General features: G+C 33.3%; 56 protein-coding genes and 1 tRNA gene (1 of these 57 running past the window's edge). 17 read left to right on the top strand and 40 right to left on the bottom strand.

Features of this window, described 5'->3' with window-relative positions; genetic code table 11:
- The 5 genes from tpx to nhaC form a co-directional block, all read right to left on the bottom strand.
- Positions 1-153: the start of a thiol peroxidase gene (gene tpx, locus HX049_RS05380; RefSeq protein ID WP_286414602.1), read on the bottom strand. Its footprint begins 348 nt before the window's first position; only the first 153 of its 501 coding nucleotides appear in the window; its start codon is at positions 151-153; the stop codon falls past the left edge of the window.
- 221 nt (positions 154-374) lie between these two features.
- Positions 375-632, bottom strand: a complete 258-nt coding sequence (locus HX049_RS05375; RefSeq protein WP_286414601.1) for a DUF6952 family protein — start codon at positions 630-632, stop codon at positions 375-377.
- 20 nt (positions 633-652) lie between these two features.
- Positions 653-961 (bottom strand): thioredoxin family protein, encoded by a 309-nt coding sequence (locus tag HX049_RS05370; protein WP_006258627.1) that lies wholly within the window; start codon positions 959-961, stop codon positions 653-655.
- A gap of 38 nt (positions 962-999) precedes the next feature.
- On the bottom strand, positions 1000-1638 hold the full coding sequence (locus HX049_RS05365; protein WP_006258628.1) for a peroxiredoxin: 639 nt from the start codon (positions 1636-1638) through the stop codon (positions 1000-1002).
- A gap of 564 nt (positions 1639-2202) precedes the next feature.
- Positions 2203-3657 (bottom strand): Na+/H+ antiporter NhaC, encoded by a 1455-nt coding sequence (gene nhaC / locus HX049_RS05360; RefSeq protein WP_286414598.1) that lies wholly within the window; start codon positions 3655-3657, stop codon positions 2203-2205.
- A gap of 509 nt (positions 3658-4166) precedes the next feature.
- Between nhaC and HX049_RS05355 the strand changes: the two genes are divergently transcribed.
- The gene (locus HX049_RS05355; RefSeq protein WP_286414596.1) at positions 4167-5093 is read left to right on the top strand and encodes a bestrophin family protein; all 927 of its coding nucleotides are present in this window, start codon (positions 4167-4169) and stop codon (positions 5091-5093) included.
- Positions 5094-5161: 68 nt separating this feature from the next.
- On the opposite strand, the gene HX049_RS05350 is transcribed toward HX049_RS05355, so the two are convergent.
- The 4 genes from HX049_RS05350 to HX049_RS05335 form a co-directional block, all read right to left on the bottom strand.
- Positions 5162-5362 carry a hypothetical protein gene (locus tag HX049_RS05350; RefSeq protein WP_006258632.1) on the bottom strand — a complete coding sequence of 67 codons (201 nt, stop codon included), beginning with the start codon at positions 5360-5362 and terminating at the stop codon, positions 5162-5164.
- A 217-nt stretch (positions 5363-5579) separates the two neighbouring features.
- A complete protein-coding gene (locus HX049_RS05345) occupies positions 5580-5780 on the bottom strand; it encodes a hypothetical protein (RefSeq protein ID WP_286414593.1) in 201 nt (66 codons plus the stop codon).
- 351 nt (positions 5781-6131) lie between these two features.
- Complete coding sequence (locus HX049_RS05340) at positions 6132-6554, bottom strand: CBS domain-containing protein (protein ID WP_286414591.1); 423 nt, start codon at positions 6552-6554, stop codon at positions 6132-6134.
- Between the two features lie 550 nt (positions 6555-7104).
- On the bottom strand, positions 7105-8055 hold the full coding sequence (locus HX049_RS05335; protein WP_286414589.1) for an NADP-dependent oxidoreductase: 951 nt from the start codon (positions 8053-8055) through the stop codon (positions 7105-7107).
- Between the two features lie 79 nt (positions 8056-8134).
- Between HX049_RS05335 and HX049_RS05330 the strand changes: the two genes are divergently transcribed.
- Both HX049_RS05330 and HX049_RS05325 read left to right on the top strand, forming a co-directional pair.
- The gene (locus HX049_RS05330) at positions 8135-8968 is read left to right on the top strand and encodes a helix-turn-helix domain-containing protein (RefSeq protein WP_286414588.1); all 834 of its coding nucleotides are present in this window, start codon (positions 8135-8137) and stop codon (positions 8966-8968) included.
- A 126-nt stretch (positions 8969-9094) separates the two neighbouring features.
- Entirely contained in the window at positions 9095-9706 is a 612-nt protein-coding gene (locus HX049_RS05325; protein WP_286414586.1) for a hypothetical protein, read from the top strand.
- A 253-nt stretch (positions 9707-9959) separates the two neighbouring features.
- Here HX049_RS05325 and HX049_RS05320 read toward each other — a convergent pair whose 3' ends face one another.
- The 4 genes from HX049_RS05320 to HX049_RS05305 form a co-directional block, all read right to left on the bottom strand.
- Positions 9960-11351: a TolC family protein gene (locus HX049_RS05320; protein WP_286414585.1), complete on the bottom strand. Its 1392-nt coding sequence runs from the start codon at positions 11349-11351 to the stop codon at positions 9960-9962.
- Between the two features lie 94 nt (positions 11352-11445).
- On the bottom strand, positions 11446-14580 hold the full coding sequence (locus tag HX049_RS05315; protein ID WP_286414583.1) for an efflux RND transporter permease subunit: 3135 nt from the start codon (positions 14578-14580) through the stop codon (positions 11446-11448).
- Between the two features lie 14 nt (positions 14581-14594).
- The gene (locus tag HX049_RS05310; protein ID WP_286414581.1) at positions 14595-15716 is read right to left on the bottom strand and encodes an efflux RND transporter periplasmic adaptor subunit; all 1122 of its coding nucleotides are present in this window, start codon (positions 15714-15716) and stop codon (positions 14595-14597) included.
- A 997-nt stretch (positions 15717-16713) separates the two neighbouring features.
- The gene (locus tag HX049_RS05305; RefSeq protein ID WP_286414579.1) at positions 16714-17577 is read right to left on the bottom strand and encodes a helix-turn-helix domain-containing protein; all 864 of its coding nucleotides are present in this window, start codon (positions 17575-17577) and stop codon (positions 16714-16716) included.
- Positions 17578-17774: 197 nt separating this feature from the next.
- On the opposite strand from HX049_RS05305, the gene HX049_RS05300 reads away from it, so the two are divergent.
- The 5 genes from HX049_RS05300 (at position 17775) to HX049_RS05280 (ending at position 23282) form a co-directional block, all read left to right on the top strand.
- The gene (locus HX049_RS05300; RefSeq protein WP_286414578.1) at positions 17775-18614 is read left to right on the top strand and encodes an NAD(P)-dependent oxidoreductase; all 840 of its coding nucleotides are present in this window, start codon (positions 17775-17777) and stop codon (positions 18612-18614) included.
- Positions 18615-18645: 31 nt separating this feature from the next.
- Positions 18646-19461: a 2,3,4,5-tetrahydropyridine-2,6-dicarboxylate N-succinyltransferase gene (locus HX049_RS05295; RefSeq protein ID WP_286396161.1), complete on the top strand. Its 816-nt coding sequence runs from the start codon at positions 18646-18648 to the stop codon at positions 19459-19461.
- 77 nt (positions 19462-19538) lie between these two features.
- On the top strand, positions 19539-21407 hold the full coding sequence (locus tag HX049_RS05290) for an LTA synthase family protein (RefSeq protein WP_353653711.1): 1869 nt from the start codon (positions 19539-19541) through the stop codon (positions 21405-21407).
- 149 nt (positions 21408-21556) lie between these two features.
- A complete protein-coding gene (locus HX049_RS05285; protein WP_286414575.1) occupies positions 21557-22318 on the top strand; it encodes a glycosyltransferase family 2 protein in 762 nt (253 codons plus the stop codon).
- A gap of 223 nt (positions 22319-22541) precedes the next feature.
- Positions 22542-23282 (top strand): glycosyltransferase family 2 protein, encoded by a 741-nt coding sequence (locus HX049_RS05280; protein ID WP_286414574.1) that lies wholly within the window; start codon positions 22542-22544, stop codon positions 23280-23282.
- Here HX049_RS05280 and HX049_RS05275 read toward each other — a convergent pair.
- Positions 23274-23978: a polysaccharide deacetylase family protein gene (locus HX049_RS05275; RefSeq protein ID WP_286414572.1), complete on the bottom strand. Its 705-nt coding sequence runs from the start codon at positions 23976-23978 to the stop codon at positions 23274-23276. The genes HX049_RS05280 and HX049_RS05275 overlap by 9 nt on opposite strands.
- 102 nt (positions 23979-24080) lie before the next feature.
- Here HX049_RS05275 and HX049_RS05270 point away from each other — a divergent pair, with 102 nt between their 5' ends.
- From HX049_RS05270 to HX049_RS05260, 3 genes are all read left to right on the top strand, one after another.
- The gene (locus HX049_RS05270) at positions 24081-24821 is read left to right on the top strand and encodes a hypothetical protein (RefSeq protein ID WP_286414570.1); all 741 of its coding nucleotides are present in this window, start codon (positions 24081-24083) and stop codon (positions 24819-24821) included.
- Between the two features lie 140 nt (positions 24822-24961).
- On the top strand, positions 24962-28633 hold the full coding sequence (gene purL / locus HX049_RS05265; RefSeq protein ID WP_286414568.1) for a phosphoribosylformylglycinamidine synthase: 3672 nt from the start codon (positions 24962-24964) through the stop codon (positions 28631-28633).
- Between the two features lie 184 nt (positions 28634-28817).
- A complete protein-coding gene (locus tag HX049_RS05260) occupies positions 28818-29309 on the top strand; it encodes a hypothetical protein (protein WP_286414566.1) in 492 nt (163 codons plus the stop codon).
- A 133-nt stretch (positions 29310-29442) separates the two neighbouring features.
- Here HX049_RS05260 and HX049_RS05255 read toward each other — a convergent pair whose 3' ends face one another.
- Both HX049_RS05255 and HX049_RS05250 read right to left on the bottom strand, forming a co-directional pair.
- On the bottom strand, positions 29443-30531 hold the full coding sequence (locus HX049_RS05255) for a hypothetical protein (RefSeq protein WP_286396144.1): 1089 nt from the start codon (positions 30529-30531) through the stop codon (positions 29443-29445).
- Positions 30532-30634: 103 nt separating this feature from the next.
- Positions 30635-31765, bottom strand: coding sequence for an SPFH domain-containing protein (locus HX049_RS05250; protein ID WP_286414564.1), 1131 nt, complete (start codon positions 31763-31765; stop codon positions 30635-30637).
- 475 nt (positions 31766-32240) lie between these two features.
- Here HX049_RS05250 and HX049_RS05245 point away from each other — a divergent pair, with 475 nt between their 5' ends.
- Both HX049_RS05245 and HX049_RS05240 read left to right on the top strand, forming a co-directional pair.
- Entirely contained in the window at positions 32241-33206 is a 966-nt protein-coding gene (locus tag HX049_RS05245) for an SMP-30/gluconolactonase/LRE family protein (protein ID WP_286414562.1), read from the top strand.
- 115 nt (positions 33207-33321) lie between these two features.
- Positions 33322-33795, top strand: coding sequence for a DUF4265 domain-containing protein (locus tag HX049_RS05240; protein ID WP_286396136.1), 474 nt, complete (start codon positions 33322-33324; stop codon positions 33793-33795).
- A gap of 73 nt (positions 33796-33868) precedes the next feature.
- On the opposite strand, the gene HX049_RS05235 is transcribed toward HX049_RS05240, so the two are convergent.
- The 4 genes from HX049_RS05235 to argS form a co-directional block, all read right to left on the bottom strand.
- Positions 33869-35530: an MBOAT family O-acyltransferase gene (locus HX049_RS05235; RefSeq protein ID WP_286396134.1), complete on the bottom strand. Its 1662-nt coding sequence runs from the start codon at positions 35528-35530 to the stop codon at positions 33869-33871.
- Positions 35531-35534: 4 nt separating this feature from the next.
- Positions 35535-36965, bottom strand: a complete 1431-nt coding sequence (locus HX049_RS05230) for a LysM peptidoglycan-binding domain-containing protein (RefSeq protein WP_286414560.1) — start codon at positions 36963-36965, stop codon at positions 35535-35537.
- The gene (locus HX049_RS05225; protein WP_353653712.1) at positions 36952-38409 is read right to left on the bottom strand and encodes a hypothetical protein; all 1458 of its coding nucleotides are present in this window, start codon (positions 38407-38409) and stop codon (positions 36952-36954) included. Before HX049_RS05225 ends, HX049_RS05230 begins: the two co-directional genes overlap by 14 nt.
- A gap of 62 nt (positions 38410-38471) precedes the next feature.
- Complete coding sequence (gene argS / locus HX049_RS05220; protein WP_286414557.1) at positions 38472-40250, bottom strand: arginine--tRNA ligase; 1779 nt, start codon at positions 40248-40250, stop codon at positions 38472-38474.
- A 408-nt stretch (positions 40251-40658) separates the two neighbouring features.
- Here argS and HX049_RS05215 point away from each other — a divergent pair, with 408 nt between their 5' ends.
- On the top strand, positions 40659-41495 hold the full coding sequence (locus HX049_RS05215) for a helix-turn-helix domain-containing protein (protein ID WP_286414555.1): 837 nt from the start codon (positions 40659-40661) through the stop codon (positions 41493-41495).
- An 89-nt stretch (positions 41496-41584) separates the two neighbouring features.
- The gene (locus HX049_RS05210; protein ID WP_286414552.1) at positions 41585-42133 is read left to right on the top strand and encodes a YbhB/YbcL family Raf kinase inhibitor-like protein; all 549 of its coding nucleotides are present in this window, start codon (positions 41585-41587) and stop codon (positions 42131-42133) included.
- Positions 42134-42340: 207 nt separating this feature from the next.
- Here the strand turns inward: HX049_RS05210 and HX049_RS05205 are convergent, their stop codons facing one another.
- The 5 genes from HX049_RS05205 to HX049_RS05185 all read right to left on the bottom strand — a co-directional run bounded on the left by HX049_RS05205 (position 42341) and on the right by HX049_RS05185 (position 46221).
- Positions 42341-42577, bottom strand: a complete 237-nt coding sequence (locus HX049_RS05205; protein ID WP_286414549.1) for a hypothetical protein — start codon at positions 42575-42577, stop codon at positions 42341-42343.
- A 198-nt stretch (positions 42578-42775) separates the two neighbouring features.
- The gene (locus HX049_RS05200; protein WP_286414548.1) at positions 42776-43126 is read right to left on the bottom strand and encodes a hypothetical protein; all 351 of its coding nucleotides are present in this window, start codon (positions 43124-43126) and stop codon (positions 42776-42778) included.
- Positions 43127-43293: 167 nt separating this feature from the next.
- On the bottom strand, positions 43294-44265 hold the full coding sequence (locus tag HX049_RS05195; RefSeq protein WP_286414546.1) for a DUF6266 family protein: 972 nt from the start codon (positions 44263-44265) through the stop codon (positions 43294-43296).
- Between the two features lie 986 nt (positions 44266-45251).
- Complete coding sequence (locus HX049_RS05190) at positions 45252-45872, bottom strand: GNAT family N-acetyltransferase (RefSeq protein WP_286414545.1); 621 nt, start codon at positions 45870-45872, stop codon at positions 45252-45254.
- 130 nt (positions 45873-46002) lie between these two features.
- Positions 46003-46221: a hypothetical protein gene (locus HX049_RS05185; protein WP_286414543.1), complete on the bottom strand. Its 219-nt coding sequence runs from the start codon at positions 46219-46221 to the stop codon at positions 46003-46005.
- Positions 46222-46514: 293 nt separating this feature from the next.
- Between HX049_RS05185 and HX049_RS05180 the strand changes: the two genes are divergently transcribed.
- Positions 46515-46802 carry a hypothetical protein gene (locus HX049_RS05180; RefSeq protein ID WP_286414540.1) on the top strand — a complete coding sequence of 96 codons (288 nt, stop codon included), beginning with the start codon at positions 46515-46517 and terminating at the stop codon, positions 46800-46802.
- A 58-nt stretch (positions 46803-46860) separates the two neighbouring features.
- Here the strand turns inward: HX049_RS05180 and HX049_RS05175 are convergent, their stop codons facing one another.
- From HX049_RS05175 to HX049_RS05110, 14 genes are all read right to left on the bottom strand, one after another.
- A complete protein-coding gene (locus HX049_RS05175; protein WP_286414538.1) occupies positions 46861-47496 on the bottom strand; it encodes a DUF6046 domain-containing protein in 636 nt (211 codons plus the stop codon).
- A complete protein-coding gene (locus HX049_RS05170; RefSeq protein ID WP_286414537.1) occupies positions 47472-47870 on the bottom strand; it encodes a hypothetical protein in 399 nt (132 codons plus the stop codon). Before HX049_RS05170 ends, HX049_RS05175 begins: the two co-directional genes overlap by 25 nt.
- Before the next feature lie 10 nt (positions 47871-47880).
- The gene (locus HX049_RS05165) at positions 47881-48156 is read right to left on the bottom strand and encodes a hypothetical protein (RefSeq protein ID WP_286414536.1); all 276 of its coding nucleotides are present in this window, start codon (positions 48154-48156) and stop codon (positions 47881-47883) included.
- Between the two features lie 7 nt (positions 48157-48163).
- Positions 48164-48820 (bottom strand): hypothetical protein, encoded by a 657-nt coding sequence (locus tag HX049_RS05160; protein WP_286414533.1) that lies wholly within the window; start codon positions 48818-48820, stop codon positions 48164-48166.
- 5 nt (positions 48821-48825) lie between these two features.
- The gene (locus HX049_RS05155; RefSeq protein WP_286414531.1) at positions 48826-49917 is read right to left on the bottom strand and encodes a Clp protease ClpP; all 1092 of its coding nucleotides are present in this window, start codon (positions 49915-49917) and stop codon (positions 48826-48828) included.
- 5 nt (positions 49918-49922) lie between these two features.
- Complete coding sequence (locus HX049_RS05150; protein ID WP_286414530.1) at positions 49923-50249, bottom strand: hypothetical protein; 327 nt, start codon at positions 50247-50249, stop codon at positions 49923-49925.
- Complete coding sequence (locus tag HX049_RS05145) at positions 50236-50574, bottom strand: hypothetical protein (protein WP_286414528.1); 339 nt, start codon at positions 50572-50574, stop codon at positions 50236-50238. Before HX049_RS05145 ends, HX049_RS05150 begins: the two co-directional genes overlap by 14 nt.
- Positions 50575-50593: 19 nt before the next feature.
- Positions 50594-50860, bottom strand: coding sequence for a hypothetical protein (locus HX049_RS05140; protein ID WP_286414526.1), 267 nt, complete (start codon positions 50858-50860; stop codon positions 50594-50596).
- Positions 50861-50883: 23 nt separating this feature from the next.
- Positions 50884-51213: a hypothetical protein gene (locus tag HX049_RS05135; protein WP_286414524.1), complete on the bottom strand. Its 330-nt coding sequence runs from the start codon at positions 51211-51213 to the stop codon at positions 50884-50886.
- The gene (locus tag HX049_RS05130) at positions 51185-51817 is read right to left on the bottom strand and encodes a hypothetical protein (protein WP_286414522.1); all 633 of its coding nucleotides are present in this window, start codon (positions 51815-51817) and stop codon (positions 51185-51187) included. The genes HX049_RS05135 and HX049_RS05130 overlap by 29 nt, the downstream gene beginning before the upstream one ends.
- A 2-nt stretch (positions 51818-51819) precedes the next feature.
- Positions 51820-52710, bottom strand: coding sequence for an ATP-binding protein (locus tag HX049_RS05125; RefSeq protein WP_286414520.1), 891 nt, complete (start codon positions 52708-52710; stop codon positions 51820-51822).
- 5 nt (positions 52711-52715) lie between these two features.
- Complete coding sequence (locus HX049_RS05120; RefSeq protein ID WP_286414518.1) at positions 52716-54746, bottom strand: hypothetical protein; 2031 nt, start codon at positions 54744-54746, stop codon at positions 52716-52718.
- A gap of 412 nt (positions 54747-55158) precedes the next feature.
- Positions 55159-55449 carry a hypothetical protein gene (locus HX049_RS05115; RefSeq protein ID WP_286414517.1) on the bottom strand — a complete coding sequence of 97 codons (291 nt, stop codon included), beginning with the start codon at positions 55447-55449 and terminating at the stop codon, positions 55159-55161.
- Between the two features lie 547 nt (positions 55450-55996).
- Entirely contained in the window at positions 55997-56227 is a 231-nt protein-coding gene (locus HX049_RS05110) for a hypothetical protein (protein ID WP_286414516.1), read from the bottom strand.
- A gap of 63 nt (positions 56228-56290) precedes the next feature.
- Between HX049_RS05110 and HX049_RS05105 the strand changes: the two genes are divergently transcribed.
- Positions 56291-56851: a helix-turn-helix domain-containing protein gene (locus tag HX049_RS05105; protein ID WP_286414515.1), complete on the top strand. Its 561-nt coding sequence runs from the start codon at positions 56291-56293 to the stop codon at positions 56849-56851.
- 745 nt (positions 56852-57596) lie between these two features.
- Here HX049_RS05105 and HX049_RS05100 read toward each other — a convergent pair.
- Positions 57597-57671: transfer RNA gene (locus tag HX049_RS05100), tRNA-Val, on the bottom strand.

Below are 57671 nucleotides of genomic sequence, written 5' to 3'. Positions count from 1 at the left end.
GATATTTAAGATTACTCTTTTCCCTTTATAGCTAGCTAATGTTTTATCAGCTAAATCTCCTCCTACTAAATTAAATGCAGGAGCTTTCGTATTTAATCCTGGTAATGTTCCGATAGTTTGGATAGCATTACCTTTTAATGTTACAGTCGCCATATTGTTTTATTTTTTAGGTTACACAAAAATAAGTAAAATTCGATAGAATATAATGCTAAATACTGATAGATATATTAGCAAAACCTAAATGTAATAAATATATAATCAATGAGGCTCTCGAATGCAGTCTTCTAGAATTGGGCTACAGTCTTACTTAAGCCTAAAAACAAAAAAAGGACTGTACTCAGAGTACAGTCCTTAAAAATTTTATAAAGAGAGTTTTATTTATCTATTGATCCTAAAACTCTTTGCATAAAGGTATTCAACGCTTCTTTTTGGGTAGCTCCTTCTTTTACAAGCTTTTGAACTTCTAGAGCCCCATACATATTAGAAATAAGTTCACCGATCACGTCTAGTTCTTCATCTTTAAGAGAAGGCACCTCAGTTAGGTTTTCTAATACTTCTAGCGTTTCTATAATATAATCTTGGTCGTTATCTTCAATAAATTGAGATAACTGTCTTATCACTGGTAATTTCATTCTATATAAGATTTATGAAATTATACAATTTCGTTTACTAATTCGTGTAACACCTCAGTTTTATTTGTCTGAGTTTGGTTAACTAATTTACCGTTTACGAATGTAGCAAAAGTTGGTAAATTGCTTACATCAGCCAATTTTCTTGACTCAGGGAAGTTCTCAGCATCTGCAATTACAAATGTCATATTTTCTTTCTCTGTTGCCAATTTTTTGAATTTAGGCTTCATAATTCTACAATTACCACACCAAGATGCAGCATATTGAACAACCACTTTTTCATTTGAATTTACAATTTCTTGTAAATTATCTTTATCTAGTTCTAAAAGCATTTTTTTTTAAATTTTGGGTTAGTAACCTGGTTTATTTCTTAGTGTTTGCTTAAGTACTCAGCTACACCTTTTCTATCAGCATTCATTGCATCTTTTCCTTCTTCCCAGTTAGCTGGACATACTTCACCATGAGTTTGTACGTGAGCGTAAGCATCAATTAATCTGATGTACTCATTTACGTTTCTTCCTAATGGCATATCGTTTACTGATTCGTGGAAAATTTTTCCTGTCTCATCGATTAAGTAAGTAGCTCTATATGTAACGTTAGATCCTTCGATTTGAACTGAATCTAATTCTTCATTATATACTTCGTTTTCTACATCTAAGATTCCTAATACTGAAGATAAGTTTCTTTGAGTATCTGCGATAATTGGGTAAGTAACTCCTTCGATTCCACCATTGTCTTTTGCTGTGTTTAACCAAGCGAAGTGTACTTCGTTAGTATCACATGAAGCTCCAATAACCATAGTGTTTCTTTTTTCAAACTCTGGTAAAGCTGCTTGGAAAGCGTGTAATTCTGTAGGACATACGAATGTAAAGTCTTTTGGATACCAGAATAATAATACTTTTTTATTGTTTTTTGTTGCTTCTTCGAAAATGTTGATTCTTAAATCATCTCCCATTTCAGACATTGCGTCTACTGTGATGTTTGGAAATTTTTTACCTACTAAAGACATAATAATTTATTTTAAAGTTAATAATCCTTCTTGATTTCTTTTACAAATGTAAGGCTAGTAAACACGATAATCTATTAATCTTGATTATTGTTTTTTATTCTAACATAAATAAAATCTATTCTTATATTACATTGTCTATCTCTTAGTTTAGACATGTCTAAAGATAGTGATTTTATATAGAACTATAAAATCTTAGCATGTTATAATAATATTAATAAAATGATATTTTTACCTAACCTATACGATATCACCTGCTTCACAGACCTACTTATTTGTCCTGTATTCACTTTTGTCGTTTTTCTTATACAACAAAATAATTTCTCTCCCTTCTTCCAAACCTTTAATTTCCTTGTCCTTTTTTCATTTTTATAGCAGTGATCGCATAGCTATCGGATACTTATCGCATAGTGATCGCATAAAAAAGGGCTAAAAGTATGCGATCACTATCCGACTAACTTCCTATCACAAACTGACCACCCCAAAAAATAAGCAATAAAAAAGGGCGATAAGCTCAGTATCAACTAAGTTTATCGCCCTTTCTCTCTATATTGTATAAGGTATCTCTTATGCCTTATTCACTATCTTTCTAATTTTATAATTAAATGCTGCATATAATAAGGTCACAAATGGACTCAAATAATTAAAAAACGCATAAGGTAGATAGGTCATCGTAGGTATCCCCAATACTCCTGAGTGATAGGCTCCACAAGTGTTCCAAGGAATCAATACTGATGTCACAGTCCCTGAATCTTCTAATGTACGGCTCAGATTCTCTGGTGCCAATCCTTTTGCCTTATAAGCATCTGAGAACATCTTACCTGGTACCACGATAGATAGATACTGATCTGATGTCATCACATTAATCGCTAAACAACTGGCTACTGTACTAGCAAATAACCCAAATACATTATTAGCAATATTCAACAATGCCATCGAAATTTTCTGTAAGGCTCCAATAGCCTCCATCGCTCCACCAAAAAACATGGCACATAGAATCAACCAAACTGTATTCAACATACTTGCCATCCCTCCTGCTTCAAACAATCCGTTTAAACTCTCTAATGGCGACAAGATTCTGATATCTGTAGTCAGTGCTAGCATAACACCTTTATATGCATTATAAAAATTAAATGCATCTCCTCCTGATACTGACACTACGATGTCTGGCTGGAAGATTAGTGCAAATACACCTCCTAAAAGAGTTCCTATCAATAATGCTGCTATAGGTTGTACTTTCTTAACGATCAAAAAGACTACAAATACAGGCACTATAAATAAAATAGGTGTAATATTAAATGTATCTGCTATGGCCTGTAACGTCACTGATGTATCTACATCTCCTCCATGACCATATAATATCCCTAAAATAGAGAACAACACTAACGTAACTATATAAGTAGGTACCGTAGTATAAAGCATATATCTGATATGGGTAAATAGGTCTGTACCAGCCATCACTGGAGCAAGATTAGTCGTATCCGATAATGGTGATAGCTTATCTCCAAAATACGCTCCTGATATTACCGCCCCTCCTATCATACCTATAGGCATACCTAGCGCATTCCCGATACCTACTAGTGCTATCCCTACTGTGGCTGAAGTAGTCCATGAACTACCCGTAGCAATAGATATAATAGAAGTAATAATCAGACAGGCTGGAAGGTAAATAGCAGGGTGTAAAATCTGAAGCCCGTAATAAATCATGCTAGGTATAATACCGCTCAAAAGCCATGTCCCTGACAAAGCTCCTACTAACAATAAAATAAAGATAGCACTAGAGGTATCTCTTACATTATTAATTATCTGCGTAATCACCTTATCATAACTCACATGATTAAAGAGACCAACAACAGTAGCTATAGAACCACCTATTAATAAAATAAACTGATTAGTGCCAGACAAGGCGTCATCCCGGAACACAAACACATTAATAGCTAATAATCCTACTAAAATAACAACAGGAATTAGCGATTGAAATAATGTGATAGGTTTCTCTACTTTGTCGTGTTTACTACTCATTTACTTAAAACTTAAATTTATTCTGTTGCGAAAGTAACGATTTTACAGTTATATCTTATCTAAAATAAAACATATTACATTATATCCCTAAAAAATATCCAATTTACTTTACTGATTCATAGTTTATTATAAAAACCAACTCCAATAAAATTAATTAAAGGTTTAAAAAAATTGTTAAAAACAAAACTAATTCCTATATTTACTACATACATATAAAGCAATTTATATGCACTCTTTATGTACTATCTCTAAAAAAGAGATACATTTAGATATAAAATATTGTTGTTTTGATGTTTTTAGAGGACATCATATTAAGCTACTTATCTACAATAAGTAGCTTTTTTATGTACCTATGATAGTGCTACCTTCCAGTAGACCGTGTGTACTCATACTTCATATTCAACATCTTATTTGTTTTTTTTAACTATCCACTGTATTAATTTCACAAGGATTATTTGTCTAAGACTGAATCCCAAACTAACTTTGCTGTTATATCAAAACTCAACAATATGATAGTAAGACACAAAAAGCATATTATACAAATGCTTTTTATATGGAAAGGGTCTGTCCTTAAAAAAATATTTCCAACACTACTGGCTATCTTTGTATTCTCTTGGATTGTCTATTTTGCTCATTATCTATTCCCTGATGTAATTATTCCTCTTAATGTAGGAGCATTTGCTTTAGTAGGTATTTCCTTAGCTATATTCTTAGGATTTTGTAATAGTGCAGCTTATGACCGCTTCTGGGAAGGGAGAAAACAGTGGGGAAGCTTAGTTATACATTCTAGATCACTTGCCTTTCAAATTCAAAACTACATAGATGAAAGCCCTTCGTTCTCTAAAAAAGAGAAACAAGAGGGAATCAAGCTTATTATAGCTTTCTGTTATCTCTTAAATAAACAATTGAGAGAAAAAACAGATTATGAAGTGATACGTCAGTACCTGAAAGAAGAGGTGTATCAAGAAATGCTGACTAAAAAATTTAAACCCGCTTTTATCTTAAACGAATTAACGAAATGGATTGCTGCACAGCAACGAGCAGGTAGATTAGATACGATAACTCAAGCTAGAATAGACAAGAATATCGATGAGCTATCTATAGTATTAGGAGCCTGTGAACGCATCGTTCATACAAAGATCCCGTTTGTATATTTTGTTATTCTACACAGGACGGTCTATGTGTACTGCTTTATACTTCCATTCGGATTAATTGACCTTATTATCTGGACGATGCCTTTCTTTGTGACCTTCGTAGCCTATACCTTTATCGCTCTGGATGCTGTAGTAGCTGAAATAGCGGAACCATTCGGAGAAGAAGAAAATGACTTAGCATTAGATCAGATGTGTGCTAATATAGCATATTCATTAAGTGAAATATCAGAAATGCCTCTACCAGAACTGATGACACCTGATAAGAACTATATCGTTACATAATATGTAAAGCATTCCTAACTTATATTTATAAAAAAAAGCACTTCTCTCGAAGTGCTTTTTAGTTATAATTAAGCGTTAATTAAATTTAAAGATTCTTGAAGTTCTGGTTTTTCTAGAACATAACCGTTTACCCATTTCGTTAATCTATCTACATCATAAGGTAATAATTGATTAATAGCTTTATGAAGTTCTTTGTAAAATAACTTTGGATCAAAACTTACATTCTCAAGTATAGTTTTTGCGAAATCAAACATTAAACGTGTTTTCATATCTTTTACTTTTTATCTTACTACATAGTAAACATAGTCATTTTAAAAACTATTTCTCGTTTTTTGCTCAGACTTTAATACAATTTTAGCAATTAATAATTGATTCTCATAATTTGAATAAATAGGCTGAATTTTATTAAATAATTATTTCAATAATTCCTTTTTATTCAATGCTAGTCGCCTATAAAAAAGCACCTTCTATAAAGGTGCTTTTTTATTATACATTTAATAACTCTAAAGATTGATGTAATTCGGGTTTTTCTTGGACATAGCCACTAACCCATTGTTTTAACTGATCTAAATCGTATGGCAATAAGTTCTGAATTGCTTTTTGTAATTCCTTATAAAATAACTTTGGATCAAAACTTACATTCTCTAATATCGTTTTGGCAAAGTCAAACATTGTTCTTCTTTTCATATTTGTAATACTATTGTAACACAAGAGCTAAAATAACAATTAGCACAGTAAAACACAAAAATAAATAACATTTTATTACTTTTTTAAGCATTTATACATTAAATAAACTTTTATATCTTAATATATAAAAGTTTATCAACAAACGTACATAAGTATTATATAAAAACACTATCCTCCTTCATTAGTTCACAAAATGTGTATTTATAAATTCATAGGATTGCAAAAAAAAAGAACTTTATTGCTTAATTACTTAAGAATAAAGTTCTTTTAGATATTGAGATAAATTCTTTTCGACCGATTTATCCTACTTTATACCATTCTGATAGGTAGCCCTATCTTATCTTTACTAAACTAATACTGCTTTAAGAAATATTTTAATAGATCTGTTGTAGTCACTATTCCTTTTAAATGGCCTACATGGTCGACTATCGGAATAGAGTGATAACTCTGCTTTGACAATATTTCTGTTACTTCTTTTACTGTTGCTGTAGGGAGAGCACTTACCACTACTTTAGCCATCAGTTGTTCTATAGAATACATATCATAGACTACTGAAGGTATATCTTCTGACTCATCCTCTACAACATCTACATAACTAATTTTAATCAAATCAGAGTAGCTAAGTACCCCTACTAATACATCTCCATTAACAATAGGGATATGTCTTATTTTATGTTTTTTAAACAATCGCTCTGCATCATATAAACTATCGGATAAAGTAAGAGTGATTAACTCTTTAGTCATAATCTCTTCAACTGGAACCTTTTGTTTCATAACAATTAGATTTTAGTTAGACAATACACTAATAAAAAAGTCACCTTTTTATTACTTTAAATTTACGATACTTATAGGAATATAACAAATTAACAGCCAATGGATTAATTCTATTTTTCAAGTAATTAACTGATCTATTTATTCTCAACAAAGGAATATCTTCATTTTCATCATCTTATAATTTAACTTCAACTATATTTACTATCAAAAAAAAGCACTTCTATAGTTTTATAAAAGTGCTTTTTAAACAACCCTAAATTTCCTTTCCATTTTATTGTCATCATTACTACAAGAAAATGACAAGAAGCCCATTAATATAAGTAAGGTAATTTTTTTCATAAACGTATAACGATTATTTGAATAGTTAACATATAGAATCAAACAAATTTATCAATCCAAATATATAAAAAATTAACATTACTTATAATTTACACCCAAAAAAACAACAATATACATACTAAAAACACTAAATAATAAAATATATACAAACAAAAAAAGGTGATATATTCTACAATTACATCACCTTTTATGTTTGATTATTGTATTTATTTTAAGAAATACACACAACTACCTTACCAACCGTATTACCGTTTTCTATATATAAATGTGCTTTATCCATGTCTTTAAAGTCAAAAACACGACTAATATGAGCTTTAACAACACCCTTTTCTAAGAGTTCAGCGATCATTTTCATATCTCTTCCACTCGAATACACACTCATAAAACAACTTCCGTGTAACTGTTTTTCATTAAACACTGCTTCATCATCTTTAGTATATCCTGATGGCAAAACGACCAGAGTACCAAACTGCTTAAGCACCTTCACCGACTTCTGGAAGTTATCCCCCCCTATAGCTTCTAAGACGAAATCTATCTCTGATACCACTTCTTCAAAATTCTCACTTCTGTAATCGATATGCTCATCTACCCCTAATTCCATTACAAACTCCTTATTCTTAGCTGAAGAAGTTCCTATCACATACGCTCCTAAATGCTTAGCTATCTGCACAGCATAATGTCCTACTCCACCAGATGCAGCGTGTACTAACACCTTGTCCTTAGGTCTTAGCTTGCCATAACTTGTAAAAGTCTGCCAAGCTGTTAAGGCTGCTAAAGTAGATGCAGCTGCTTGCTCGTGTGTAATATTGTTTGGTTTCAAAGCTATCTGATTAGCTGATACAGCAATATACTCTGCATAAGCCATGCCATGCCCTGGAAAGTTTACCATACCAAAAACAGCATCCCCTACTTTAAATTCTTGTACGTCTTCTCCAATCGACTCTATTACTCCAGAAAAATCCCATCCTAAAATAATAGGACTAAACTGCCCCACTACCTTAGACATTCCTACTGTACCTGCTCTAGTTAGTGCATCCACTGGATTAATGCTAAGTGCTTTCACTCTTACCAGTACCTCCTCGTTATTTATAAGAGGCATCTCTACCTCTGTCATTTGAAGATTCTCTACTCCTCCAAATTCGCTCAATACAATTGCTTTCATATATTTACTACTTTTACACAAAAATAAACTGATAAAAAACCACTATACAGGTATATTTTAATCAAATAATAGTATATACATGGCAAGAGAAAATATATATCAACCCTTTGAAGTCTTTTATGAAAAGGTAGATTGTTGTCCTTTACAGAATAGGCTTTTCAATTTCTTTGAATTTGTCTTTGTCATTTCTGGTGAAGGAATACACACAGTAAATGACAATAAAAGCAAAATAGCTGCTGGTGATCTATACTTAATAACCCCAGAAGACAGACACTCATTTGACTTAACAGCCCAATCAGAGTTTATCGTTATTCGTGTAAATGATGAATATATCAAGCAATACAATGCCACTAATATTAATCATTTAGAATGCGTGCTGTACTATGCTACGCATCTACCTACTTCTATCATAACAGATGAAGAAGACAAACATATCATTCACAAAATAGTCGAATGTCTTATACTCAGTATTCAAAATACTAAAACATGTAACTATGATTTGCAACGTCAGTATATCAATGCCATCATGATTATCGCTACACGTAATCTAATGAACTATATTCCTGAAAACTTAAACATAAAAGAGCAGAAGGTATTAGACATCATAAGCTATATACAACAGAACATCTATGACCTCAAACAACTAACAGCACAGGTAATCGGACAAGAGTTTGGTCTAGCACCATCTTATGTTGGTAATTACTTCTTTAATCAATGTGGTGAGACCATGCAGCAATACATCGCTACTTATAGACTAAAACTTATCAAACAACGTCTATTATTTAGCGATCTTAGAATAGGTGAAATCACTGCCGAATTTACATTTACAGATGAGAGTCATGCTAATAAGTTCTTTAAAAAACAAGAAGGAATAAGTATGTCAGCATTTCGCAAGTTACATCAAAAAAGATAATCTTTTTTATATCAGAAATAGTTGTAATTTCATTCTTAATAGGATTACCCTTTTTCTATCTCTTAAAAAGAGGTTATACTATTATCCATCAAACCATTACACCGTTTCTTTTTAAATAAAGACATTATGAAAAACAAAATCAATTGGCCAAGAGTAGGTATTATAACAAGTACAATTATATTCTTTATTGTAGCTATAACTTTTGAAATATTTGAACTAGCTTCTCTCCCTGGTCAATTCTTTGGGACATTATTAGGGGTTGTGATCACTGCTATTATTACTGTTCTACTATTACAAGGTCAAACTAAAAGTGAAGAATCAAGAGAACGTCATTTATTAGTATTTGAAAAGAAACAAGAAGTTTTCTTTCAATTCCTAACACAGCTAAACACGATCTTACAACGAGAGTCGCTTAGTCCTCACTTGGCTACAGGTAAGAAGATAGAGAAAGAAGTGAACAACCTTCACGATCTTATATTTGAATTCGGTTTTCTTCAAATGCATACCTCAGCAGAGACATTCGATAAAATCTTAGTTCACGTAGGCAATTTGATGATAGAAAGCAGTCAAATAAAAGTTGCTGAGAATCAATCTGTAGAGAAAGTAGAACAATACTATTTAACTCTTACCTCGGATTTCTTTTCGATTGTATCGTTATTAAAACAGGAGCTATACAATGAATTCTCTCCTAATATTGATAAAGAAAAATTAGATAGAATTATTCGTCTATCTTTCTAATAGCAAAAGCCACATCTCACGATGTGGCTCTCTCAATTAAAAAGTAGTAAAAATCAATAAGGATTACTCTCCTAATAAAACCCAGCCTGTTGGTATTTCACAATTTTATAAATAGTTCCCAAATTAGCACGATGATTAACTATCTAAAAGTAAAATACCGATTAACAGACTGAGCCAAGTAATTAATCATCTACTATCGAGATTTATATCTCCATAATATTACTTTCATTACTTTATATATAAATGGAAAAAATTATTCTCTCCAACCTCCGCCTAATGCTTTATAAAGCTTAATAATAGCCTGCCATTCTAATAGCTGATCATTACTATGTGCTAATTGTGCATAAAGGTGTGCTTGTTCTGACGTTAGTACATCTGTATAATTCGTTGATGAATGATACACTAATAGCTTCTTTGTATAATCAACTGCTAGTGCTAATTTATTTACTTGCAGTTGTCTCATAGCTAGCTGTTCTCCTGCCATCTCATAAGCATACAAAGCATCTGATACTTCCTGCCCTGCAACTAACATAGCCTTCTGAAAATTGTATGCCTTTTCTTGATAAGTAGCTTTAGCTACTTCTAATCTCGTTTTATTTTGTCTCTTGTTAAAGATAGGTTGTAATAAACCTCCTGCTATATTAGCGAACAGCCCCGTAGAAGAAAACCAATCTTTAAACTCATAACTTGAGAACCCTGCCCCTCCTGTTATTGTCAATGCTGGATAAAAAGCTCTTTTGGCAGCACTTACATCTTCAAAATAAGCTGCTAACTCATACTCTGCAGCCATCACATCTGGTCTATTTTGTAGCAAGTGAGCCGGAATACCAATACTTGGTTTTATTGGTAATTCTTGTACCGACAGATCAGTTCTATCTATTTCGCCAACAGGCTTTCCTAACAAGATATTCAAAGCATTCTCTACTTCTCTAATTTGGCGCTTCACTCCTGGTAGTGTAGCCTCAGCGTCATAGTAGTTAGCCTCACTCTGTACCACAGCAGCACCCGTTACTACACTTGACTCCTTCAACTTTTGCATTGTTTCAACGTCGTCTTTTCGATTCACTATCGTCTTTTCGATAATAGCTTGTTGTTGATCTAACGCCAATAATTGGTAATAATAATCTGCTATCTGAGCTACTATCTGAGTTTGCACAGCTTTTTGTCCTGCATCAGACTTAAGCATTCTATAATAAGCTGCACGCTTACTACTCGCTAATCTACCCCATACATCAATCTCCCAAGAAGTACTAGCAAATACATCGTACTGCGTAGCATTCTTTACAAAACCAAAACCTTGAGGATAAGACAGTCTTGATCTTTTCACTCCTCCACCTATACTTAAGTCAGGTAAGAACGCAGCTTTAGATTGTTTTAACAACGCCTCTGAAGCATGCAGCCTTTCTATTCCCATCTTCAGGTCTAGGTTATTTTTTATTCCTTCTGTTATTAGCTCTTGTAACTTTGCATCTTTAAACAAAGTCTGCCAAGGCATCATACCTATATTCAACGTATCCGTTTCTTGTACAACTCTATACAAGTCCTGGTCTATCGCTTCTTGTTTGTGGTACGTCTTCGCAGATTGACATGAAGCCAATAACCCAATAGCCGCTACCCCTATATATATTTTATATGTCCATTTCATGATTCTTCTGATTTATCGCATTGACTTAAGTCATTGTGTAACGTATAAGCACATCCTTAGATACACTTATACGTTTATCACTTTATAATTACACTTACTCTTCTTCTTCTAATACAGGTGCTCCACTTATTTTTTCTTGTAACGCCTGGAATACAACAAATAATGAAGGAATAACCAACACTCCTATCAGTGTACCAATCAACATTCCTCCTACCGCAGCTGTACCTATTGACTTATTACTAAGCGCTCCTGCTCCTGTAGCCATCATCAATGGTAATAATCCAAAAATAAAAGCAAATGAAGTCATCAGAATAGGTCTTAGACGAATACGTGCTCCTTCTATAGCTGCATCTGCAATAGACTGACCTGACTGTCGTCTCTGTAGTGCAAACTCTACAATCAGAATAGCATTCTTCGCTAATAAACCAATCAACATAATCAAACTAATCTGTAAGAATATATTGTTTTCTATTCCGAATAGCTTAGCGAAGATAAAAGCTCCTGCTAACCCTATCGGTAAAGAGAACAACACTGCTAATGGAAGTATATAACTCTTAAACTGAGCACTTAATAAGAAGTAAACGAATAAGATAGACAGCACGAAAATAATAACAGTCTGGTTACCACTACCGCTCTCTTCTCTAGACAATCCTGAATACTCAAAACCATATCCTTGTGGCAAAGTCTGTGCTGCTACTTCTTCTATCGCACGTATAGCATCTCCAGAACTAAATCCAGGATTAGGGCTACCGTTGACAAAAGCTGAATTAAATAAGTTAAAGCGTGTCAAGAACTCTGGACTATATACTTTCTTCAGATCAATAAATGCCGTGATAGGAGACATCACTCCTTGCTCATTCTTCACATATAGTTTATCGATAGCCTCTTTATTCTCACGGAAATTAGGATCTGCTTGTATCATTACTTTATACTGCTTACCGAAGCGGTTAAAGTTCGTTGCATAGATACCTCCTAGATACCCCTGTAGTGTAGTCAGAATCTCTGTTACCCCTACTCCTGCTTCTTTTGCTTTTGCAACATTAACAGATACTTCATACTGAGGGAAGTTAGTATTAAAAGACGAAGTTGCATACATAATCTCTGGGCGTTGATTTAACGCTCCTAAGAACCCTCCTATTATTTCTTCAAACTTCTTATAATCTCCACCTGTCTTATCTTGTAACTGTACTTCGAATCCAGAACTGTTACCAAACCCTTGTAACGTAGGTGCTGCAAAGAATACAATATTAGCATCTTTAATATGCGCCGTTTTAGCAAATAACTGCCCTACTACACTGTGAATATTTTGCTCTGGGTTAGGGCGATCTTTCCAGTGTTTTAGCTTAATAAACTCTACAGCATACGAGCTACCATTTCCACTGAAGAAGTCCATACCTGCAAGTCGTGAAGTGAACTTCACCTCAGGTATACTCATCGCTATACTATCTATCTCATTAGAAATACGTTCAGTCTCTTCAAGAGAAGTAGATGGTGCTAATATAATATTACCATAGATAGAAGCACTATCCTCATTAGGTACGAATCCTGTTGGTGTCGTTTTCGTTAAGAATACAAACAAGGCACCGAATACAACGATACTTCCTAACGATAACCATTTATTCTTATTCAAGAAGCCTAATACACCTACATAACGATTAGTCATTCGATCAAATGAACTATTAAAAGCTGATTTAAATCTATTGACAAAACCTCTTTTCTCTTGATGAATACCTGACTCAGGTTTCAACATAATAGCACATAACGCTGGACTCAGTGTCAAGGCATTAATAGCCGAAATCAAAATAGCAACAGCTAATGTGATACCAAACTCTTTATAAAACACCCCTACAGACCCTTCAATAAAAGTAACAGGTACGAATACTGCTGACATCACTAATGTAATCGAGATAATCGCTGTGGTCAATTCACTCATCGCACTCACTGTTGCCTTCTTAGCTGTTTCTGCTCCTTCATATAGTTTGGCATGTACTGCCTCTACTACGATGATAGCATCATCTACCACAATACCAATGGACAGTACTAAGGCGAAAAGAGTCAATAAGTTAATAGAGAAACCAAATAAGTTCAAGAAAAAGAACGTACCTACGATAGCTACTGGTACCGCTATAGCTGGTATCAAAGTAGAACGCCAATCCTGTAAGAACACTAATACTACTATGAACACTAATACAAATGCTTCTATTAAAGTCGCTATCAATTTATCAATAGAGGCTAATAAGAAATCATTAGAATTTGCATATACTTCGAATTTAGCACCCGCAGGCAAGTCTTTTTCTGCTTCTTTTAATAACTCTTCACATTGTTTAATAATCTCATGGGCATTAGACCCTGCCACCTGGTTTACAGCTATATAAGTACCGTGCTGCTTATAAGCAGTCATGGTCATCGCATACGAGTACGCTCCTAAGTCTATCTCTGCCACATCGCTCAGGCGCAATATCTTACCTGTTCCATTAGAACGGATAATAATATCTCCGAATTCCTCAGGTGTCTCTAATCGCCCTGTATATTTTAGAGCATATTGAAAACTCTGTCTACTGTTCTCTCCTACCTTACCGGGTGCAGCCTCTACGTTCTGCTCCTGTAACGCTTGTACTATATCACTTGGCGTAAGTCCATAAGAAGCCATTGCGTTTGGCTTTAACCAGATACGCATACTGTACTCACGTCCTCCATAGATAGAGGCATCCCCTACTCCATTGATACGTTTTATTTTAGGTAAAATATTGATACGAGCGTAGTTCTCTAAGAATGCTTGATCATATCTACTATCAGAGCTATACATTAAGAAACTGAATATTTCACTACTCAATCTCTTAGTCGTAGTCACCCCTTGTTTTATTACTTCTTCTGGCAGTTGGCTCATGGCTTGGTTCACACGGTTCTGCACGTTCACAGCTGCCATATCAGCATCCGCTCCTTGTGTAAAAGTAATGGTAATAACAGCCGAACCATCATTACTCGCCTTTGAGTTCATATATGCCATATTCTCTACTCCATTAATCTGTTCTTCTAATGGAATAATCACACTCTTCATTACCGCCTCAGCATTTGCCCCTTGGTAGTTAGCTGTCACCTGTACTGTAGGTGGTGCTATCTCAGGATACTGGGTGATAGGTAATGAGAATAGTCCTAATAACCCTAGTATTACTATAATGATAGATATCACGGTAGATAACACTGGGTTTTCTATAAATCTTCTTAACATAATGCTATCCTCTATTACATTTTAATCTTCATTCCTTCACGTAGTCCTCCAATATCTGCACTTACGATTTTGTCTCCAGGTTTTAACCCACTTGTCACTACGAAGTATTGACTTGAAGGCACCTTTTCCATAACCGAAATTTCTGTGCTGGTTACTACCCCTTCTGCATTAGCAACATAAATAAAGCGTTTCCCTTGTACTTCAAAAGTCGCCTTCTGAGGAACCAAGATAGCCGCGTCTACACTCTCATGTACACGAATAGTAGCACTATTTCCACTTCTCAATATCCCTTGCGGATTAGCAAAAACAGCTCTGAAGTTCACACTCCCAGTACGAGGGTCTACTTGTCCACTTACAGTATTTATTTTTCCTTTCTGATTGTACTCGCTTCCATTCGCTAATAAAAGGGATACTTCAGGCATACTAGCTAATCTCTGTTCTAGAGTTTGTTCTCCTCCTTTTTGAATAAAATCAATAAACTCTTTTTCATTCATAGAGAAGTAAGCATTGATACTTCCTATCTCAGATACTGTAGTTAGAGGTTCTGGAGAAGCACTACTTACCAATGCTCCCACTTTATAAGGAATCAATCCTATCACTCCATCAAAAGGAGCTACCACTTGTGTATATCCTACATTAGCCTGTGCACTATTTAAGTTCGCTTTAGCTTGTGCTAATTGTGCTTCTTTACTTCTTAATGCATACTCTGCAGACTCTAACTCATAGTTACTGATAATACCCTCACTCACTAACGGTTTAGCTTTTGCCACCTGCATACGAGCGTTGTTTAGCTCTGCCTCTGCATTTTTTATTGAAGCCACCGCCGCCACACTTTCTTCGTGATATTGTGGAGCGTAGATTTTGAATAAGGGCTGTCCTTTTTTGACCGTTTGCCCTTCATCCACATAGATTGCTTCAACGAAGCCATCAATCTTTGGACGCAATTCCACATCTTTTATCCCTTGTAACACCACTGGATAATCTGTAAATAAATTGGTTTTCTCCGTTTTTATTGAAAGTACTGGGTACTGCTCGACTTGACCGTCTCCTCCCCATTCTCCTTCTTGCTTTTTATCTTGACATGCCCATAATAAAGCAATTGTAGTAAGACCTAAAAAAGTAGATGTTTTTTTCATCTTTAACTATTTATTATTGATTGAACTATTGCGTTAATTAGTAGTTTTACTTCTATCCTAACACATGACAAATGTATTATCTAAACAAAGTGAGGTAAAGGGATAAAAAGTAGATTTTTTAGTCAAAAGGTAAGATTATAGAAATCAAGAAGTATCTTCCTTAAGTACAAAACACATTATTCCTCTTCCCTACTACACTATGCACTAGCATATAAAAGAATATAACACACAGCCATTAGGCTACTATTAACATGAGGCAAAATTCTATCAATGAGCACTAGCACACAAGCACTATAACACGGTATAGATGTTCAAAATGTCGGATTATAAACATTTAACTATAATCGTTCTAAATAAGTTAATTTTAGCCAATAAGTAAGTTTTAGCCACTTACACCTCTTCTTTACCTTCCGTAAAAAACGAAAAGCACTTTTTTAAAATTGTATACTTATTACTACCTATTTATAGCAATAGAACACTTTTGTAACCTCTATTTTTTCTAAAAAGAAACCTATTAAGCTAATTCTATCTATAAATAGTAAAAAAGAGATTGACTTTTTTTAAATAGCAAAAACAACCAACAACATAATAATCAACACATTGCATTCTACATCATTTTTTATCCAATGAAGTCCTATACACTCTTACCCCTTATATAGCCTAGTATTCATACTTATTGCTTCGACAATACATGGAGAATACCACGAGAATGGTGGAGATAAGATAGTCTTTGTCGAGGGATGCTTCTTTTATTCTCCACCTATTTATCAACAATTGAAAATGAAAAAAGGTATAGTATTATATTGTGAATCATTAAATGACTATTCACAACGTTCAATAAATAGGCTAATAAAATGGAGAATTAAATAAAAGGAAATAATAAACTTCTATTAATAGACAACTCATTCTTATTTCTAACAACAAGAATGCGATATGCTATATAAAAGCAATACTGTTATCAATAAAAAGAACTTGTGTTCTTATAAGTAAATTACCTTTATAGACTATCCCGATAAGCACTAGGACTGACACCGCTATACTTCTTAAAGTATTTGCCGAAAGTGCTCTGATCACTAAAGTGGAGTATCTCTGCGATACTGCCTATAGAGAGGTTCTGATCTTGCAATAAGATTTTAGCTTCTAAGACTACTTGGTTTTGAATCCACTCACTAGCAGTTAATCCTGTTTCTGCTGAAATTACTTGACTTAGATACTTAGGATGGACGTGAAGATAATCAGCATAGTACTGTACACTTCTATGCTCTTTACAGTGCTTACCTACCGCTTCTCTAAACTTGAGAGCTAGTTTATGTAAACTTTTGGTCACATTGCCGTATTTCTCATACAGATAAGCTACTTCGTTAATCATACTGTAGATCACTCCTCTGATTACTTCTGTATGAAATGCATTTTTCGAATTATGATAGAGGTCTATGACCTTAAACATAGTCTTAAAACTCTCAAATTCTTTAGGATCTAACTGGGTGACACACCCCCCTAGACTAGATAAATCTGAAAAAGAAGCGAGTACATTATTCTCTACTAACTTATCTTGTAAGAAATCTTCTGAGAATAAGATTGTCATCATCTCATAAGTACGACGTGTCTTGTCCCATCTCTTAATCGATGTAGTATCTGCAAAAATAATAGCAGGTCCCTGGATAGTATACTCTGTAAGATCGATATAGAAGGTAATTTCTCCCTCTTCTAGAAGCCCTATTCCATAATAATTAGATCGATAAGGCTCTGCTGGATAGTATGCTAGATTAATAAATGGCATATAGATATAGTGCTCCTGAGTCTCTAATTCTTTGAAACTATTCTTTAAGCGATCTAAGGTCTCCCATTTTATATTCTTCATTTCAAGTCTATCTGATAGGCAAAAATAGAAAGTTGTTTAGAATAATTTCGTTTTTTGATACTCCCTGCCCCTCATTACCTCACTACATTTATTCGTATAAAATCTGTAACTCCGTAGCATGAGAAACGACTCTCAAAAAAAAATATCATTATATTTGCTTTATCATTAAAATAACCTCAACACAAAAAATAAAAGATATGAAAACAATAGGATGGATAGGATTAGGAAATATGGGAACACCTATGGCACACAATCTTTTAAAGGCAGGTTACAAACTAAACTTTTATAGAAGAGACAATACTAAAACCTCTCCACTTATCGCTGAGGGGGCTACTCCTATAGAAGACCTTATAGACTTTATAGCTAAGACAGATATTATCTTTCTAACACTGCCTGATGATAAAATAGTGGAAAGTACTTTTGAACAAATTCTCACTACGGATCTAAAGGGAAAAACATTCGTTAACAGTAGTACAATATCGCCTGCATTAGCAGAAAAACTATACCAACAAGTACGAGAGAAAGAGGCTTTCTATCTAGATGCTCCTGTATCAGGAAGTGTAAAGCCTGCTATAGATGGTACGCTCTTATTCTTAGTGGGTGGTGATCTAGCAAGTCACTTGACTTGTGAACCTCTTTTTGAAGTAATGGGTAAAAGCCATTATTACTTAGGAACGGCAGGTAGCGGTAGCAAAGCTAAACTAGCAATTAACTACTATATGTCTGTGGTAGTACAAGGGCTAGCAGAGACTGTACTATTCGCTGAACAGAATGGAATAAATAGAGAGATGATGACTGCTATCGTAAATGATAGTGCATGTGGCTCTGGCATGAGTAAGATAAAGACCTCTGCTATACTAGAGGATAACTATCCTGCTGCATTTCCATTAAAATTTATGCTAAAGGACATTCGCCTAGCACAAGATGCAGGATGGGATACTGCACTGACACAAGCTGCAGAACAGGCGTATGCAAAGGCTAGTGAACAAGGATTAGCAGAACAAGACTTAATGGCTGTAATCAAAGCCATTCAATAATTATATATTAACAAACCTCAATCTAATACAGATGACGCACTTACAAGAAGTAATCGAAAAAGCGTGGGACGATCGCTCACTATTACAAGATCAAAACACTCAAAATACTATTCGTGAAGTTATAGAGCTGATTGACAGTGGTAAATTGCGTGTAGCTGAACCTAAGGGAACAGAATGGCAAATCAATGAATGGGTAAAAAAGGCAGTAGTGCTATACTTCCCTATCCAAAAGATGGAAACTTTAGAAGCTGGTATCTTCGAATACCACGATAAAATGCCTCTGAAGAAGAATTATGCTGAAAAGGGAATCAGAGTAGTGCCTAATGCTGTGGCTCGTCATGGGGCTTATATCTCTTCAGGTGTGATATTAATGCCTTCTTATGTGAATATAGGTGCTTATGTAGATGAAGGAACGATGGTGGATACTTGGGCTACTGTTGGGTCTTGTGCACAAATCGGAAAGAACGTACACTTGTCTGGAGGTGTAGGTATCGGAGGAGTACTAGAACCCCTACAGGCTGCTCCTGTTATTATAGAGGACAATGCATTCATCGGATCGCGTTGTATCGTAGTAGAAGGTGTTCGAGTAGGAAAAGAGGCTGTATTAGGTGCTAATGTGGTACTGACAGCGTCTACTAAAATTATAGATGTAACAGGAGATACTCCTAAAGAAATAAAAGGATATGTACCAGAGCGCTCTGTAGTGATACCGGGTTCGTATACAAAGAAATTCCCTGCTGGTGAGTTCCAAGTACCTTGTGCATTAATCATCGGACAAAGAAAACCATCTACAGATCTTAAAACATCTCTAAATGATGCTTTAAGAGAATACAATGTAGCAGTGTAAAAATAAGTATATCATTATTAACGTAAAACAGAGTACTTTTGTGCTCTGTTTTTATTTATTAAAAAAAGTTTTTATTATTGATTATGAGTAAATTATTTTCTCAAAATTGTATCCTATTCTTTAAAAGATTTCTTTTAATCTTCTTCTTCTATCAAGTATGTAGAGTAGGTTTTTATTTTTACAATTCACACTTATTAGACCCATGGGATTTAAAAATATTTCTTGGAGGTGTACGATTTGACTTAGCTGCACTAGGGTTTATTAATATCGTATTCGCCTTACTACATCTATTCCCTGGTAAATTTCAAAATAACAAAGGATATCAGCAATTCTTATTTTACAGTTTCTACTTAGTAAATATATTCATACTATGTCTGAACTTCGTAGATTACGAATACTTTAGATTTATCAGTAGACGTAGTTCTTATGCATTTATCACAGCTTCTGGTATGGAACAAGAATTACCAGGATTATTAAAAAACTTCATCGTAGACTACTGGTGGATACCTGTCTATATGTTCTTATCTTTCTTAATATTCTGGTTGATCTATAGAAAGATAAATTATAAAATAATAAACAGTAGATTTAATATTAAAGACACTGTGGTGATGGTATTAGTGATAGGGATCATGCTAGTATTAGGTCGTGGTGGATTACAACGCAAACCTATTCGTCTGGTAGATGCATCTCAATATGGAGGATTAAAAAATACAGCTCTAGTCTTAAACACTCCATTCTCAGTATTAAAAACAATGGGTAAAAACGAAAGCTTAGAAGAGGTCAACTTCTATACTGAGGCTGAACTAGACCAGGTATTTAATCCTGTACAAGAGTTTAAATACGACAGTATTAATAAAAAGAATGTTGTCTTGTTAATCGTTGAAAGTTTTGGTAGAGAAACGATGCATAGAGGATTGACTCCATTTATGGATTCGCTAGCGCAGAATAGTCATTTCTTTGAAAATGCATTCGCTAATGGTAAAGTATCTATCGATGCTGTACCATCGTCTATCTCTAGTATTCCTAGCTTAATGAATAGAACGTTTATTTCGTCTAGCTATGCATTAAACGATGTATATACACTACCTAAAATATTAAAAGAAAATGGATATCACACTGCGTTCTTCCACGGTGCGTTCAACGGTAGTCAAAACTTCGATCAATATGCTAATGTAGCAGGTTTTGATGAATATTATGGAAAGAATGAATACGAAGGTCCTAATGCATTTGACGGAACTTGGGGGGTATTTGATGAAGAGTTTTTACAGTTCTATATCAAACAATTAGACCGATTCAAGAAGCCTTTCTTTACAACTCTATTCACGATTTCGTCACATAACCCATATACTATCCCAGAGAAATATAAAGGTAAATTCCCTAAAGGAGAAGCAGATATACACGAGTCTATCGCCTATGCTGATTATTCTCTTAAAAAGTTCTTCGAAACTGCAAAAACTAAAGACTGGTATAACAATACTATTTTTATCATCACTGCAGACCATACCTGTGCAGAACCAATAGAAGATGAATGGAAGACGAATGTAGGTAAATTCCGTATTCCTATCTTGTTCTTTGCCCCTAATGATCCTAGTATAACAACTGAAAAAATAGAGAAAAACTTCCAACAGATCGATATCCTACCAAGTTTAATGGATTATCTCCAGATTAATACTAAGATTATTACTTATGGTAAATCTTATAAATCTGATCAAGACTTTGTAGTAAACTACTTAGACAATATCTATAACTATGAAAAAGGAGATTATTACTTAGCTTTTGACGGGAAGAAAACCTTAGGTCTATACAACTGGAAGAAAGACCCTCCACTAAAGCAAAACCTGATGAATACAGAGACTGCAAAAAGAGAAGAGATGGAAAAATTCATCAAAGCATATATACAGTCCTTTAACTCTAGAGTTAAAAATAATCAATTGACTGTGAAGTAATTAAAAGGTTTCTTTCTTTAACTAGAAAGGAACCTTTTTCGTTTTATATTCTGTTATTTAACGTTGTATGTTAATCTTAAGTAAAGAAATGTAAAAAATTAAAGATATTTTTCTATAATCTATATCTTTGGAGAGTCAAGATTTAAAAAATGAATCATATAACTCTTTTAATCCCTACCAAAAACGAAGAACTTCGTATTGAGCAATGTATCTTATCTGCAAGAGACATTGTGGATGAAATTATAGTTATAGATTCTTATAGTCTTGACAATACTGTTAGCATTGCAGAAAGCTTGGGAGCTACTGTGATACAACGCGTGTTTGACAACTTCTCTAATCAAAAGAACTTTGCCCTAAATAAAGCTAAAAATGATTGGATATTACTATTAGATGCAGACGAACAACTAACAGATGAACTCAAACAAGAAATACAAACTCTTATAACTAGTAATAGCTTAAGAGACCATGAGGCTTATTGGGTCTATAGATCAAACTATTTCTTTAACCAAGCAATACATTATTCTGGATATCAGAAAGACAAGGTTATCCGCCTTTTCAATAAAAACAAATGTACGTACCAAAACGCTGTCCATGAATCCCTAAAGGTAGATGGATCAATAGGTTATTTAAAGAATAAACTATACCACAATACATATAGAGGATTTGATAATCACATTCAGAAACTAAATCAATACGCAAGTCTACAAGCTAGAGATTATGACAGTAAAACGGGTAAGTTAAACCTATACCACTTTATGATCAAACCGTGTTTCCGCTTTTTTAAACACTACATTATACAACAAGGGTATAGAGATGGAACGGCAGGTCTTATCTTGTCTTTTTTAGGTAGTTACTCTACTTTTCTACGATATGTAAAACTATGGATGTTGAGAAATAACATCGAAAAATAGACTACTTATATATTTTTTATATTCTTATCTAAATACAATAATTTAAATAAAAGTCACAACAATATTGACTTTTATTGTTTCTATATTAAAAATACTTTATTATAATTTAACAATTATTGATTTAAAAAATCAAAAACCTTTAAACTTAGACGAACGACATTGATATAAAAATACATTATTTATATATCTTTAACATGTATTTTCACATAAACAATGGAACGTTATGAATCTAAGTGTTATTATACCTACCTATAACGAGGAAAAATATATTGCTGATGCTATTAAGTCTGTAGATTTTGCAGACCAAATTATAGTTTTAGATTCCTATAGTAACGATAAGACTACACAGATAGCTACTGATATGGGCTGTCTAGTTTTGCAAAATAAGTTTGTCAACTTCGCTACACAAAAAAACTTTGCTATTCCTTATGCTAAGGGTAAGTGGATTCTATTTATTGATGCAGATGAAAGAGTGACAGATAGTCTGCGAAAAGAAATACTAGAAGTTATTAAAAACCCTGGAGAATACAAAGCCTTTAAGCTTAGATTTCCACACTTTTTTATCAATGAGTTTTTATTTCACAAAGCAGATAAGGTAACGCGTCTAGTTTATAACGAAGGAGTGCACTTCACAGGTGAAGTACACGAAAAATTGCATACAACAGAGGGCAAAACAGGGATTCTTAAAAATCATGTAGTGCATTTGACCTATAAAGGAATATTTCACTATATGTCAAAAAAAGAGTCTTATTCTTGGTTCCAAGCCTCTGAACAGTTTAAAAAGAAAAAGAAAGTCTCTTATTATCACCTAGCGTTCAAGCCATTTTACAGATTTTTCTATATCTATTTTATAAAGAGAGGATATCTGGATAAAACGGCTGGACTAGCAGGAGCTACATTAGACGCTTATGGAGTATTCGCTAGATATTTAAAACTAATGTTATTGCAAAAGGGATTAAAATAGCTTACCTACTTTTAATTTCCACTTAAAGCCAAACATACTTTCAGTTCCTTTAATATCAATACGGTTAATCTCATATTCACTACTAAAAGGGTATTGACTAATTCGATTACCGATACGTACAGCATATTTCATCTTATACGTTCTTAATATTTCAAAAAAAGCGCTTTTTGCTGGCTCTTTTCTAGGAAAGTTACCATACGGATAAGCTAAAGCAGGATAAACAGAAAGGTTATATTTCTTCACTACCTCAACGCTGTCTTCAAAATCCTGTCTAACCTCATCTAATGTTAATCCTGCATAATGACGGTGTTTATAAGAGTGGTATCCCAACTCTATAAAAGCAGGAAGAGATTTTAGTTGTTCTGCTGTCATGATGGGTTCTACTCCATTATTCCACAGATCAGTCTTCCCTAAGTAATGAAAAGGAATAAAAAAGGTCGCTTTTAAATTATACTTCTCTAACAAAGGAACAGCAAAATCTAACTGATTAACTGTTACATCGTCGAAAGTGATGATAATGCTCTTTTTAGGAAGAGCAGCTAGAGTCTCTAATTCACTAAAGTGAAAAGTAGTATAACCATTTTCGACAAGGTATTTCAATTGGTCTTCTAATGATGAACAATGAATAGAATGAGCTTTTAATTGTTCTGAATCCTCTTGAACATTATGGTACATTAAGATCGGTAGTTTACTCATACTTAGTAATTAACATAATATAAGACACAAAAATACATTTTTTAAATAGGCAACAGAACAAATAATAAAAATATTATACTAAAATAGAGAGTAAGAATAATTATGAACCTAACAATACTGAGTATATATCAGAATAATATCAATCTAAAAAACTGGATAGAAAATCTTCCTAAACAAATCGATCATGTTCTTCTGATACTACCTATACAAGATAAACACTATACAGATCATACCAATCAGTATAGCGTACAGATTACTTATTTATGCGTTGATACAAATGAGCTCTTTCAATCCTTACACAACAAGCTAACCGAGCTAAAAGTATCTTGGTTTGCGTTTATGCCAATGCATTATCAATTCACAACAGAGCTAGCAGAAGAGGTAAATAACATTATCGCTAATAGTAATGAAAGCACTACACTTTACATCAAAAAAAGAGAGTACATACAGTTCTTAGGAGAAAACATAAAAAAAGGAGGCTTTCAAAAACAGCCTGCTTTATTACTTTTTAATAGTCTATCACTAGCTGACCAAAAACTTTATTTTGCTAGTATTAAAGACCTGAAAGCACCTATTACTACAATAGTGGATCAATCATTTGACAACTTTCATTTTGAATTAGATATTTATCAACAAGTACTTAGTTATTCTGATTTTTTAAACAATAAGAAAGTATATAAAATACACTTCTTTACTAACCCCCTTGGTACTTTTATGTATAGAGGCCTGATACGAGGAGGTTTTTTTGAAGGCAAAGCTGGTTTTACACTAACGTATCTATATGCTTTGGCGTCCTTTAAAAGAGTCCTTTTTCTCTGGATGAGATATAAAAACATAGATTAATCATCACTATAATTTACCCTTAAGCTTTTGTCAAAAACAAAGGCTTTTACTTTTTTACACAATAAAATATTAAGTTTTAAAATATTGTTTTTTTAGCCTATTTTTGTGCATTACAACAACAACTAAATATTCTTAACGCAATGATTTATTTTTTCGAAAACCCTTCGAGAAAGTTCTACACAGTACAGGTGGAGAACAACTTATCTAATGAAGATATCCAAAAGTTAAACTGGTTATTTGGCAATGCCAAGCACATCAACGAGAAAACAATCAACGCTAAATTTGTCGGTCCACGTGCTACGATGATTACTCCATGGAGTACGAATGCTGTAGAGATTACTCAAAATATGGGAATCACTGGAATTATTCGCATTGAAGAGTTCGTAAAAGCAGAAGACTGTGAAGCATTCGATCCAATGTTATCACAAGAGTTCGAGACACTACACCAAGACATCTTTGCAATCAATATTGCTCCAGAAGCAATTAACTACATTGAGGACATCGCTAAATACAACGCACAAGAAGGTTTAGCTTTAAACGATGAAGAGATTACTTACCTAAATGACTTAGCGACTAAATTGGTACGTAAACTTACAGACTCTGAGGTATTCGGATTCTCACAAGTGAACTCAGAACACTGCCGTCACAAGATATTTAACGGTACCTTCATCATCGACGGAGAAGAGCAACCTACTTCTCTATTCAAATTAATTAGAAAAACATCTGAGACAAATCCTAATGATATTGTTTCGGCTTATAAAGATAACGTTGCTTTTGTCAAAGGACCTAAAGTAACGCAGTTTGCTCCTAAATCGGCAGACAAACCTGACTTCTATGCAGAGACTGAGTTTGACTCTGTTATTTCATTAAAAGCAGAAACGCATAACTTCCCTACTACTGTAGAACCTTTTAATGGTGCTGCTACAGGATCTGGAGGAGAGATACGCGACCGTTTAGCTGGTGGGCAAGGTTCATTGCCGTTAGCAGGTACTGCTATCTATATGACGTCATACTCTCGCTTAGAAGAAAACCGTCCATGGGAACAAGCAATGGACGAAAGAGCATGGTTATACCAAACGCCTATCGATATCTTAATCAAAGCTTCTAATGGTGCTTCTGACTTCGGTAACAAATTCGGTCAACCCTTAATCACAGGGTCTATCCTTACATTCGAGCATGAAGAAGACGCTCGTAAATTAGGGTTTGACAAAGTGATTATGCAAGCTGGTGGTATTGGATACGGTAAATTAGACCAAGCTTTAAAACACAAACCAACTGAAGGTGACCAAGTGGTGATCTTAGGTGGTGAGAACTACAGAATCGGTATGGGAGGTGCAGCAGTATCTTCAGCAAATACAGGTGCTTTCGGTTCAGGAATTGAGTTAAACGCTATCCAACGTTCTAACCCAGAGATGCAAAAACGTGCTGCTAATGCTATCCGTGCGATGGTAGAGGCTGAACATAACCCTATCGTATCTATTCACGATCATGGTGCGGGTGGACACTTAAACTGTCTTTCTGAGTTAGTAGAAGAAACAGGTGGACACATCAACTTAGATGCTCTACCAGTAGGTGACCCTACTCTATCTGCTAAAGAAATTATCGGTAATGAGTCTCAAGAAAGAATGGGATTAGTAATCGGTCAAAAAGACATCGATACTTTAGCGAGAATTGCAGAAAGAGAACGTGCTCCTATGTACACTGTAGGTGAGATTACTAATGATCACCGTTTCACTATTGAATCTAAAACAAATGGAGACAAACCAATGGACTTCGCTATCGAAGATATGTTTGGTAGTTCTCCTAAGACTATCATGGATGATAAAACGATCAACCGTGTATATGCTGACTTAGATTACTCTGTATCAAAAGTAGAAGAATACTTAAACCAATTGTTACAATTAGAGGCTGTAGCTTCTAAAGATTGGTTGACAAATAAAGTGGATCGTTGTGTGGGAGGTCGTGTAGCTAAACAACAATGTACTGGTCCATTACAATTGCCATTAAACAACTTAGGTGCTATGGCACTTGACTATAAAGGTAAAGAAGGTATCGCAACTACTGTAGGACACGCTCCTGTAGTAGCGATCGTAGATCCTGCAGCAGGAAGTAGAAATGCTATTGCTGAGGCTTTATCTAATATCGTTTGGGCTCCACTAAAAGAGGGAATCAAAAACGTTTCTTTATCAGCTAACTGGATGTGGGCATGTAACAATGCTGGAGAAGATGCTCGTTTATACAAAGCTGTAAAAGCGTGTTCGGACTTTGCTATCGAATTAGGAATCAATATCCCAACAGGAAAAGATTCTCTATCAATGAAGCAGAAATATCCTAACGATGAAGTTATCGCTCCTGGTACGGTTATTATCTCTGCTGCAGCAAACTGTACAGATATTACTAAAATAGTAGAACCTACTTTAAAGAAAAACGCTGGTTCTATTTACTATATCAACTTGTCTAAAGATAACTTCAAATTGGGAGGTTCTTCTTTTGCACAAGTACTAAACAAGATTGGTCAAGAGGTTCCTACTATCACTGATGCGGCTTACTTTAAAAATGCATTCAATGCTATTCAAGAATTAGTAGCTAACGAACAAATCGCTGCTGGACACGATATCGGAAGTGGTGGTTTAGTTACTTCTCTTTTAGAAATGACGTTTGCAGATGTGAACTTAGGTGCTAAATATGACTTGACTGCTCTTAACGAGAAAGACACCGTAAAAGCATTGTTTAACGAAAACATCGCGCTTATCGTTCAAGCTAAAGACGACGCTACTTTAGAACAAGCATTAGCTGCTAAAGGAGTTGTAGCTGTTAAGATCGGTACGGTTACTACTGATGAGAAAGTATCATTCACTAATGGAGCAGATCACTTTGCATTTAGCGTACCAGCTATTAGAGATACTTGGATGAAAACGTCTTACTTATTAGACCAAAAACAAACAAAGAATAACAAGGCAGCAGATCGTTATAACAACTATAAAGTACAACCTTTAAACTTCAGTTTCCCAACTCAGTTTGACGGTAAAAAACCTGTAGTTGACGCTTCTAAACCAAGACCTAAAGCAGCTATTATCCGCGAGAAAGGTAGTAACTCAGAAAGAGAGGTTGCTAATGCAATGTTCTTAGCTGGTTTTGATGTAAAAGACGTTCACATGACAGACCTTATTTCAGGTAGAGAAACGCTTGAAGATATCCAATTTATCGGAGCTGTAGGTGGATTCTCTAACTCTGACGTATTAGGATCTGCAAAAGGATGGGCTGGTGCATTTATGTACAATGAGAAGGCAAATACAGCATTGAAAAACTTCTTTGCTCGTAAAGACACTTTATCTGTAGGTATCTGTAACGGATGTCAGTTGTTCATGGAATTAGAGCTAATCAATCCAGAGCACGAGGTACACGGTAAGATGCAACATAACGAATCTCAAAAACACGAGAGTATCTTTACTTCCGTAACTATTCAAGAGAACAACTCTATCATGCTTTCTACTTTAGCAGGAAGTACTTTAGGAGTATGGGTTTCTCATGGTGAAGGTAAATTCAACTTACCTGAGACAGAAGATAAATACAATATCGTAGCGAAGTATGCGTATGACGCTTACCCCGCTAACCCTAATGGTTCTGACTTTAACACTGCTATGATGTGTGATACAACAGGACGCCACTTAGTAATGATGCCTCACATCGAGCGTTCATTATTCCAATGGCACTGGGCTAACTATCCAGAAGGAAGAAAAGATGAAGTTTCTCCTTGGATGGAAGCATTCGTTAATGCACGCGAGTGGATTGAAGAAAACAACGCTAAATAATCAAATAGTTTATTACTAAAGAAGGGCTGTCTTAAAAAAACAGCCCTTCTTTATATTAGTAAATTTTAAAACCTATAACTTTCTTTGATTTAATATATAATTTGAATTAAACAATTTGAATTGTATATTTTTAAAAATATGCTTTACTATAACTTTAGTTTCTTAATCAACTAAAGAAACTATTATGAAAAAAATTGTAGCATTTATAATTATAACTATTACAAGTTATAATTTTACAGCATGTTCTAGCGATGATAATGTTCCTTATAAAGTAGCTAATTTTAAGGAAGAAATTATAAAAGAATGGACAATCGAAAAAAAAGAATTCCTTGATAATAAAGGAAAAGTTATTCTAAGTATTGATTATACAAAGAAAAAAGATTGTTCAACAGAAAAATGGGTTTTTAATCAAGAAGAACTTAGTCGAAAAATAGCTTCTACAAACCAAGCAGGAAATTGTAATGAAACTACAGACAAACTAAGCTACAAAGTAGTTGAACGAGATTTACTTGTAATGTTTACTTCACAATCCCAAAGTACATTCAAAAAAATAGAAATTTCAAATTTCTACCATTATAAAATGAACTTAGTTGAAAAAGTAGATAAGGAAGAAAAAAGTCTTAGTTTAGATTACCCTAAAGGCACACAAACTATAAAATATACTTTTAAAAGATAACAAAGCCTCCTAATGGGAGGCTTTGTTGTTTATAATAGAAGTTTAGTTCCTTTCTTTAAAGAATTATGTACCATACATTCATTTTGTTTACTGCCAACGATACTACTCTTATTAAGCATTTACTCAGCAATAGTTACGCGTTCTGGAATAAGTAAATAAGAAATATCAGTATTATCACCCCTATAAAACATGCAAAAGCAATCTTCCAAGCACTATACGGGCGCTCACCTGTAATTCTTCCTGTTACTCCATTGACATAGAAAGTATATTGCTTATTGCCATAAGAGAAGGAACTCACATATAAAGGCAAAAGAATATGCTTAAACGTCATATCCGACAGTTCAGTATTTATATGATGTACACGTTGCTCATCTCCACCTATATCTCTCTTCACACTTTCTCTTTCATACTGAGCAACTATATTACGAGCCTTGTCATATCCCTCTTTCAAATCTACTTGGTATTTCTCTGTAATAAATCCACTTAGATAATCTGGTTTTATCTTTTGTACTCCCTTAGGATCCCATCCTGTAGAAATAGAATTGAGCAAGTCCATCTTGAGTGTATTACTACCAGTCACTAAAATATCATCGTAAAAGTTAGAGACACTACCACTAGTGTTTGACCAAGATATTCTGCGTTCTCTTCTCTTATTATCTCCACTACCAACGGTCACATAATAAGCATCTCCACGCTCTCCTCTATAATCAGTGTGCGTCTGCATATCATAAGTCCAGAAAGGCACATATACCCCTCTTAAATTATCTGCTGAAAAAATACCGCGTTGTATCTTGTTAGGAGCAAACCACAGATCTTTAATCCACTTCTGTAATATACCTGACACTTGGTTTCTATCTACAGCAAAAGGAGATACATACTCCGGTTTGATATAACGCTCTTCGTGAATATCCTGTTCTACTAAAGGATTAGCACAGTAAGGACAAGCCATCGACTTCAGATTCTCATCTACAGTTGCAGTAGCATGGCAGCTGTTGCACTCAACAACTTTAGTAGTACTAAAACTCTCCTTCTCGTAGCGTTCCATAAAACTTTCAAAGTCGTGTTCTTTTAATTCCAACTCCCCTTGTTCTATTTCCTTTACACTGCCACAATACTCACATACCAATGCTTGCGCACTTGGCTTATAAGTCATCGGTCCACCACAAGAGCTACAAGGTGTAGCTTCTGATGTATTTAATTTTATCTCTTCTCCTGACGACACTTCTATACTAATTAAATAGCTATTACTTCTTACTTTAACGATAACGAATAAGAAAAGCGCTAAAAGAAGTTTTACAGCCCTTATAGCGCTTTTCTTATTTATCTTACATATTTGGCAACGGTGGAGGTGTTTGTACCCACAGTGCGCCTAAATCACTTTGAGCATCTGCTTTTTCCCAGTTAGCCATACCATTTTTCCAAACTAATGTATCTCTTAGCAACTGCCCATTGGCTACCATCTGCTTTAAACCTTCTAAATCAAAAGGGCCTGCTTGCTGTCCATTTAGCGCTACAAAGTAACTAACAGCTACTGCACCAGGTAGTGGCGGAGGCGTATTAGTTACAGCTTGAGCACCTGCTTGACCTTGTGTAGCAGTTTGTCCTTGCGCCATCGCTTGGCCAAACTGATTAGCCATCGCAAACCCAGCTCCCATCCCTACTCCTGCTCCAGCTACACCAGACGGATTATTAGCTGCTGCTTCCATAGCTTTCGCTGCTTTCATTTGCATTAACTTATTCAAGTCAACGTGATTTAATCTACTCAACTCAAAGATCTCTTTCTTGATATCTTCTGGCATAGATACGTTCTCTATTAAGAACTTCGTAACATCCATTCCATATACCTCGAAATCATCTTTCATATACGCGAAGATCGCAGTAGATAACTCATTTAAGTTAGCAGCATACGTCTCGATTGGAAGATTAGCCTCACCAATAGAATCAGTAAAACGAGTAACTATTGCACTTCTCAACTGATCGTTGATTTGGTCTGTAGTGAAGGTACCTGATGTACCTACTATTTCTTTAATGAACTTTCCTGGATCAGCGATCTTAAAAGTGTACGTACCAAAAGAGCGCACCTCAATCATTCCAAAGCGATTATCATTTAGGATAATAGGATTCTTCGTTCCCCAACGTTGATCAATAAACGTTTTAGTGCTCACGAAGTAAACTTCAGCTTTAAAAGGACTATTAAAACCGTATTTCCAACCTTTCAATGTAGATAAGATTGGCAAGTTTTGCGTATTTAAAGTATGTGTACCAGGACTGAATACATCAGCCAACTGCCCTTCATTGATAAACACAGCCATTTGCCCTTCGCGGACAACTAACTTTGCATTATTCTTTATCTCGTTTTGAAAACGCTCAAAACGGTGTACTATCGTATTTTGTGTTGGATCTAAGAACTCAATAATATCAATGAATTCTCCAGATAATTTTTTAAACAAGTTCATATCTTTTCTTTTTCTTATTAGTAGTATTATTGTAGTAAATGTAACAGATTTTGTATTATTATTTGTGTCAAATATCTGTTAAACTGCGACAGATAGAGCCTTATAGCTGTAAATCAGCTATACACTATTCTCTTGTCCCCAAATCTCATTCAGCGTATAACGAACCTCCTCATTTGCCTCTAACCAAATTTCATTAGCCTTTCTGTGCTATGCAATTTTGTAATTGCCTATTTGGTTATACACAAGCTTGTTTTAAAGTCTTCAATACCTAATTTCTTAAAAGCCAGAGAAACTGCTTCTGTACTTCTATTACTAAAATTCAGTATTTCCATAAATATCTTTTCGTTTGTTAAATATACCTCTTTTACATGAATTAGATAACATCCACTTATTACTAAATTTAATATTACTATCGCAATAGTTACTGTAACATTTTTCACTATATTTATTCAATATATTTCTAAAGCAACTGATTATGAATAAGAATCTTAAACATAATAGTACACAAACTAAAAGAGGTAATAGAATAGGAGAAATTGAAATCATCAACCCTATAGCGCAACTGATTTTTGATGACAATGCTTACACCGAAATAATTGCTAAAGAGTTTCAATATGCTGACTCACCAGTATGGATAGAAGCAGAGAATTTATTAATATTTACAGATTTTCCGAATAAGCGAATCCACTATTGGAAAGAGCATTATAAGGATACCAAAACATACTTGGAAGATATTGACTTCATCGGTCAGAATACTAAAAGTGGAGAACTTGACTCTAGTGTTTTAGTATTTACTAATACCGGAGAGATATCACTCTACCTCTATGGAAAAGAGAAAATTGCAAAAATGAGTGCTATAATCAGAGAGCCTAAATTTAATTTTAACTCTTGGATAAATAACCCTAAAAAATACCGACTAACAGCACCCTCACATTTTACAGAAGATAAATCAGGCAATCTATACTTTACTGACTTAATAACTAAAGATCAGCAAACAGCTAAAAAAAGTTACTACGGAATATACAAAATCAATAATAAAAATCAACTAGAACTTTTACTAGAAAGTGTTCTAGTACCTAAAGGAATTGCATTATCACCTGATAATAAGACCATTTATATCTCTTATTGGCAGGAAAAGAAAAGTTTCTTATATCGATACTCTATAGATAAAAAGAAAGGTATTATAGGAGATCCTGTCATATTTGATTACACCCCATTTATCAGTGATATTAATGATAGACCTAGAGGTCTAAAAGTAGATAAGTTTGGCAATATATTTACGGCTGGTTCTAACGGAATATGGGTATTTAATAAAGATCTTGAACTTATTGCACGTGTACACTTCTCAGAACTAGCAACTAATTGTGTATTCTCAGACGACTATAAAATATTATATATCACAACTAATACTACATTACTCAAACTTAAACTGCGAAACTAAACACAAAAAAGACTGTTTTCGTATTATATTTTACAGTTTGCCTTATCTTTGACCCCGAATAGAAACAATGTAACTATTCGGTGATTAAAACAAATAGAATAAATATTAGTACACAATGGAAGAGCAATATCAACAAATCTTAGTTAGATATTATAGTGATGTCTTAGAAGAAAATACGGTCGAGACTTTTTGGGGAAAGACCATAGATAAAGAAAAAGGATTATACCAAGTTGATAATATCCCTTTTTACGGTCCTGATTTTTCATGTGATGATATTATCTATGCAGAATTTGACGAAACAGAAAATACACTTACATACCGTTATGTAGCTACTGCTTCTGGTAATTCTACAGTGCAGGTTATTGTTCAAAAAGACAATTATAACAGAGAAGACTTATACAACGAAATATTATATGCTGGTACAGAGATAGAAGTATGTAGTGACCAATACTTTGTAATTAACATTCCTAGCAAAACTGACTATCGAAATGTATATGCTATCTTAGGAGCTTTAGAAGAAGAAAAAGTAATAGAGTTTGCAGAACCGTTATTATCTCCTAAGCACAGTGCTGATTTAAGACAAAAATAACCTTTATTGATAATACAAAAAATGCCCGACTCATTAGAGTCGGGCATTTTTATTTATCTTAAATCAAACACTTTTAGAATTGGAAATAAATAAATGGTTGTGGTCCTGCTGTTGCAGTTGCATAAACAATCCAAAACACAAAGCCAAGTACTACTGCCTTCACAAACATTGGCGCAACATTAAACATCTGATGAGGCACACTCATCCATGATTTAGGTATATAATGCCACACAAAGCCAATACCAATCAGCATAAACGCATTTTTATACCCCATAGCAATAGTAGTCCAAGCTTGCCAATCAAATTCTATACTAGCAATATTATTAATAACATTTAATGCCGTATCAAAAGATGTTGCTCTGAAGAATATCCAACAAAATGTTACAAAGTTAAACGTTAAGAATATAGAGAATATTCTCCATAAGAAATTAGGTTTAACTCCTTTTGCTCTAGGAAATAGCTCCATAATAATCTTATGGATAGCTAAAGCAATACCGTGTAAGGCTCCCCATACAATAAAACGCAAACTAGCTCCATGCCATAACCCTCCTAATAACATAGTCGTTAATAAGTTAAAGTTAGTATACATATTTTTCTTCTTGTCTTTTGCTAACAAGAAGGTTAGACCAAAGACAACAATAGATGCTACAGCTAAGATTAATGGAATAATACTTTCATTCATATAGTAGATTCCCCATCCTAAGATACCTACAAAGAATAATCCTGGAAAGAAATACCCCCCGAAACTTCCTTTTCTATTTCCTCCCACTGATATATATAAGAAATCTTTTAACCAAGTAGAAAGCGATATATGCCATCTCCTCCAAAACTCAGTAATAGACATAGACTGGTAAGGCACATCAAAGTTAACTGGCAATCTATATCCCATCAATAATGCTATACCAATAGCCATATCTGAATATCCAGAGAAATCACAATAAATCTGGATAGCATAACCGTAAGAAGCCATTAGATTTTCAAAAGCTGTATAACTATTTGGTGCATCGAATACACGATCCACAAAATTTATAGAGATATAATCAGAAATAACAGCTTTCTTCAATAATCCTCCTATGATTAACAACAATCCTTCATTCACATAATCTCTTGACACATAGACATTCTTATATATTTGTGGCAAAAAATCTTTTGCACGAACAATAGGCCCTGCTACCAGCTGTGGAAAGAACGAAATAAAGAATAAGTAATCTAAAAAGTTCTTCGTTGGTTCTATCTCTTTTCTATAAATCTCTATAATATAACTAATAGATTGAAACGTAAAGAACGAGATACCCACAGGCAGTATAATATCATCTAAATGTAACTTCGTATTCGCAAAGAAATTAACTCCGTCCAGAAAGAAGTTTGTGTACTTAAAGTAACCTAATAACCCTAAGTTTACTACAATACTAATGGTTAAGAGTAATTTCTTCTTCGCTGCATTCAAGGTATGATTAATAATATTAGCAAAGTAGTAATCCATTAAAGAGGATCCTATCAAGATAATAAAATACATTCCACTAGACTTATAATAAAAGAATAGAGAGAATAAAGTCACATACAATAAACGAATGTGGAAGGTTTTTCTCATCAAGATATAGAAGAGATAAAACACAATAAATATTCCTAAAAATAAGCCTGAATTAAATAATAAAGGTTCTTTAGGATTAAAAGTAAACCAATTGATTACTTGATCAATAGTTATACTTGGTATTTCAATATTAAATAGACTCATTTAATTAAAAAGCACTATTTTGTTTGACAAATTGGTTATAAGCATCTATAAGAGCCTCATAGAATAGATCTCCCGTATATTCATACCCTTTCACGGTATAGTGTACAAGATCTTTTGACAACATTCCGTTCTCTCTTAAACTAGACAAGCCTAGTGTTGCTCCTAGATTATAATATAAATCCCAGATAGCATACTTCCCATCTATTCCATTAATGATTAACTCATTAGATAATTCTGCTGCTACAGTATTCGGCTTATCTTTAGAGAAATAAGACGGTGGAGGTGTAGTCAATAACACACTTGCATGAGGTGCTACTTTCTTTACTTTAGCTAAGAATATATTGACTTGTTCTTGAAAATCTCTACCACTCATTCTATCGAAGGACTCATTCGTTCCCATAGACACAATCACTAAGTCTGGTTCTAACCCTCTAAGTTGCTTAAAGAACAAATCATATTTAGTATAATCAGAGAACCTTGCTCCATTCACCCCTATAGTATGATACAGCACCCCAGGTTTATCATTCTCTAGTACCACACCATTTAGGTCATACGCTTCAGCCTGTTGATTAGAGTAGAAATAGATACGATCTAACTCCTCTCCTAACTCAAAGGTGTAGAATACATCATTCTTCTCTCCAGATAACTCATTAAACATATTATTAGACACCGCCACAGATTCTCTCTGCTTAGTAGGAATACTAAGTCTCTTACCTGCATGAATGGTGTTCGTCTTCATATTATTCGCTTTCTTAATCTCAGTAACAGTAGTGTTATACTTATTAGCGATAGCGCCTAAAGACTCTCCTCTTTTTATCTGATGAGAAATCTTCTTAGGGGCAGTTGATTCTAAGAAAACCTTTTGACTAGCTGTTCCTACATTAAACTCCTTTTTATTAGAAGGTGTAAAAACTTTCATTCGTGAAAAACCATACGAAGCATCACGCACACTTAGTTCTATGACAGCGTTACTATTATTTGTAGACAGCGCTATTCCACTTAGTCCTACCTGTGCATCCTTTACCGGAAATATATTTCTGTAACTACTCCATTCTGCATTAGAAGAATATCTAACAAGAGAGTTACCATTAGTCTTAGCTAATTTATATGGAAAGGCAAATCCCAATCCTCCATTACCAAATCTATCTTGAAGTAAAGACCTCATTCTTCCACTAAAAAAATCAGCTTGAATATGAGAATCACCTATATGAACAATGTTAATCTTCCCTTCCTTAGAACGAGTCATCTTCTGAACTTTCTCAAAGAAAGTTTTCAATTGTTCTGCGTAATAAATCTTATTTCCTATTCCTTCTTCATTCACAGTTTCTACCTCTTCATCACTAAACTCATTAGTACGAAGTGAACTAACCTGGGCAAAAGAACCAATATGAAATAAAATACCTACAACAAAAACAGCAATTTTATTCCTTTTCATTTTCTATTTTTTGTTTAGAACTATCTTCTCTTACAGCTTCTTTTTCTGGTTGCTGAAGAGAATCTACTTTCTTAACAGGCACATGACCTGCGTGTTTCTTTTTATAATCTGCATACCCTTCCTCTAATCGAGCAAATATCTTGCTTGAGATATCAGAAGCTCCTCTATGATTAAAGTGTGTATAATCTTTATTCGCTTTTGCAGGTACCTCTTCTACCCATTTGACCATAGAACCATTTCCTCCCATAGCCTCATATAGGTTAAAGAATCCAGCATGAGCTTCCATAGCATATTTTCTCTGTGCTTTCATCAGTGGTTCTACAGCAGCATCTGTCTTCATCACACCTTCTACTTTAGATGATTTATCTGCAGTAGATATTACTAAAATACTAGCATTAGGAAAACATTGTTTTAAATGCTTCACTACATTCCCCATCTTCTTCGTATACCATGAGTAATCTAGAGATCCGTAGTTTAAAACATTAGCACCATAGTGTAATACGATTAGACTATAATCTAAATTCTTTTGATACTTCTGCATTAAGCTCACTTTAAACAACGATAGTGGTAACCCAGAATTACCTCTGCTAGAGAAGTTATCTACCTGTATCCCACCACCTGCACTAAAGTCTACACCATATATAGGAATAGAATCAGCGTGTTTAAATAGTAGTTTAACATCTTTAATATTGCCATCGGCTATCTTCAGTTTATTTAATTCTGAACTGATGTTTAACTTCTTAACAATAGTATCCTTATTTATAATAACTGCTACTTCCCCTCTTTTATTATTAGAGCTTCCATAATAAAGTGTTGGATTATAAAGCATTGTCATATTTTGCATCCTACCTGCTGTGTAGCTCACCCAAGTAGGTTTAACTGTATCTTTTACAAAATACACCTGTCCTGATACCCCAAAAGGCTTCTGAGGTCTTTTGACATTTAAGTAAGATTGCATCTTGAAGTTATTCGAATACTTATGGATAACAGATAATCTAGACTGTGCAGATTCAGACATAATAGGCACATAACCTACTCCCATACCTCCATATTTATTCTGATAGTTCTTACGCAGATCTTGTACGATTAAATCTCCATCCGTCATCGAGTCTCCATAATAAGCGATACGGACACGTGCTCCTTTTTGTTGTTCTAGAGCATACAGTTTTGCAAAGAAATTCTCCAGATACGCCATTCCTTTAAAAGAGCTAAAATCTTCGTCACTAGTAAATACATCTTCTGGAACGATGATTACATTCTCATCATCTATTCCTGTTTTTTCAGTCTTCAGACTATCTTTAGTTACTAGCTTCTCTTTTTCTATGCCTTCTAGCGCCTCTAGCATCAGACTATCTACTACAATATTACTTGTAGGAAGAGCCTCTTCACTAAATAACTTTTTAGGCAAATTCCCTTTAAAAAATAAAAAAAAGCCACTTGCCATTACTATAATGGCAAGTGACTGGTATAGGTATGATTTCTCTACTTTCACAAAAAAATATAAGATTACATTCGGTCTGGTACAGCGATTCCCAATAATGAGAACGCATCCTTAATCACCATTCCTACTTTTTCTGACAATTGTACTCTAAACGCTTTTAATACAGCATCTTCTTCTCCTAGAATAGATACCGTTTGATAAAAAGAGTTATACTCTCTTACTAAATCATATACATAATTAGCTACAAGAGCAGGGCTATGTGTACGAGCAGCATCCTGAATCACTACAGGGAACTCCTCTAATAACTTTAATAGTTCTTTCTCCTTAGGGTCTAATGTGATCCCTTTTATTTCTGATGTATAATCGAAGTCTGCCTTTCTTAAAATAGATTGGATACGAGCATACGTATACTGAATAAACGGTCCTGTATTACCTGCAAAATCAACTGATTCTTTAGGGTTAAACATCATCCCTTTACGAGGATCTACTTTTAGAATAAAGTATTTTAATGCACCTAAGCCTATTGTAGTAAATAGCTGAGCACGCTCTTCTTCAGAGTACCCCTCTAGCTTACCTAATTCTTCTGAGATAGACTTAGCGGTGTCTGTCATTTCTTGGATTAGTTCATCTGCATCTACTACAGTTCCTTCTCTACTCTTCATCTTACCTGATGGCAACTCTACCATTCCGTATGATAAATGATATAAACTCTCAGCCCAGTCAAAACCAAGACGTTTAAGAATTAAAAACAGAACCTTAAAGTGATAATCTTGTTCATTACCTACAGTATATACCATACCACCTACATCGCCAAAATCATTTACACGCTGTATAGCAGTACCGATATCCTGTGTCATATATACAGAAGTACCGTCTCCACGAAGTACTAACTTCTCGTCTAATCCTTCTTCTGACAAGTCTATCCATACAGAGTTATCCTCTTTTTTGAAGAATACTCCCTGCTCTAGACCTTTCTCTACCTCATCTTTACCTAATAGATAAGTATTGCTCTCATAGTACACTTTATCGAAGTCTACTCCTAAGTTTTTATACGATACTGCAAAACCGTCATAAACCCACTGATTCATTGTTTTCCACAATTCGATAACCTCAGGTTTATTATGTTCCCAATCTACAAGCATCTGCTTTGCTTCTTTAATGATTGGAGCTTCCTTCTTAGCTTCGTCTTCAGACATACCTTGAGCCATTAATTCTTTGATTTGGCTCTTGTACTCTACATCAAACTTCACGTAGTAGTTCCCCACTAGCTTATCTCCCTTAAGTCCTGTAGACTCAGGAGTCTCTCCATTACCATACTTCTGCCAAGCCAGCATAGACTTACAGATATGGATACCTCTATCGTTAATGATCTGTGTTTTATAAACTTTTTTACCAGAAGCTTTTAAAATCTCAGCTACCGAATATCCTAATAAGTTATTTCTAACGTGACCTAAGTGAAGAGGCTTATTCGTATTAGGAGAAGAATATTCTACTAATACAGACTTATCTCCTGGTGTAGGTGTTACATATCCGAAGTGCTCTTCACTGCGTATTGCATTAAAGAAATCGATATAGTAACTATCTGAAACAACTAAATTTAAAAAACCTTTTACTACATTAAACCGTTCTATTACAGAAGTATTCTCTACTAAGTACTCTCCTATCTTAGTACCGATTTCTACTGGGTTTCCCTTAATCTGTCTTAGAAAAGGAAAGATAACTACAGTAATATCACCCTCAAACTCTTTTCTTGTCGCCTGATACTCAACTTTCTCTACAGTAGTACCGTATAATTGTTGAATCGCCTTCTCTATCTGCGGAGTTAAAATCTGATTTAATGTCATTTTGATTAATTTAATTAAAGGAGCAAAGATAATTTATATTTCTTCAATTAAAGAAGAGTACACAAGGAATTTAAACATTTCCTTTAGAATTTATTACCATTCCCTTCTTAAAACCAACTATCTAAAATACAATATTTTATTTCAAAAAACAACCCCAATATTCCTATTAAAATAAACAAACAATTGTTAAAGCATCTCATAGACTAATCAAAATTCTGCTTACATATTCATAAAGTAACATCAATCCTCCTAATACTTACTCAACTAAAAGTTCTAATAAATACAATTATACTCCACCTGACAATTCCCCCTCTTTTCACTTCGCTTATTTTACTACATTTACTTCACCTAATAATACCTATTTATAACAATAAAATAGCAAGACTCATGTAGCCTAAAATAAACAGAATGAAAAGTATCCTTCTTCCCAACGACTTACTCACTGATATCAACGAACAGATAACTATATTTGATTATCATACTAAACAGGAGATAGCTAAACAACAAGTTATTTTAAATCAAAACACTTTTAGTTTTTTAGTTGAAGGAACAAAGGAAGTATGGTCTGACAACTCTTTTGAAGCACTAGATAACTCCAAATTCATCCTTATGAAAGCTGGTCATTGCCTAATGACCGAAAGACTATCTAGTACAGCTAATTACAGAAGTATCCTCTTGTTTTTTGACCATGAATTGATACTTAACTTTATCTCTAAATACAACATAGAGCTAGTAGAAAATAAAACTACTCACTCTATCCATACTTTTAACTACGATAACTTCAGTAAAAGTTTTACAAAAAGTCTAATGGATATAACTAAACTCTCTCCTTCTATACAGAGGAGATTACTTACCGTTAAACTAGAAGAGATAATGCTATATCTCATTGAGATCAACGGAACAGCATTTCTTCAATCCTTTATAACTAACAACAATAATAAAAGTTTAAAGTTCACACAGACAATAGAAAAGAATATCTTAAACAAGCTCACTCTATCTGAGCTAGCCTTTCTGTGCAATATGAGCGTATCTACTTTCAAACGAGAATTTGAAAAACACTATGGTGATTCTCCTAGCAGATGGTTTCAAAACAGAAGATTAGAATATGCACATACCCTGCTCACACAGCATGTAACTACTGCATCAGAAGTCTATCTAAAGGTAGGTTATGAGAATGTATCTAGCTTTATACAAGCGTATAAAGCCAAGTATAATATCACACCTAAACAAAGTCAAAAACAATGAACTTCTAGCAACATTTTTTGACCCAATCCCGCTAACTCCTACTATAGACCTTACTATAAATTTGCCCTAAACATTTAATCATAAACACAATGAAAGTTGCAAATTTTATAATCGGACTAGCACTAACACTATCGACTAGTGTTTTTGGACAGAACACCTTTACGTTATCTAGTAAAGATCTAGGTGGAGAAACAACTAAACAACACGAATTTAATGGTTTTGGATGCGATGGAGAGAATCAATCTCCTCAGTTATTTTGGCACAATGCTCCTAAAGATACCAAGAGCTTTGCCATCACGATGTATGATCCAGATGCACCTACGGGAAGTGGTTTTTGGCATTGGGTAGTCTTTGATATTCCTAGCAATATAAACGAATTAGTAACAGATGTAGGAAAAGTCAACTCTCCCCTATTACCTAAAGGTGCTATACAGAGCCTCACAGATTATGGAATAAAAGGTTTTGGTGGACCATGTCCTCCTGTAGATCATGGATATCACCAATACATCATAACAGTACACGCCCTTAAAACGGATAAACTAGGACTAGATGGAAATACTACTCCTGCCATTGTAGGCTTTAACTTATGGGCAAACACCATCGCAAAAGCGAGTATTATAGCGTACTATAAACGATAATACATATTTATAAATAAGCAAAGCGAATCCTGATACACCAGAAGTTGCTTTGCTTATTTTTTTATTACAGAGTCCATCCACTAATAACTATTTTGCCACTCATAATACCCTCTCCATACATATTCATACACTTTCAAAATAGGTTCCCCCATGAAAGCTCTGTTGTCTATGATTTTCATCATCTCCTCTAATAACCTCATCATCATCTTATCTACCTCCCATCACCCTAGCTAATACTCTACCTAAAGTTTTTTCAAAGCCTTTGCGAACTACTTCTGCTCTTTCTTTTTTATCTAACCAACCTGTCATTTCTTTATTAAATGCTCGTTTAGAAGGAACTCTCACATATACCTTCTCTCTTTCCTCTAGCTCCTTATCCATCATAGACCTTCTTACACTATACATCTCTTCATATCTATCTCTCACAGATGAGTTCTGTTTCACCTTAAAGTTTGCGTAGAACCTCACCTCTGCATTTATTAAATACAGCTCAGGACTTCCCTCTAAATATATGATAGAAGCAGGACTCGCAAAGTGAATAGTAGATAGGACTGACTGCCCCTACATACAAGGCATTCCCAGTAAAATCAACAAACAAAAACACACTTTACCCATAGTGCAACTCTATTTAAAAACCTACAATTAAGGCAATATTCCGATAAGAAGATCGAGAAATAGGTTCTGCAAAAAGCTTAAATCCTGATCATACTCTCTTACATATCCTTTGTCTGGAGACACATCCACAGCCACTCCGTTATTAAACTTAACATTCCTGTTCAACAAGCGATACTTATTGTACATCAGTTCTTCTAACTCATATTTCTCTTCATATCTATTAGTCTTAGCGTAAGTATGCTTTATTTTAAAACTAGTAAAAAATCTCACCTGAGAATCCTCTAAATACATTTTAGGATTACTGTTGAGATAAAGCATAGAGGCAGAACTAGTAAAACTAGGCTTAGACAAAACAGCCTGCCCGTATATACAAGGCATCCCAATCAGTAATAAAAAATATAAACACATACACTTCATAACTCAAAAATAAGACTCTTTATTAAATAATAACTGTCAAAATATTTCATTATCTCATCAAATATTATTTCTAATATAGATTACATCTTGATAACATCAGTAAAAACACAAATCAAAATAATAGACTCTTAATCAGACTTCTGCGATGGAGGCATCGCTTCCAGTATAGACCGAGGTTCTCTTCCTTCTTTTTTATCTACGACTTTTGCTTGCCTTTCCCTTCTCTTCTCACTTCCATAGAAGCCAGGTGGAGCCCACTTCTCCTTAGATGTATCCTCTGTGAGTATTACTTTCTCAGGCTCTATATACTGCTCTACATCTATTGGTACTTGTTGTTCTATACTCACACTTTTAGTAGATACTACAGGCTTATTCACCTCTCTTTTCTCAACTATTAATTTCTCATTATCTATTTCCTCCTTTTCATCCCTCACTTTTTGCTCATTATTATCTCCTAACTCTGTTATCCCGTGATAAGCGCTTGTACTGATTACTTTATCATCTGCTGATTTCCACACACTCCAGAAGTGAACCTTCCCTTCTTTCCACTCTTTAGGTAGATCGAAGTGAACATACTTATCCTCCCTCTTTGCGATCGCTCTTATCTCTGCTACTAAATCTAACGATTCGCTATAAGCTACGATAGATAACCTATCCGTATCTTTAGTCAATACATTCGTGATACTATTATCCCATTGTACCTTTATACGTCCTGTCTTCAGTTGATTTATTTTCTTGATTACTGCAGGTGGTAGCGGCCCCATCGACACTAATACCTTCGCAATGTCAATACATGGTTCGCCTTCTACATTAACGATTCCCTCTTTCATCAACATAGAGATCAACTGCTCTTTTCCTGACGCTAGTTTATTATTCAGTAAAACCTGTGGATAATGTTCGTTTATAAAGTCTTTAAACTTACTCACAAAGCTAGATACCACGCCTAGTTTACTGCGCTGAAGCACTTGAGCTTCTGTAGCTAGTATATTTGACTTCTGAGGCTTAGAACGTATAAAATAACGCCCTCTCCACATAAACCCTACTACTGTACCCACTGTACCGTGCACCCCTCCTAATATTCCATCTTTTATCTCTGCCATAGTTAGTATTGTTTTTGATTGACGCAATTAGTTTGTCAAGGCAAATCACCACTGTCCTCTACCTGTTCCTAATTATCTTTTCCTAATTTTTCTTATCACAAGATATAAAAAACAGAAATACAACTATTTAACTAATCAAATAGCTTTTTAAAGAAAAACAAAGACTATTTATCAAGCATCAACTCCAATACTCTCTCAAAATAACAATTAACAAATAATTCGTTTTGACAGATTAATGTTTGTGCTAACTCTATCTAAACTTTTACTTCATGAAGAATTCTATATCAATAAGAGAAGCATCCATCGACTAATAATTCCCTAGTCCACTATTCATGGACTATACTCCACGAATAGTCGAGGGACTAAAGACAAACACCGACTTATAAAGGGATAGAACGGTATATATGCAAAACAGAACAATTATATTATAAAACGTACAACACTGAAAAACAAGCAAATAAGCAAAAATAGAGTACAAAAAAAGTATAGTAATATTTCATATTTATTTCATACAGAGACCACTATCACTAGAATATCAACTAAAAAAGGATCTAGAAAAGCTACTCCTAAAGGCTATATAGCTATACTAAGAAGATAATATGAAAAAAAGGAGTGTTTATTTTTTAAAGCAAGTAAGTCTAAAAAGAAGATTACAACTTTGATTAACAGATCGTGTATATACGATTAGACTCAAAAGAATAGTGAGATACATCGATGTACTAAAACTATAATCACGAAAACGGAATGTACCACTTTAAGAAACGGAATGTGCCACTTTTTTGTAAGAGATTAACGTAATATCACATTTAAAAGTGTATTTTCTGTGTCTCTATAAAGCATATAAAAGCAAAAAGCTAGTAAATCTACTAGCTTTTTTTATGACTATAAGTGTTGTTTATAGCCTTTTAAAACTATTCACTAACTCTTTATATCAATAACACAAAAAACACGCTTAAAAAGCTATTTAAAGCTTTTGTTATATCGCTTTAATTCTGTTTAATAACCATTTCTATCTCACCTAACATCTTTGTAGGATCAGGTGTAAATAATGTACACGTAAAGCCCAAAGACTCATAAAAAGGAATTAACCAAGAAAAACTATCTTGATCAACTGGAGACAGATCTCCTTTAATTACATTAACACCTTCGTTTTTCATATTTTTAATGAATTGTATCATTAATGCTTTAGCATACCCCTTTTTAATAGTATAGGATATTAAATCGTGAATCTTTACCACCTTTTTAGCTTCATCAAAAATATTTGAGTAGAATATATGACTATCTCTATAATGATAAGTACTATCACTTCCATATAAATTTAGGGTTGTTCCTGATGTTTGAGACTTTGAGATAAATACAATCTCATAATTTTCTGTAAGTGAAACATCACAATTCTTAAGTTTATCTTCTTGAACAAACTTAGTAAACCGTTTTTTTTGGTTGCTTATCAAGGTTAGTTCTTCAGCATATTCCTTATTCTGTTTCTTTAACTCTGTTATATCTGCATATAATCTGTTTTGAGTATCATTTAAGCGCTTTAAATCTTCTTTTAGTATAAGCTTAGCTAATGGATAAAAAACATAGATATTTAAGCAAATAAAAGGCAAATATAAAAAGTGTAAAATTATCCTCCACATCATTTTAGTTGTTATTTAATAAATGCATTAGTCATTCAATTACTTTAAATACAAAAAAAGAGACATAGATTTTATTTCTATCTCTCTTTTTTCTGTAGTACTATAAAAGTGTTAGTTGATTTTTTTCTTTTTTATGTATATAAGTCCTTCCAAACACAATATTTTCTATCGTTTTTGGAGATTTATAGAATTTAGCTGCTACAGTATTTAAAATCCACTCTGTTGTGTGCTTTTGCACACCAAACTCTTTTATACTACACAACTTATCAAATTCCTTTTTGATATCTATATGTTGTCTCTTTGTAAGTTCTCTTGCCATAGAACAAATATAAAACAAGTATGTATATAAGTCAAATTATTGATTTGTAGTAAGATTCTCTTTAATGATCTATTTATATAAAAGCCAAAAGCCAACACTAATGCTGGCTTTTAGATCCGAGCTTGACAAACTAAGTTCCCCTCGCTCATTGCAAATGTAAATCAAATATATGATACACACAATTTGTTTTAAAACACCATTTAAATAGCTTATAAATACTATTTAAATAGCCTTTAAGCTGTCACAGCTTAAAACAAAATGCCTTATTAAGTTTGGAAACTAAATTATTGATCATGAATATTACAATAACAATTCTTAAGAATGAACTTGAAAACGCTTCTACAAACCTACTTAATGATGTATACATACTATACAAAGTAAGAAGATTACATTTAATGGCTATCAGTGCAAAACTATGGAACAAAAAAGAAATCGATATAATAAATCACAATCTTAAAGAGCTACTAAATTTAAAAGATCCATATAATTCTAAAAAGAAACTTATAGATACATATACTTGGGAATTGATTATTAAGCATTATAATACATTGTGTGGTTTTGTTGAGAATAAAAATCTATAGAAAACAAAAGAGGGAACTACCTAATAAAAGATAGTTCCCTCTAAAAACAAATGAAATTCTAAAAAATTTTAAATTCTGATGGATTATCACTGAACCATTGCATTTCAAATGAGACAGCATCTCCATCTGATCCTTGAAGGATATTGAAGTTAAAGTCATTTATTACAATATTTTCAATACTGCAAATAGAAAACAAATGACCATTTACTTTTATAGAGTCTGCTAAATTTGTCCATTTGATTAAATCCGTTAACTGATCCATTGCATATCTATCAGGAGTTGTTAAACAAATACCTTTTACATCAATTACCCAATCATCATAACCATAAAGTTCTTTAACTGTTCCACTTGATCCTAAGACGTTTGTTCTAACTATATTTTTAGCTCTTCTAAATTGAAAAACAGTAGCAGGAGGTAAGTTATAGTTTTCCATCTGAATTTTTTCAAGTGTTCCATCTGCTTTATAATTATTATAATTTAATCCTTCAAATTCAGCTTCAAACATTATAGGTGTTCCCATCCAACTATTATTTTTAGCTTTATATTCAAATGGAATTTCATTATTGGTATTTATATCATCATACTTTAAATTGGGAGGTAAAGCATTTTTAAATGCCCAGGGTAAAAAGATAGGAGTATTAATACCAAAAACTCTTTTAAACAAAGCACTTACTCCGATTCTTTCATCAACCATATATTATCATTTTTAATGATTTTGTTTATTCTCTCTAAAAGCGGTTCAGGATAGTCAAAAAATAATATCTTAATCTTTCCGCCCTCTTGAGTGTATGTAAACGTAGTATTCTCTTTAAGTAAGTTAGAACGCTCTTGATTTATTATCATTCTATCCCAAACAGTAAGAAAAGGTTCTTTAGCATCTGAATCAATTTTTAGCATATTTAATAAAACATCTAAACGCTTTTCTTTTAACTCTTCAAATTCCGCTATCCAACGTAAAACTATTTTTTGAGCGACATTAGACTCTTTTATAATTTCTTCTATAGTCTTACCTGCTGTATGCAGTGTAATGACAAATAACTTAATTGGAAGTGTTTCGACTTTTTCCATATACTCCCTATTAATTCATTATTTTTAAATATGCATTTGGATCTATTCGATATAATAGCCCTTTTTCCTCTGGAGACATTGCCTCAATATCTTCTTTTGTCATTCCTTCTATATTACTATTACTTGAATTACTTTCTATATTAGAAGTACCATAATGATTATCGTTAAGCATATTAAACAAATTGATATCTTTTTGAGCAATAGTTTCTAATTGCTGAGGATCATTATCTAAAAAGTAATCTACTCCTTTGGCTAAAATTTCTTTCTTTTCTTGTTCTGTGTACATAGTTCTATTAATTACGATTTCTTAATATTCTCATTTGTCTTTTTAAATAATCAACATTGATTTCAAAATCAACATATTCAGAGTGTAGATCTCCTTTTTTCCATTTTCCTCTTTTTAACATTTCATCATTCGAGATATTATCTAAATTGAAAGGACCTTTAGTTACAGCTTTAAAATTGTTTATTCCTTCACAAATCATTTCTAATGATAGATATAACCTTTTTTCTTCATCTGTATTGAAATAAAGTGTATTGAACTCTGTAATTCGTTCTATTTCTTTGTCAATAATTACTACTACATTTTCTTTTATTAAATACTTTTCAGTATTATATTCTCTATTGGGATTATTTCTAGTAGAGTGTTCCAATACCCTCTCAATAAAATCATCCATTGCTTGTGGTTTTTCTAAAAGCTCATAATATTTGTCAATTTGAATTTTTCTACCACTTATTTCTATTGGTTGATCTCCTGTGAGTTTCTTTGATACAAATTCTTTAGGATTATTAAAAAGAGCTTGTAGATCATTGCCTTCCATTGTTCCTATGTCCATTTGATTAAAATCATCTACAAATTCTTGAAAGTATGACGCTCCTGCTTCTAACTTTTCTACTGCCGAATCAATATAATTCTGATTAACTATTGGCTTTACTTCTGTTACATTCATGTTTACTAATTGTTTTTATAATATTCGTCGTTTAATTTTTTAAATCTCTGTGGGTCGTCAATTGACATCTCATTTAAAGCACTAGGATCATTCTCTAAGTAATCTTCTAACTTCCAATTCCTTCTTTCTTCGATGCTTTCTGAATTGTAAATAGTTCTTGATGGTTTAGGAAGCGTTGCTAATATTGCTTTTGTACCTTCATAGTCTTTAAGAGCTAAATCTATCCATTGGCTTTTAGTATCGGCTGTAATTTGTTTTGAATCAATAAAACTCTGAACCATTGTATAAACTATATTCTTTTCATTTTGTTTATTAGATGATTGCATAGCACTGTACTTGCTAGAGTCTTCTAAGATGGTATTGATCTTTGTTCGTATTTGAGTTTCAGAAGCATCTGAAGGTAGTTTTAAAAGAGATTTAATACTGTCCAAGTCAAATAATCTATGATTGCCATAAGAGTGATTTGCCTTATAAAAAGAAGTTGGTTCTCCTATTTGTTCTTCATTAATACTTGTGATAAACTTCTGTTCTAATGCTTCTTGAGCAGAGAGCCACACATCTCCTTTTGTCCACCTATTTTCTATTTCTTTTTCACTTAAACCTGTCTTATTTGAATATGCTGTACGATATTGACTTGTTAGGTTCTGTAGTAGTTTTAGATCTGATGCTACCTTATCCTCATTACCTTGAATTAACCCATGAGGTTTATGATACATATATTGTCCATTACTAGCCATTTCAAACTCATTACATATTATTGCGAGATAAGAACCTGCCGAAGCGACTAAAGCACCTCCATATCCTTTTATTGTTCCTTTAAAGCGTTTTATTTCGTTTGCTATCTCATTTGCTTCAAAAACATTTCCCCCTGGTGTATTGATATAGAGATTTACATTTTTAATACCCTGTTTGATTAGATTGTCTATCTGCTCTTTAAATGCTTTAGCTGAATTTTGATACTCATGTATCACACCTGATATTCTAATCTCTGCTACATCATTGTTAGCCTCTGCACTAATGTTTAAAGTTTCATTAGATAAAAGATTAGGAAAGATTTGCGCATTTACGTTTTTTAAAAAACTCACTGTTTTATTCATCTGATTTATAATTTTGATTTTCCTACAAATTTGCTTTGTTCAAGTTCTTTTAAAAGTTTCGTTAGATTTCTTGCCTCTATAATTAAGAAGTCTCTTTCAATTGTTACATCTCTTAATCTTAGAGCTATATTTTTAATGGACTCATGAAATAATCCGTTTACTTCATTCCATTTTTTCGCCCAATTACAAGCCGTCTTTTCTGTTATACATGCTTTTTCAGCTGCTTCTTTTTGAGTAGATCCATTTCTCAACATGTCATAAAAAATTTCTTTTTTCAACTCCATTTTTACAGTGTGAGATATCTTAGATGGGGTACTATTATTTTTTTTCATTTTGTCTATTATACATTTTAGTTGTACGTTCAAAGTATTCTGTCATTGATTCATCATCTTCCTTAAATGAGTTCACAAACTCAGGAATACCATTTTTTAACACATACAGATTTGTTTGTAATTTTAATATTGGTAACCAATCTTGAGCAAAGATTCCTTCTCTAACTCCTCTGTTTACATATTCAAAATTGAATTCACTCTTACAGAATAGAGTAGTAATAGTTCTTTGAGTACCATCTTTCATTAAAACATTCGTAACTAATGCATGAGTAGGAACAATGTTTTGAAAATCATTTGGGATTATTATGTTTGTATTGTTTTCCATAACTATTGTATTTAATGGTCTAATAATTAATGATTATTTCTTGTTCATAACAAATAGGATCTAGTCCTTTTGTAGTCATATAATAAAAAGTGTTTTGAAATGAACTAACATTATGTGTTCGTTCTAAACCTTTTCTTATACCTATAGACACTTCTTCAAAATTGATTTCACTCCCATTAAAGATTGTAACCATTTCAGTCTCTAAACCATTTTTAAGTTTAACGTTAGTCACTATAGTATTCTTAAAGATCCTTTTATCTACTGATGCTAAGTTTTCTTGTTCCATGATATGATAGTCTTATATTGATATTAGTTTAGGTTTTGATATCTCAATTTTCTCTTTTTGATTCTTGGCAGAAGTGCACCAGGATAGTTTTTAAAAATCTTACCTGTCACATCTGCGTAAAAAGCATTTTTATCATTGGCAGGTAGATCTATATAATCTTTGATTTGACTTTTAAATTCATCTTCAAGTTTACCGTATTCATGCTTAAAGTAGTTTTGAATACTCTTTGAACATAACATCTCTTGAAACATCACATTTGAAGTACTTAGGCTTCTACACCAATCTATGAATGTGAGTAGCACAGCTTCTTGGTAGTACTTTTTATCAACTTGTAGTATTTTGTGTAACTCCATGATATACTAAGGCTTTTTTATCGTTTATTATATATTCTCCACCTGACCCATCTCTATTGGTTACTAAGGCTTTTAGCCCAATCACTCGGACAATTCTTTTAGCCAATTTTTTAACGAGTTTTCCTACTGCTCCTACTGGTTCTTTTCTGTCTTCATGAGCAATAATAATAAAGAGTGTTTTAGGATAATCTTTAGTTAGCTGGAGTATCATCTTTTTACTAATCTCATCATCATAAGCCGTTAGATTATCTATAAATATAATTTTGGCAAATTCACGTCCTTTAAAAGTTTCTAATAGATCTTCCCATAGGTTATAATCGTAGGCTAAAAACTTGTGTTCTTCTGTTATTCCTATTCGTTTACATCTATTTTGAAAAGAGTGTCCTGTTCCTTCTTCTGCACTTATATATGCTACTTTTTCTAAAAGACTTAGGTACTTTGCAAGTATTAAGGCAAATGTTGATTTTCCATTCTTTTCATCTCCATATATTAACCAATATCCTCCGCGTTCTGGACTTCCTAATATATCTTTCCAAATACCATCGAATTCAAAAGTTTTAAATTTCTTACTATACAATTGTTTAGGTGATATTCCTCTTGCCATAACTATATCATTGTTATTAATGTTTCTAATTTTCTAAGTGTTGATTTCTTGTTTAAACACTGTTTAATTAATCGTCTGACTAAATCAGATTCACAGCCTTGTGCTGTAGCTACTGTACCTATTAATTCAGTATAGAACTGAGTGCGGTCTTCTTGACCTATTGGTACTAAGGTTACATATTCATCACTTAATCGACTGAATATTTCTGCAAAGCCTACTTTATTATTGTTTATACCTCTGTCCATTTTAGCCTTTAATCCATCTGCTCCCATGAAGTACCAACCGCATCCACCTACTGTAGCATTCATATATGATTTTAATTCTAAAAATGCCGTGTGTTCTAAATCTCCTACTTCATCCATAACAAACACAGGTTCTTCTAAGGTGTTTATAAAGTACTTAGTATCTGCATTGATATCTTCTAACTTACCTTTATCATCTATCCCTACAGCTCTTGCAATAGCTTTGATTAATAACTTCTTTGACTTACATTGGGAGCAATCTATATAAAAAGCATTCTTTAATTGAGTACAAACTCTTTTACCTGCTACTGTTTTGCCTATGCCACAATCATCTACTAAGATCATCCCCTTTGCATTTTCCTTACAGAATTTGATATTATCTTCTATCTCATTATAGACTGAGGTTCTTACGAACTTCCATTTGCTTTCTTTCAGCGTTACATTTAGTTTTCTTCCTATTCGTATCCATGAACCACTGTCTAATAAATTCCCCCCTTTACTTGTAGTCATTTTTCCTTGTAACAATTGATTTAGTACAGTGTAGTGGATATCTAATATTCTTGCGTAGGCTTTTTGGTTTCCTCCATAGTTGTCAAATGCTATTTTTATAGCAGTTGTTACTTTGTTTTTATAATCTTGTGTTAGTTCCATATTTTTTATTGTTGAAATGAACGTTTCCAACCATTAATATTGCTTGGTATACTTGGGTTATATTCAAATTCTGTTTCATCTTCAAATACTTCTATTTCTTTTATTTCCTTAACTTCAAATCTTCTTACATTAGGAAAACTAAAATTTCTATTGATTGTCTTAGGAGTATTATCTATGACATTGATATTCTCTATTTTGTTTAGTTGTTGTTTTGAGTAAGCTTCTATAGTTGCTACATAGGCACTTTGTAGGGCTCTTGCTTCTTTGTCTTGTTCTGTTTGTTCTGATATAGCTCTATTGTAGCGTGGCATTTCCATAACTTCACATACATACTTATCATTTATATAAGCGAATGCCTTCATTACATTTCCATCGTTGTCATCTAACCAATACACTACTAAATCTTTCCCTTCTATCATTTTCATTTTCTCTATTAGGGGTGCTCCTATTAGTATCTTTCCATCCTCTGCTATAGCTCTTTTTCTACCTTGTAAAGTGACTTTTGCTACATTACAAGAGGTCTCTGTTTTAAAGCCTATAAAAGGAAGAATGCCATGCCAATTAATAGGTGTTAGTTTATCACTCTGATTACTCATGAAGTAGTCAAATCTCGAAATAGTCTCATCTTTTGGGTGAGGTGAGTTATTCCAATTTTCAAGATCTTTTAATCTATCATTGACTAAATCGTCGTATGGAAAAATCTTTTGCTCTTCTTTACTTAATTGATTGGATTCTTTTTTTGCTGTTGGACGAGCTAACCAACCCATTGCTTTTTTCTCTACATCGTACCTTAGTTTACCATTCATACGTTCGATATATTTACCTCTTGCGTTATTCGCTTCTATCCTTACATTGTTAAACATGTTTCCATTTCTTAATAATGTGTCTTTAAAACTGCTATTCAAACTACTTTCACATTCTAACTCATAAGGCAGTGGTAATCCCCATCCTACATAGTTTCGCACCATCTGTCTATAGAAGTCATAAATAAGTCCTTCTTTTCTTTTACCCCATACTACTGTAGTAAATGTTTGTGAGGCTACATCTAAACCTAAATAGAACCACAATCTTTTTCCCTTAGCATATAAAAAAGGAGGCTGTCTATCATCAATACTTATAAGCGAACTTGCTTTTGTTGGCAGTTCCATATCATGGGCAGGTTTAAAAGCTCCCATATACACCTGTCTATCTCCTGATCTTGACTTATAAGTTGCTATTTTGTTCTGCCATTTATTGATGTAACTCACTATAGTTGATTTTGATATAGGTTTAAAATCTTTTGGATCGTAGATTTCTCCTGTGTCCTCACTATATACCTCTGCATATCCATTGATAAAAGCTTCATAGTATCTTGCTACTTCTGTAGGAGTTGGTTTATGCTTACTGTTTTTAAACATAGCATTAAAAAGCATTTCTTCTCTGTCATATACTACTCGTGCATTCTGTTTTGTTTTACCCTCAGGATCTTTTATTAAAGGGTAATACAAATCTTTTTTACACGCTTTTAAAAGGTCTTTAAATCGTCTTGAAACAGGTAGTGTATGTACTGTTGCATAGTTTGTTTTTAACCAGTGTTGAAAATCTGTCACATCATTTATCAACGTTTGCCATATTCCTTGTAATGAGCCTTTCATCTTTAAACGTTCAGAGATACGAGCTTGTTCTAAATTGATAATTGCTTTCATTACTGATGCGTTAATGATATATCTTTCTTGTTCCTCACTCGATAGATTTATTCCATTTCGTTTAAACTTTGAAAAGTATCGTACTGCTTCAGCATCAAACTCAAAGAATAGTTCTAATGGATTACCTATCTTTCTTGGATCTCCTAAAGCTTCTTTAATATCTTCTTTTAGACTGTCATAATCTATAAGTAGTTTTCTACCATTACCGCCTATTTGTAATCGCTTGATACCATAAGGCTTGTTTTTGTAGCGCCATAGCTCTTGAGATAAGTTTTTTTCTGTATTCCAAAATCTTGGAACAAGCTCTTCGAGTTCTACTGCTACTTTATTTTCTGTCCATATATACGGCATAGCATCTTTTTTTATCGTTGTAGATACTGGTTAGTTTTATTCGAAAATTGTGACTAACCATTACACTATATTCTTTATAATATTTAGTTCCCGCTGTGGTGTCGAAACCACACTAAGCCGTGGCGGGATTTCACTATAATTGAGTTGTCTAATCTTAAATTATAGTGGTATATAACCCTGAGAAAATTATTTTAAGTAAACTATTGTTGTTAAAAGTGATATTGCTTTTAACATTGTTCCCACTGTGGTGTCAAAACCACACTAAGCCGTGGCGAGATTTCACTATATTTGAGTTGTCTAATCTTAAAATAAATGACAATGAATACTTTAAAGAAATTGAATGAGGATATCGAAACCTTAATTATTGAAACTTCGTTAAATACCGCTCATATCAAATCCTTAACACTTGCTTTTAAGGAGTTAGCGTCTCATGTGTTGACTGAGGACGAAGCCACGAGCCTATTTGATGGCTATTATCATACCTTATACGAGAATTCTGTAGAGCAAATAAATCACCTCTCCCAATCTGTTTCCCCTCATCGTATTTTGAACGAATTAAGTGACTTGAGGTTATTTCTGAACCTCCATTTAAGTAAAAACCAGTGAGTTCTTTTTTTATAGTTATTCCCAAAAACTTAGTTTTATGTACGACAATTACTATCTTCTTTTCGCTATCTAAATAAAATTGTTTTGTTTTTTTCATAGTGCTATTGTTTTTTGTTTAGTTCCCGCTGTGGTGTCGAAACCACACTAAGCCGTGGCGGGATTTCACTATATTTGAGTTGTCTAATCTTAAATTATAGTGTTATGTTATCTAACAGTGAAAAACTCTTTGAACAAGCGATTGTTATTAAAAATGATGTTACCTCTCGTTTACTTCCCAATGTGTTAAATAATGTTATTCTTGTTTCTGCTTCTTTAATGGCTCTTTTGGTAACTCTATCAAATCCAAGTACGAGCAACATTCTCCTTTTTCGATCTCTACTCTGTACGTTATTGTGTGCCATCTTCTTTGGAGTATTGTGCTATATATTAATAACATTCGATTTTTACACATTGGGCACAAAGGTGTCGGCTGAGGCAATAAAATCAGCCACTGATCGGAGAGAGCCAAAAGCTTATATACGCAGTGGAAAAATCTTTTACTATTCCATTGTATTATCCTTTGTATTGACTTTAGTCTCTTTTTTAGCTGCTTTAGTTTTGTTATTACTTTATGCATGGGACTTTAAAGTGAAGTAGATTGATAATTATAATCCGTACTTTAAGAGTTCCTCTTTGGCTTTTTCAGCTTCTTCTAATAAGTCAAAGTAGATCTTAGCTTCTTTTAAAATTTTAGCTTCTGTGAAATAGCCAACATTAGCACCAAGAAAGTATGTTACTACTGTATTATAACTTAACCCCGTTTCCTTAGCAATCTTCTTTTTAGCTCCATGAGGTAGTTTTTTTCCTAGCTCTTGTATTTTTTTGTTACTTTGCATAGCTTATATTAATTATTAATTACAAGGCAATATTACAAAAAGTAATTTTAAATTACAAATGTTATGAATAATTACAGTAAAAAAATAAAACAAATAAGAATTGATTGTGATTTGACACAATCAAAGTTTGCTGAAAAACTTGGGGTGACTAGAGGAGTTATCGCTCTAATTGAAACAGGTAAAAACAAACCAACTGTTGATATTTTAAATAAAATAAAAGACACTTTTAATGTAAACTTACTCTCAAGTGAAGAGTATATTAAAGAAGATGTATTAGAAGATAAACGCTTAACATCTATTGATTTTAGTTTAATAATGACTTATGAAGATAATATGAGAGCATTATATTTCCTATGTAACCTTCTGAAAAACAATAAATATGAATTTAATGATAAAGAAAAGAAAGAATTGTTTTTTTACGAATCAATACAAGAGTTATTACATGACATTCAAACGAATAAACTAAAAAGACAGGAGAATCTTTTCTATGAAAATTTAGAACACATTCTAAGAGTAGATATATATAGGGTTTTAAATCGTTATTACCATAAAATTGAAGAAGTTTTAAAAATAGATGTTGTTTATAGAATGGATGATATTTTAAATGATCAAAGAACAAGTTAGATCTGTATTGTTTTTAATGAAATTAAAAATAACAAATTGTAATTATTAATATCATTAAATGGATATGCATTTAGTGAATGCGATATTAAATATTGTCAATTCTATTGTGTGTGTAATGTATTAAAATTAACTAAAAATCAAAATACTGATTTTCAATTAATTAATACTCATAAACAGTAATATCAAATGTTTTTATCCTATTTGAGTTTTGTGTTTTAGTATTTTAATAATGTTATTTTATACTTTATCATATTTTAGTGAGTATAATTTTTAATACTATTTGTAGAACCAACTGTAGAACCAACTGTAGAACCAAAATAATAAACAATGTTTTACTAGGTTTAATGAAGTTCGTTTAGTAGTATGATTAAAATGCTATTATTAGATATTATTAAACTTCTTATCTACACATAAAAAACCGCCTTATAAGCTATTTTAAGCACTTATAAGGCGGTTTTTGTACATTTGTATAGCTCTAATAGTAATAAAGCTTTCTATTTATTTTAATCTTATACTTTTAATGGAAGATAAATGGTAATTACTGGTAATAAAAAGAAGTTTTGGAACATTCCGTTTTTTTCTAATTTTCGACCTTTTTTGATGTAACCTATTGATTTTGTTGAGTTTTTCGACCTTTTTTATATTCTATACTTTGGTACATTCTCTTTTACCCCCTATAAAACAATAGAACAATAAACGCTTTAGGTCAAAAAAAAAACTTCACTGTATAGTGAAGCTTAAGATGTGGGCGATGAGGGATTCGAACCCCCGACCCCCTCGGTGTAAACGAGGTGCTCTGAACCAACTGAGCTAATCGCCC

This window comes from Myroides odoratimimus, assembly GCF_030326305.1.
GTDB classification, from domain to species: domain Bacteria; phylum Bacteroidota; class Bacteroidia; order Flavobacteriales; family Flavobacteriaceae; genus Flavobacterium; species Flavobacterium odoratimimum_A.
This window is presented reverse-complemented; position numbering and strand designations above follow the sequence as displayed.

Coding starts and splice junctions, on each gene's coding strand:
- HX049_RS05200 (WP_286414548.1), bottom strand. CDS start 43,126: ATGCCTTGTATATACGGGCAGGCTGTTTTGTCTAAGCCTAGTTTTACT.
- HX049_RS05120 (WP_286414518.1), bottom strand. CDS start 54,746: ATGCCGTATATATGGACAGAAAATAAAGTAGCAGTAGAACTCGAAGAG.
- HX049_RS05125 (WP_286414520.1), bottom strand. CDS start 52,710: ATGGAACTAACACAAGATTATAAAAACAAAGTAACAACTGCTATAAAA.
- argS (WP_286414557.1), bottom strand. CDS start 40,250: ATGACATTAAATCAGATTTTAACTCCGCAGATAGAGAAGGCGATTCAA.
- HX049_RS05230 (WP_286414560.1), bottom strand. CDS start 36,965: ATGAAAAGGAATAAAATTGCTGTTTTTGTTGTAGGTATTTTATTTCAT.
- HX049_RS05275 (WP_286414572.1), bottom strand. CDS start 23,978: ATGAGTAAACTACCGATCTTAATGTACCATAATGTTCAAGAGGATTCA.
- HX049_RS05375 (WP_286414601.1), bottom strand. CDS start 632: ATGAAATTACCAGTGATAAGACAGTTATCTCAATTTATTGAAGATAAC.
- HX049_RS05185 (WP_286414543.1), bottom strand. CDS start 46,221: ATGGCAAGAGAACTTACAAAGAGACAACATATAGATATCAAAAAGGAA.
- HX049_RS05305 (WP_286414579.1), bottom strand. CDS start 17,577: ATGAAGAATATAAAATGGGAGACCTTAGATCGCTTAAAGAATAGTTTC.
- HX049_RS05130 (WP_286414522.1), bottom strand. CDS start 51,817: ATGGCAAGAGGAATATCACCTAAACAATTGTATAGTAAGAAATTTAAA.
- HX049_RS05245 (WP_286414562.1), top strand. CDS start 32,241: ATGAATAAGAATCTTAAACATAATAGTACACAAACTAAAAGAGGTAAT.
- HX049_RS05285 (WP_286414575.1), top strand. CDS start 21,557: ATGAATCATATAACTCTTTTAATCCCTACCAAAAACGAAGAACTTCGT.
- HX049_RS05150 (WP_286414530.1), bottom strand. CDS start 50,249: ATGAAAAAAAATAATAGTACCCCATCTAAGATATCTCACACTGTAAAA.
- HX049_RS05225 (WP_353653712.1), bottom strand. CDS start 38,409: ATGGCAAGTGGCTTTTTTTTATTTTTTAAAGGGAATTTGCCTAAAAAG.
- HX049_RS05145 (WP_286414528.1), bottom strand. CDS start 50,574: ATGGAAAACAATACAAACATAATAATCCCAAATGATTTTCAAAACATT.
- HX049_RS05355 (WP_286414596.1), top strand. CDS start 4,167: ATGATAGTAAGACACAAAAAGCATATTATACAAATGCTTTTTATATGG.
- HX049_RS05340 (WP_286414591.1), bottom strand. CDS start 6,554: ATGAAACAAAAGGTTCCAGTTGAAGAGATTATGACTAAAGAGTTAATC.
- HX049_RS05210 (WP_286414552.1), top strand. CDS start 41,585: ATGAAAGTTGCAAATTTTATAATCGGACTAGCACTAACACTATCGACT.
- HX049_RS05330 (WP_286414588.1), top strand. CDS start 8,135: ATGGCAAGAGAAAATATATATCAACCCTTTGAAGTCTTTTATGAAAAG.
- HX049_RS05240 (WP_286396136.1), top strand. CDS start 33,322: ATGGAAGAGCAATATCAACAAATCTTAGTTAGATATTATAGTGATGTC.
- HX049_RS05250 (WP_286414564.1), bottom strand. CDS start 31,765: ATGAACTTGTTTAAAAAATTATCTGGAGAATTCATTGATATTATTGAG.
- HX049_RS05140 (WP_286414526.1), bottom strand. CDS start 50,860: ATGGAACAAGAAAACTTAGCATCAGTAGATAAAAGGATCTTTAAGAAT.
- purL (WP_286414568.1), top strand. CDS start 24,962: ATGATTTATTTTTTCGAAAACCCTTCGAGAAAGTTCTACACAGTACAG.
- HX049_RS05155 (WP_286414531.1), bottom strand. CDS start 49,917: ATGAATAAAACAGTGAGTTTTTTAAAAAACGTAAATGCGCAAATCTTT.
- HX049_RS05215 (WP_286414555.1), top strand. CDS start 40,659: ATGAAAAGTATCCTTCTTCCCAACGACTTACTCACTGATATCAACGAA.
- HX049_RS05325 (WP_286414586.1), top strand. CDS start 9,095: ATGAAAAACAAAATCAATTGGCCAAGAGTAGGTATTATAACAAGTACA.
- HX049_RS05280 (WP_286414574.1), top strand. CDS start 22,542: ATGAATCTAAGTGTTATTATACCTACCTATAACGAGGAAAAATATATT.
- HX049_RS05165 (WP_286414536.1), bottom strand. CDS start 48,156: ATGTACACAGAACAAGAAAAGAAAGAAATTTTAGCCAAAGGAGTAGAT.
- HX049_RS05365 (WP_006258628.1), bottom strand. CDS start 1,638: ATGTCTTTAGTAGGTAAAAAATTTCCAAACATCACAGTAGACGCAATG.
- HX049_RS05175 (WP_286414538.1), bottom strand. CDS start 47,496: ATGGTTGATGAAAGAATCGGAGTAAGTGCTTTGTTTAAAAGAGTTTTT.
- HX049_RS05180 (WP_286414540.1), top strand. CDS start 46,515: ATGAATATTACAATAACAATTCTTAAGAATGAACTTGAAAACGCTTCT.
- HX049_RS05300 (WP_286414578.1), top strand. CDS start 17,775: ATGAAAACAATAGGATGGATAGGATTAGGAAATATGGGAACACCTATG.
- HX049_RS05115 (WP_286414517.1), bottom strand. CDS start 55,449: ATGAAAAAAACAAAACAATTTTATTTAGATAGCGAAAAGAAGATAGTA.
- HX049_RS05315 (WP_286414583.1), bottom strand. CDS start 14,580: ATGTTAAGAAGATTTATAGAAAACCCAGTGTTATCTACCGTGATATCT.
- HX049_RS05370 (WP_006258627.1), bottom strand. CDS start 961: ATGCTTTTAGAACTAGATAAAGATAATTTACAAGAAATTGTAAATTCA.
- HX049_RS05160 (WP_286414533.1), bottom strand. CDS start 48,820: ATGAATGTAACAGAAGTAAAGCCAATAGTTAATCAGAATTATATTGAT.
- HX049_RS05235 (WP_286396134.1), bottom strand. CDS start 35,530: ATGAGTCTATTTAATATTGAAATACCAAGTATAACTATTGATCAAGTA.
- HX049_RS05295 (WP_286396161.1), top strand. CDS start 18,646: ATGACGCACTTACAAGAAGTAATCGAAAAAGCGTGGGACGATCGCTCA.
- HX049_RS05345 (WP_286414593.1), bottom strand. CDS start 5,780: ATGAAAAGAAGAACAATGTTTGACTTTGCCAAAACGATATTAGAGAAT.
- HX049_RS05260 (WP_286414566.1), top strand. CDS start 28,818: ATGAAAAAAATTGTAGCATTTATAATTATAACTATTACAAGTTATAAT.
- HX049_RS05105 (WP_286414515.1), top strand. CDS start 56,291: ATGAATAATTACAGTAAAAAAATAAAACAAATAAGAATTGATTGTGAT.
- HX049_RS05350 (WP_006258632.1), bottom strand. CDS start 5,362: ATGAAAACACGTTTAATGTTTGATTTCGCAAAAACTATACTTGAGAAT.
- HX049_RS05270 (WP_286414570.1), top strand. CDS start 24,081: ATGAACCTAACAATACTGAGTATATATCAGAATAATATCAATCTAAAA.
- HX049_RS05110 (WP_286414516.1), bottom strand. CDS start 56,227: ATGCAAAGTAACAAAAAAATACAAGAGCTAGGAAAAAAACTACCTCAT.
- HX049_RS05195 (WP_286414546.1), bottom strand. CDS start 44,265: ATGGCAGAGATAAAAGATGGAATATTAGGAGGGGTGCACGGTACAGTG.
- HX049_RS05335 (WP_286414589.1), bottom strand. CDS start 8,055: ATGAAAGCAATTGTATTGAGCGAATTTGGAGGAGTAGAGAATCTTCAA.
- nhaC (WP_286414598.1), bottom strand. CDS start 3,657: ATGAGTAGTAAACACGACAAAGTAGAGAAACCTATCACATTATTTCAA.
- HX049_RS05135 (WP_286414524.1), bottom strand. CDS start 51,213: ATGGAGTTACACAAAATACTACAAGTTGATAAAAAGTACTACCAAGAA.
- HX049_RS05320 (WP_286414585.1), bottom strand. CDS start 11,351: ATGAAATGGACATATAAAATATATATAGGGGTAGCGGCTATTGGGTTA.
- HX049_RS05310 (WP_286414581.1), bottom strand. CDS start 15,716: ATGAAAAAAACATCTACTTTTTTAGGTCTTACTACAATTGCTTTATTA.
- HX049_RS05170 (WP_286414537.1), bottom strand. CDS start 47,870: ATGGAAAAAGTCGAAACACTTCCAATTAAGTTATTTGTCATTACACTG.